General features: G+C 59.9%; 56 protein-coding genes (2 of these 56 running past the window's edge). 34 read left to right on the forward strand and 22 right to left on the reverse strand.

Annotation, left to right across the window (positions count from 1 at the left end):
• Together AOA60_RS27845 and AOA60_RS27850 are read right to left on the reverse strand one after the other, a co-directional pair.
• Positions 1–344 carry the beginning of a DUF6543 domain-containing protein gene (locus AOA60_RS27845; protein WP_143522574.1) on the reverse strand. The gene continues 2,956 nt to the left of window position 1, outside the view, so only the first 344 of its 3,300 coding nucleotides appear in the window; its start codon is at positions 342–344; its stop codon lies beyond the left edge, outside the window.
• Between the two features lie 188 nt (positions 345–532).
• Entirely contained in the window at positions 533–1,243 is a 711-nt protein-coding gene (locus AOA60_RS27850; RefSeq protein WP_099587080.1) for an SIMPL domain-containing protein, read from the reverse strand.
• Between the two features lie 205 nt (positions 1,244–1,448).
• Here AOA60_RS27850 and AOA60_RS27855 point away from each other — a divergent pair, with 205 nt between their 5' ends.
• The 3 genes from AOA60_RS27855 (at position 1,449) to AOA60_RS27865 (ending at position 5,089) form a co-directional block, all read left to right on the forward strand.
• Entirely contained in the window at positions 1,449–2,711 is a 1,263-nt protein-coding gene (locus AOA60_RS27855) for an ATP-binding protein (protein ID WP_099587081.1), read from the forward strand.
• Positions 2,704–3,264 (forward strand): response regulator transcription factor, encoded by a 561-nt coding sequence (locus AOA60_RS27860; protein WP_003171731.1) that lies wholly within the window; start codon positions 2,704–2,706, stop codon positions 3,262–3,264. Before AOA60_RS27855 ends, AOA60_RS27860 begins: the two co-directional genes overlap by 8 nt.
• Before the next feature lie 100 nt (positions 3,265–3,364).
• Positions 3,365–5,089, forward strand: coding sequence for an ABC transporter ATP-binding protein/permease (locus AOA60_RS27865; RefSeq protein WP_099587082.1), 1,725 nt, complete (start codon positions 3,365–3,367; stop codon positions 5,087–5,089).
• Between the two features lie 96 nt (positions 5,090–5,185).
• Here the strand turns inward: AOA60_RS27865 and AOA60_RS27870 are convergent, their stop codons facing one another.
• A complete protein-coding gene (locus AOA60_RS27870) occupies positions 5,186–5,623 on the reverse strand; it encodes a YhcB family protein (protein WP_032886236.1) in 438 nt (145 codons plus the stop codon).
• 147 nt (positions 5,624–5,770) lie between these two features.
• Here AOA60_RS27870 and AOA60_RS27875 point away from each other — a divergent pair, with 147 nt between their 5' ends.
• The 3 genes from AOA60_RS27875 to zapE all read left to right on the forward strand — a co-directional run bounded on the left by AOA60_RS27875 (position 5,771) and on the right by zapE (position 8,954).
• Positions 5,771–6,400, forward strand: coding sequence for an alpha/beta hydrolase (locus AOA60_RS27875; protein ID WP_099587083.1), 630 nt, complete (start codon positions 5,771–5,773; stop codon positions 6,398–6,400).
• A 24-nt stretch (positions 6,401–6,424) separates the two neighbouring features.
• Complete coding sequence (locus tag AOA60_RS27880) at positions 6,425–7,780, forward strand: tryptophan--tRNA ligase (RefSeq protein WP_099587084.1); 1,356 nt, start codon at positions 6,425–6,427, stop codon at positions 7,778–7,780.
• A gap of 79 nt (positions 7,781–7,859) precedes the next feature.
• Complete coding sequence (gene zapE / locus AOA60_RS27885; protein WP_099587085.1) at positions 7,860–8,954, forward strand: cell division protein ZapE; 1,095 nt, start codon at positions 7,860–7,862, stop codon at positions 8,952–8,954.
• 236 nt (positions 8,955–9,190) lie between these two features.
• Here the strand turns inward: zapE and AOA60_RS27890 are convergent, their stop codons facing one another.
• Positions 9,191–10,111 carry a GlxA family transcriptional regulator gene (locus tag AOA60_RS27890; RefSeq protein WP_177411598.1) on the reverse strand — a complete coding sequence of 307 codons (921 nt, stop codon included), beginning with the start codon at positions 10,109–10,111 and terminating at the stop codon, positions 9,191–9,193.
• Positions 10,112–10,331: 220 nt separating this feature from the next.
• On the opposite strand from AOA60_RS27890, the gene AOA60_RS27895 reads away from it, so the two are divergent.
• Positions 10,332–11,468, forward strand: a complete 1,137-nt coding sequence (locus AOA60_RS27895; RefSeq protein ID WP_099587087.1) for an acyl-CoA dehydrogenase family protein — start codon at positions 10,332–10,334, stop codon at positions 11,466–11,468.
• Between the two features lie 113 nt (positions 11,469–11,581).
• Here AOA60_RS27895 and AOA60_RS27900 read toward each other — a convergent pair whose 3' ends face one another.
• Entirely contained in the window at positions 11,582–12,622 is a 1,041-nt protein-coding gene (locus AOA60_RS27900) for an NADP(H)-dependent aldo-keto reductase (protein ID WP_099587088.1), read from the reverse strand.
• A gap of 248 nt (positions 12,623–12,870) precedes the next feature.
• Here AOA60_RS27900 and rplM point away from each other — a divergent pair, with 248 nt between their 5' ends.
• The 8 genes from rplM (at position 12,871) to AOA60_RS27940 (ending at position 18,662) form a co-directional block, all read left to right on the forward strand.
• On the forward strand, positions 12,871–13,299 hold the full coding sequence (gene rplM, locus AOA60_RS27905) for a 50S ribosomal protein L13 (protein ID WP_003171742.1): 429 nt from the start codon (positions 12,871–12,873) through the stop codon (positions 13,297–13,299).
• Between the two features lie 14 nt (positions 13,300–13,313).
• Positions 13,314–13,706 carry a 30S ribosomal protein S9 gene (rpsI, locus tag AOA60_RS27910; RefSeq protein ID WP_003216038.1) on the forward strand — a complete coding sequence of 131 codons (393 nt, stop codon included), beginning with the start codon at positions 13,314–13,316 and terminating at the stop codon, positions 13,704–13,706.
• A gap of 266 nt (positions 13,707–13,972) precedes the next feature.
• Positions 13,973–14,566 (forward strand): ubiquinol-cytochrome c reductase iron-sulfur subunit, encoded by a 594-nt coding sequence (gene petA / locus AOA60_RS27915; protein WP_099587089.1) that lies wholly within the window; start codon positions 13,973–13,975, stop codon positions 14,564–14,566.
• Positions 14,566–15,777, forward strand: a complete 1,212-nt coding sequence (locus AOA60_RS27920; RefSeq protein ID WP_099587090.1) for a cytochrome bc complex cytochrome b subunit — start codon at positions 14,566–14,568, stop codon at positions 15,775–15,777. The genes petA and AOA60_RS27920 overlap by 1 nt, the downstream gene beginning before the upstream one ends.
• Positions 15,777–16,553 carry a cytochrome c1 gene (locus tag AOA60_RS27925; RefSeq protein WP_099587091.1) on the forward strand — a complete coding sequence of 259 codons (777 nt, stop codon included), beginning with the start codon at positions 15,777–15,779 and terminating at the stop codon, positions 16,551–16,553. Before AOA60_RS27920 ends, AOA60_RS27925 begins: the two co-directional genes overlap by 1 nt.
• A gap of 147 nt (positions 16,554–16,700) precedes the next feature.
• A complete protein-coding gene (locus tag AOA60_RS27930; protein WP_099587092.1) occupies positions 16,701–17,318 on the forward strand; it encodes a glutathione S-transferase N-terminal domain-containing protein in 618 nt (205 codons plus the stop codon).
• A 17-nt stretch (positions 17,319–17,335) separates the two neighbouring features.
• The gene (locus AOA60_RS27935; RefSeq protein ID WP_099587093.1) at positions 17,336–17,755 is read left to right on the forward strand and encodes a ClpXP protease specificity-enhancing factor; all 420 of its coding nucleotides are present in this window, start codon (positions 17,336–17,338) and stop codon (positions 17,753–17,755) included.
• Positions 17,756–17,912: 157 nt separating this feature from the next.
• Positions 17,913–18,662: a FadR/GntR family transcriptional regulator gene (locus tag AOA60_RS27940; protein WP_099587094.1), complete on the forward strand. Its 750-nt coding sequence runs from the start codon at positions 17,913–17,915 to the stop codon at positions 18,660–18,662.
• Positions 18,663–18,668: 6 nt separating this feature from the next.
• On the opposite strand, the gene AOA60_RS27945 is transcribed toward AOA60_RS27940, so the two are convergent.
• Together AOA60_RS27945 and AOA60_RS27950 are read right to left on the reverse strand one after the other, a co-directional pair.
• The gene (locus AOA60_RS27945) at positions 18,669–19,031 is read right to left on the reverse strand and encodes a hypothetical protein (RefSeq protein ID WP_099587095.1); all 363 of its coding nucleotides are present in this window, start codon (positions 19,029–19,031) and stop codon (positions 18,669–18,671) included.
• 114 nt (positions 19,032–19,145) lie between these two features.
• Positions 19,146–20,300, reverse strand: a complete 1,155-nt coding sequence (locus AOA60_RS27950; RefSeq protein WP_099587096.1) for a phospholipase — start codon at positions 20,298–20,300, stop codon at positions 19,146–19,148.
• A gap of 234 nt (positions 20,301–20,534) precedes the next feature.
• Between AOA60_RS27950 and kdgD the strand changes: the two genes are divergently transcribed.
• The 5 genes from kdgD (at position 20,535) to AOA60_RS27975 (ending at position 27,087) form a co-directional block, all read left to right on the forward strand.
• Positions 20,535–21,446, forward strand: a complete 912-nt coding sequence (kdgD, locus tag AOA60_RS27955) for a 5-dehydro-4-deoxyglucarate dehydratase (protein WP_032886251.1) — start codon at positions 20,535–20,537, stop codon at positions 21,444–21,446.
• 54 nt (positions 21,447–21,500) lie between these two features.
• Positions 21,501–22,946 (forward strand): aldehyde dehydrogenase family protein, encoded by a 1,446-nt coding sequence (locus AOA60_RS27960; protein ID WP_099587097.1) that lies wholly within the window; start codon positions 21,501–21,503, stop codon positions 22,944–22,946.
• 97 nt (positions 22,947–23,043) lie between these two features.
• Positions 23,044–24,408 (forward strand): MFS transporter, encoded by a 1,365-nt coding sequence (locus AOA60_RS27965; protein WP_099587098.1) that lies wholly within the window; start codon positions 23,044–23,046, stop codon positions 24,406–24,408.
• Between the two features lie 11 nt (positions 24,409–24,419).
• Positions 24,420–25,973: a galactarate dehydratase gene (gene garD, locus AOA60_RS27970; RefSeq protein ID WP_099587099.1), complete on the forward strand. Its 1,554-nt coding sequence runs from the start codon at positions 24,420–24,422 to the stop codon at positions 25,971–25,973.
• Between the two features lie 172 nt (positions 25,974–26,145).
• Complete coding sequence (locus AOA60_RS27975; protein WP_099587100.1) at positions 26,146–27,087, forward strand: AEC family transporter; 942 nt, start codon at positions 26,146–26,148, stop codon at positions 27,085–27,087.
• On the opposite strand, the gene AOA60_RS27980 is transcribed toward AOA60_RS27975, so the two are convergent.
• From AOA60_RS27980 to gatC, 6 genes are all read right to left on the reverse strand, one after another.
• Positions 27,084–27,464, reverse strand: a complete 381-nt coding sequence (locus tag AOA60_RS27980) for a carboxymuconolactone decarboxylase family protein (RefSeq protein WP_099587101.1) — start codon at positions 27,462–27,464, stop codon at positions 27,084–27,086. The two genes, AOA60_RS27975 and AOA60_RS27980, sit on opposite strands and share 4 nt — an antisense overlap.
• Positions 27,461–28,507 carry a calcium/sodium antiporter gene (locus tag AOA60_RS27985; protein ID WP_099587102.1) on the reverse strand — a complete coding sequence of 349 codons (1,047 nt, stop codon included), beginning with the start codon at positions 28,505–28,507 and terminating at the stop codon, positions 27,461–27,463. The genes AOA60_RS27980 and AOA60_RS27985 overlap by 4 nt, the downstream gene beginning before the upstream one ends.
• A gap of 59 nt (positions 28,508–28,566) precedes the next feature.
• The gene (locus AOA60_RS27990; RefSeq protein ID WP_099587103.1) at positions 28,567–28,938 is read right to left on the reverse strand and encodes a septal ring lytic transglycosylase RlpA family protein; all 372 of its coding nucleotides are present in this window, start codon (positions 28,936–28,938) and stop codon (positions 28,567–28,569) included.
• 97 nt (positions 28,939–29,035) lie between these two features.
• Positions 29,036–30,481 (reverse strand): Asp-tRNA(Asn)/Glu-tRNA(Gln) amidotransferase subunit GatB, encoded by a 1,446-nt coding sequence (gene gatB / locus AOA60_RS27995; RefSeq protein WP_099587104.1) that lies wholly within the window; start codon positions 30,479–30,481, stop codon positions 29,036–29,038.
• A gap of 10 nt (positions 30,482–30,491) precedes the next feature.
• Positions 30,492–31,943, reverse strand: coding sequence for an Asp-tRNA(Asn)/Glu-tRNA(Gln) amidotransferase subunit GatA (gene gatA, locus AOA60_RS28000; RefSeq protein ID WP_099587105.1), 1,452 nt, complete (start codon positions 31,941–31,943; stop codon positions 30,492–30,494).
• Positions 31,944–31,959: 16 nt separating this feature from the next.
• Entirely contained in the window at positions 31,960–32,247 is a 288-nt protein-coding gene (gene gatC / locus AOA60_RS28005; protein ID WP_003188556.1) for an Asp-tRNA(Asn)/Glu-tRNA(Gln) amidotransferase subunit GatC, read from the reverse strand.
• A 210-nt stretch (positions 32,248–32,457) separates the two neighbouring features.
• On the opposite strand from gatC, the gene mreB reads away from it, so the two are divergent.
• The 8 genes from mreB (at position 32,458) to tldD (ending at position 43,696) form a co-directional block, all read left to right on the forward strand.
• Positions 32,458–33,495, forward strand: a complete 1,038-nt coding sequence (gene mreB, locus AOA60_RS28010) for a rod shape-determining protein MreB (RefSeq protein ID WP_002555108.1) — start codon at positions 32,458–32,460, stop codon at positions 33,493–33,495.
• 138 nt (positions 33,496–33,633) lie between these two features.
• A complete protein-coding gene (mreC, locus tag AOA60_RS28015) occupies positions 33,634–34,770 on the forward strand; it encodes a rod shape-determining protein MreC (protein ID WP_099587106.1) in 1,137 nt (378 codons plus the stop codon).
• Positions 34,770–35,258 carry a rod shape-determining protein MreD gene (gene mreD, locus AOA60_RS28020; protein WP_099587107.1) on the forward strand — a complete coding sequence of 163 codons (489 nt, stop codon included), beginning with the start codon at positions 34,770–34,772 and terminating at the stop codon, positions 35,256–35,258. Before mreC ends, mreD begins: the two co-directional genes overlap by 1 nt.
• A gap of 51 nt (positions 35,259–35,309) precedes the next feature.
• Complete coding sequence (locus tag AOA60_RS28025; protein WP_099587108.1) at positions 35,310–35,906, forward strand: nucleoside triphosphate pyrophosphatase; 597 nt, start codon at positions 35,310–35,312, stop codon at positions 35,904–35,906.
• Positions 35,907–35,976: 70 nt separating this feature from the next.
• A complete protein-coding gene (rng, locus tag AOA60_RS28030) occupies positions 35,977–37,434 on the forward strand; it encodes a ribonuclease G (RefSeq protein WP_099587109.1) in 1,458 nt (485 codons plus the stop codon).
• 76 nt (positions 37,435–37,510) lie between these two features.
• Complete coding sequence (locus AOA60_RS28035) at positions 37,511–41,326, forward strand: YhdP family protein (protein ID WP_099587110.1); 3,816 nt, start codon at positions 37,511–37,513, stop codon at positions 41,324–41,326.
• Positions 41,327–41,388: 62 nt separating this feature from the next.
• Positions 41,389–42,237 (forward strand): carbon-nitrogen hydrolase family protein, encoded by an 849-nt coding sequence (locus AOA60_RS28040; RefSeq protein ID WP_099587111.1) that lies wholly within the window; start codon positions 41,389–41,391, stop codon positions 42,235–42,237.
• Positions 42,238–42,253: 16 nt separating this feature from the next.
• Complete coding sequence (gene tldD / locus AOA60_RS28045) at positions 42,254–43,696, forward strand: metalloprotease TldD (protein ID WP_099587112.1); 1,443 nt, start codon at positions 42,254–42,256, stop codon at positions 43,694–43,696.
• Between the two features lie 45 nt (positions 43,697–43,741).
• On the opposite strand, the gene yjgA is transcribed toward tldD, so the two are convergent.
• Entirely contained in the window at positions 43,742–44,263 is a 522-nt protein-coding gene (yjgA, locus tag AOA60_RS28050) for a ribosome biogenesis factor YjgA (RefSeq protein ID WP_017138246.1), read from the reverse strand.
• A 108-nt stretch (positions 44,264–44,371) separates the two neighbouring features.
• On the opposite strand from yjgA, the gene pmbA reads away from it, so the two are divergent.
• The 6 genes from pmbA to AOA60_RS28080 all read left to right on the forward strand — a co-directional run bounded on the left by pmbA (position 44,372) and on the right by AOA60_RS28080 (position 49,817).
• Complete coding sequence (pmbA, locus tag AOA60_RS28055) at positions 44,372–45,718, forward strand: metalloprotease PmbA (RefSeq protein WP_099587113.1); 1,347 nt, start codon at positions 44,372–44,374, stop codon at positions 45,716–45,718.
• A 142-nt stretch (positions 45,719–45,860) separates the two neighbouring features.
• Positions 45,861–46,256, forward strand: coding sequence for a FagA protein (locus tag AOA60_RS28060; protein ID WP_099587114.1), 396 nt, complete (start codon positions 45,861–45,863; stop codon positions 46,254–46,256).
• A gap of 183 nt (positions 46,257–46,439) precedes the next feature.
• Entirely contained in the window at positions 46,440–47,822 is a 1,383-nt protein-coding gene (locus tag AOA60_RS28065; protein ID WP_099587115.1) for an aspartate ammonia-lyase, read from the forward strand.
• A 26-nt stretch (positions 47,823–47,848) separates the two neighbouring features.
• Positions 47,849–48,277: a hypothetical protein gene (locus AOA60_RS28070; protein ID WP_099587116.1), complete on the forward strand. Its 429-nt coding sequence runs from the start codon at positions 47,849–47,851 to the stop codon at positions 48,275–48,277.
• 1 nt (position 48,278) lies between these two features.
• Entirely contained in the window at positions 48,279–48,890 is a 612-nt protein-coding gene (locus tag AOA60_RS28075; RefSeq protein ID WP_099587117.1) for a superoxide dismutase, read from the forward strand.
• Positions 48,891–48,923: 33 nt separating this feature from the next.
• A complete protein-coding gene (locus AOA60_RS28080) occupies positions 48,924–49,817 on the forward strand; it encodes a ZIP family metal transporter (protein WP_099587118.1) in 894 nt (297 codons plus the stop codon).
• Positions 49,818–49,838: 21 nt separating this feature from the next.
• Here AOA60_RS28080 and AOA60_RS28085 read toward each other — a convergent pair whose 3' ends face one another.
• The 8 genes from AOA60_RS28085 to lptC all read right to left on the reverse strand — a co-directional run.
• Positions 49,839–50,111, reverse strand: a complete 273-nt coding sequence (locus AOA60_RS28085; protein ID WP_003216108.1) for an HPr family phosphocarrier protein — start codon at positions 50,109–50,111, stop codon at positions 49,839–49,841.
• 16 nt (positions 50,112–50,127) lie between these two features.
• On the reverse strand, positions 50,128–50,985 hold the full coding sequence (gene rapZ / locus AOA60_RS28090; RefSeq protein WP_099587119.1) for an RNase adapter RapZ: 858 nt from the start codon (positions 50,983–50,985) through the stop codon (positions 50,128–50,130).
• A gap of 2 nt (positions 50,986–50,987) precedes the next feature.
• A complete protein-coding gene (ptsN, locus tag AOA60_RS28095) occupies positions 50,988–51,452 on the reverse strand; it encodes a PTS IIA-like nitrogen regulatory protein PtsN (RefSeq protein ID WP_099587120.1) in 465 nt (154 codons plus the stop codon).
• A gap of 12 nt (positions 51,453–51,464) precedes the next feature.
• The gene (gene raiA / locus AOA60_RS28100) at positions 51,465–51,770 is read right to left on the reverse strand and encodes a ribosome-associated translation inhibitor RaiA (protein WP_099587121.1); all 306 of its coding nucleotides are present in this window, start codon (positions 51,768–51,770) and stop codon (positions 51,465–51,467) included.
• 75 nt (positions 51,771–51,845) lie between these two features.
• Complete coding sequence (locus AOA60_RS28105; protein ID WP_099587122.1) at positions 51,846–53,339, reverse strand: RNA polymerase factor sigma-54; 1,494 nt, start codon at positions 53,337–53,339, stop codon at positions 51,846–51,848.
• Between the two features lie 197 nt (positions 53,340–53,536).
• Positions 53,537–54,262 carry an LPS export ABC transporter ATP-binding protein gene (gene lptB, locus AOA60_RS28110; RefSeq protein WP_004372092.1) on the reverse strand — a complete coding sequence of 242 codons (726 nt, stop codon included), beginning with the start codon at positions 54,260–54,262 and terminating at the stop codon, positions 53,537–53,539.
• Complete coding sequence (gene lptA / locus AOA60_RS28115; RefSeq protein ID WP_027604809.1) at positions 54,262–54,795, reverse strand: lipopolysaccharide transport periplasmic protein LptA; 534 nt, start codon at positions 54,793–54,795, stop codon at positions 54,262–54,264. The genes lptB and lptA overlap by 1 nt, the downstream gene beginning before the upstream one ends.
• Positions 54,782–55,236 carry the 3' portion of an LPS export ABC transporter periplasmic protein LptC gene (gene lptC / locus AOA60_RS28120; RefSeq protein WP_099587123.1) on the reverse strand. 118 nt of this gene lie beyond the right edge of the window, so 455 of the gene's 573 nt are visible here — the last part of the coding sequence; its start codon lies beyond the right edge, outside the window; it ends in the stop codon at positions 54,782–54,784. The genes lptA and lptC overlap by 14 nt, the downstream gene beginning before the upstream one ends.

Below are 55,236 nucleotides of genomic sequence, written 5' to 3' on the forward strand. Positions count from 1 at the left end.
TTGCGGGGGTTGACGGTGAGCAAGGCGCTCTGGTCGATCTTCTGTTCCTGCATCCAGCCTTGAACGACTGGGTGCTCCACTTGCGCGCGATACACCCCCAGCCACTGGCCCATAACGCTCAAGGGTGGGACTTTTATAAGCTCTGGTGTTTTGCCCAAAATTTTGCTTTGCACTGCGCCGATGTAAGCCTCAAGGAGGGCTGCTTCGTGAGGTGAGGCCGTCAGGCTGGGTTCGGCTATTGGCGCCTGGACAATAGGGGGTACGGCCCGTGATGGCGGCTCGGTCGATAAACGGGGGAGATGGAGCTGTGCGACAACGTTGGCGTTACTGGCTGTTAGGGGCATGGTTTCAGTTCTCGTTATCTAAATAGATGCCGAGTCAGCACTCCCTGTTGGCTGCGGCACTATTTGTGTATCGAAAACCGAGTGGTTGATTCCAACGGATATGCTGCTGGATATAACGTGATTGGGTAGCGAATTGCCGAAAAAAAGCGCAATCCTGCAAGGACTGCGCTTTTTTTGGGGTAAGGAGGTTATTGCAAGACTTCGATCACCCCGTCGGCGCTCATGCTGACTTGGCTGGTGCCGGCTTCCACTTCAGGCGTCGGCGCGGAATCCATCATGGCGGCCTTCATCATCATCCCGCCACGGGCGTAGGGCTGTGGATAACCATTGGTGTTGAAATTCAGATTGACGATCTTGTAGCCCTTGCCGCCCAGCGCATCGGTGGCCAGTTGTGCACGGGCTTTAAAGGCGGCAACCGCGTCCTTGAGCAGGGCATCTTCGCTGGTCTTGCGCGTGGTGTCGGCGATGGCGAAGTCCATATTTTCCATCTTCAGCGTGTTCAGCAACTCGCCGGTGAGTTTGGACAGGGCCGGGAAGTCCGCGCTTTCCAGGCGCAGTTCGGCGCGTTCACGCCAGCCGGTGATTTTCTGGTTCTTGTTGTCGTAGATCGGGTAGCTGTTGCGACTGCCCTGGCGCAGGGTCACGGCCTTCACTTCACGGGCCTGGCCCAGGGCCTTGTTCATCGTGGTGGTGATTTCGGCGGCGAGCTTGGCCGGGTCGGCATTCTGGGATTCGGTGTAGAGGGTAACGATCATCTTGTCGCGGGCCACCTCCTGGCTGACCTCGGCGCGCAAGGAAATCTGATTGTAGTTCAGTGCGTCGGCGGCCATGGCTGGAAGGCTGGCCAAGGTCGCGGCGCTGAGGGTGAAGACGACTGCACTGTGAGTGAAACGAGACATGGAAGCTCCTTAGGGGTGTTCGTATCGGTATGACTGTAGACGCACGCATCGGGTTCTTCGGGTTTACACATCACCTACAAATGTTCGTGGCGCCGACGAACGGTCGTTTGCCCGGCCTGCGGCAAAGAGCCACACGCGCCGTGCCAGCAGGTCGGCTTCGTTTATACTCCTGCCGATCCGCCTGCAGCGCTCATCGGGAGAGCTCATGCTCGCCGCCGTAAAACTGACTTCCGCCACCCGCCAGAACCTCTGGCGCCTGACGTTCATCCGTACCCTGGTACTGGCCGCACAGGCCGGTTCGGTCGGGCTTGCCTATTGGTTCGACCTGCTGCCGCTGCCGTGGCTGCAACTGGGCGTGACCCTGGGCTTCTCCACCGTGCTGTGCGTGTTCACGGCTATTCGCTTGCGTACCACGTGGCCGGTGACCGAACTCGAATATGCGCTGCAACTGGCCTGCGACCTGTTTATCCACAGTGTGTTGCTGTACTTCTCCGGCGGTTCCACCAACCCGTTTGTGTCTTATTACCTGGTGCCGTTGACTATCGCGGCGGTGACCTTGCCGTGGCGCTATTCGGTAGTGCTCTCGGGCATCGCCCTGACCCTCTACACCCTGCTGCTGGCGCGGTTCTACCCGTTGCAAACGTTCCCCATCGCCCGGGAAAACCTGCAGATCTACGGGATGTGGCTGAGTTTTGCGCTGTCGGCCGCCGTCATTACTTTTTTCGCCGCACGCATGGCCGAAGAGCTGCGCCGCCAGGAAGAACTGCGCGCCATACGCCGTGAAGAGGGCCTGCGCGACCAGCAATTGCTGGCCGTCGCCACCCAGGCCGCGGGGGCCGCCCATGAGCTGGGCACACCGCTGGCGACCATGAGCGTGCTGCTCAACGAAATGGTCCAGGATCATCACGATCCGGCGCTGCAAGAAGACCTCGGCGTGCTGCGCGAGCAGGTCAAGCAGTGCAAGCAGACCTTGCAGCAGTTGGTGCGCGCCGCCGAAGCCAATCGCCGCCTGGCGGTCGACATGCAGGACGTGACCCGGTGGCTCGACGAAGCGCTCAACCGCTGGCACCTGATGCGGCCTGAAGCCAGCTACCGTTTCCACCTGCTGGGGCAGGGCACCGTGCCGCGCATGGCGCCGCCGCCGGACCTGACCCAGGCGCTGCTCAACCTGCTCAACAACGCCGCCGACGCCTGCCCGGAAGGCCTGGGCGTGCAGTTGGACTGGGACGCGGAAAACGTGACCATCAGCATTCGTGACCACGGCGCCGGCGTGCCGCTGGCCATTGCCGAGCAAATCGGCAAACCCTTTTTTACCACCAAGGGCAAAGGCTTCGGCCTCGGCCTGTTTTTGAGCAAGGCCAGCGTGACCCGCGCGGGCGGCTCAGTGAAACTCTATAGTCATGAGGAAGGTGGCACGCTCACCGAGCTGCGCCTGCCCCGTGTCGCACGAGGAGATATCGATGAGTGACGAGATCCAAGTCGAAGGCGAAGAACTGCCGCACCTGCTGCTGGTAGATGACGACGCCACCTTTACCCGCGTGATGGCGCGCGCCATGAGCCGTCGTGGATTCCGCGTGAGCACCGCAGGCTCCGCCGAAGAAGGCCTGACCATCGCCCAGGCCGACCTGCCGGACTACGCCGCGCTCGACCTGAAAATGGACGGCGATTCCGGCCTGGTGCTGCTGCCCAAGCTGCTGGAACTCGACCCGGAAATGCGCGTGGTGATCCTCACCGGTTACTCCAGCATCGCCACCGCCGTTGAGGCCATCAAGCGCGGCGCCTGCAACTACCTGTGCAAGCCGGCGGACGCGGATGATGTGCTGGCGGCGTTGCTCTCCGAGCACGCTGACCTCGACACCCTGGTGCCGGAAAACCCGATGTCGGTGGACCGTTTGCAGTGGGAGCACATCCAGCGTGTGCTGACCGAACACGAAGGCAATATCTCCGCCACTGCCCGTGCGTTGGGCATGCACCGCCGCACCCTGCAGCGCAAATTGCAGAAGCGTCCGGTACGACGCTGAACCTAGGCTGAACAACCCGCTTCAGGCCGCACGGAGCCCTGAACCGATCAACTATGATCGGTTCAAACACCTGTCTCCTCTTTCCTACCGAGCCTGAACCATGAATCAGAACGCTGAGTACTCTGCGGTCAACGATGCTGTGCGCGGGCAATTCCTACCCAGGGTGTGGCGGCTGATCACCCCTTACTGGCGCAGTGAAGAGAAGGGCCAGGCCTGGCTGCTGTTGTTGGTCGTGTTGGGCCTGTCGCTGTTCAGCGTGGCCGTCTCTGTGTGGTTCAACAGCTGGAACCGCGACTTCTACAACGCCCTCGAACACAAAGACTACGACGCCTTCACCCACCTGCTGATGTACTTCAGCGTGATCGCCGTGGTGGCGATTGTGACCGGTGTGTTCACCTCTTATCTGCAGCAAATGCTCACCATCCGCTGGCGTCGCTGGTTGACGGAAACCTATTTCGCCCGGTGGCTGGGCCACAAGAACTACTACCACCTAGAATACGGCGGCTATACCGATAACCCTGACCAGCGGATCTCCGAAGACCTCAACGCGTTTACCAACGGTACGCTGACTCTGGGGTTGGGTTTTGTCAGTAACCTGGTGACCCTGGTGTCGTTCTCGGTGATTCTGTGGGGTGTGTCCGGCAGCATCGAGGTGTGGGGCATCACGATTCCGGGCTACATGTTCTGGGCCGCGCTGGTGTATGCGGTGGTCGGCAGTTGGTTGACGCACTTGATCGGTCGAAAGTTGATCGGGCTGAGCAACCGCCAGCAACGCTTCGAAGCCGACTTGCGTTTCAGCCTTGTGCGGGTGCGGGAGAATGCCGAAAGCATCGCGCTGTTCAATGGCGAACCCAATGAACACCAGCAATTGAGTGCGCGGTTCGGGCGGGTGTGGAGCAACTTCTGGAGCATCATGCAGGTCAAGAAGCGCCTGAGTTTTTTCACCAGCGGTTATTCCCAGATCGCGATTATCTTTCCCTTTGTGGTCGCGGCACCGCGTTACTTTGCCGGCAAGATCGAACTGGGCGTGCTGATGCAGGTGGCCCAGGCGTTTGGCAGTGTGCAGGGCAGCCTGAGCTGGTTTGTCGACGCTTATACCGTGCTCGCCAGTTGGCGTGCCACTTGTGACCGCCTGCTGAGCTTCGGCCAGGCCATGGAAGAAAACGAAACCCGCGCCATGGGCATCGCGTTGCAGCAGCAGGGCGGGGATTTGCAGGTGAGCAATCTGAGCCTGGATCTGGCGGACGGTCGTCATTTACTGCAAGGCGCCAACCTGACGGTGGCCGAGGGCGAGCGCCTGATGCTCAGTGGTCGCTCCGGCAGCGGTAAGTCAACCCTGCTGCGGGCGATGGGCAACCTGTGGCCCAACGGCCACGGCAATATTCGATTGCCGGCCGAGCGTTATCTGTTCCTGCCGCAAAAGCCGTATCTGCCGATTGGCACGTTGAAGGCGGTGTTGAGTTATCCACAGGCGGACGGCGCCTATCCGGCAGAACGTTATGCACAGGTCCTGGAGACCTGCCGCCTGCCGCACCTCATCTCGCGCCTGGACGAAGCCAACCATTGGCAGCGCATGCTCTCGCCGGGCGAACAGCAGCGCCTGGCTTTCGCCCGCGCGTTGCTGTTCGCGCCGCAGTGGCTGTACATGGACGAAGCCACGTCGGCCATGGATGAAGAGGATGAGGCGACGTTGTACCAGGCGTTGATCGATCAGTTGCCGGGACTGGGCATCGTCAGCGTGGGGCATCGCAGCAGCCTCAAGCGTTTCCACGGGCGGCATGTGCGGATCGAGGGTGGGCTGCTTCAGGAACAACCCCTGGCTTGAGACCTGACTCGGTCAATGTGATCTGGAGAGTGAGTTCCCACAAAAAAGCCCGGCTGATCATTGATCAGCCGGGCTTTTTGTATTGCTTGAATAGACTTACTTCTTCAAGCCGTAATGCTCATCCAACATGCCTGGGGCGTTCGGCGTTTTTGGCGCGTAGTCCCGTGGTGGCTCCTGGTTTTCCCGGGGAGGGGTGAGGCGTTCCCGTGGAGTTTGCGGTGCATCGGAATGCAACGCGGCCAGCAGACGCTGACGGGTGATGTCGTCGAGGGCCAGGCGGTTAGCGCCATCGGCGAGGTGATCCTGTACTTCCTGATAGCTCTGAGTGAGCTTCTTGACCAGGTTGGCGGTGCTGTTGAAGTGGGTAACAACCTCGTTCTGATAACTGTCAAAACGTTCCTGAATGTCATCCAACTGACGCTGCGTGCGGTTAGGCGCGGCATTCGGCAGCAAGCGAGCAACCAGGAAACCAATGGCGACACCGGCAACCAGGGCAAGAGTCGGCAACAACCAAACTAAGAGCGAGTGTTCCACGAGTCCTTCCTCTATAAACGGCTTTGCTTTACGTTAACGGCTCAAACCTGCGCTGTATACCGCGATTAAGCTCGCAATGATGCCATGCACAGACTTTTAGCTAGACGAGTCGACCCTTTGAGAGGTCACGGAGTTCATTCCTTGCTCATGCGTGAAACCCCCGTTTTGATCGATGGCCCGGTAGGCCAATTGGAAGCCCTGTACCTGGATCACCCCGAGCCACGTGGCCTGGCGCTGATCTGCCACCCTAACCCGGTGCAGGGCGGGACCATGCTCAATAAAGTCGTTTCGACCCTGCAACGCACCGCCCGCGATGCTGGTTTTATTACGTTGCGTTTCAATTACCGTGGTGTCGGCGCGAGTGCCGGTACCCACGACATGAGCACCGGCGAAGTCGACGATGCCGAAGCGGCCGCCACCTGGCTGCGGGAAAAACACCCCGACCTGCCGATGACGTTGCTCGGTTTTTCCTTCGGTGGTTATGTGGCCGCCAGCCTCGGTGGTCGCCTGGAAGCCAAGGGCGAAAAACTCGCCCATCTGTTCATGGTCGCCGCTGCTGTGATGCGCCTGCGCGAGACCGATGTGCTGCCCCAAGGCTGCCCGTTGACCGTGATCCAGCCGGAAACCGACGAAGTGGTCGACCCACAGACCGTCTACGACTGGTCCGCCGCCCTGAATCGCCCCCATACGCTTCTGAAAGTGGCAGAATGCGGACACTTTTTTCATGGCAAGCTCACCGATCTCAAGGATCTGGTGCTGCCGCGCCTCTCGAATTGATAGCAGTCTGATAAGCGATTACCCATGACGACGCGTACCCGTATCCTCACCGGCATCACCACCACCGGCACGCCGCACCTGGGCAACTACGCCGGTGCGATCCGCCCGGCGATCCTTGCCAGCCAGGACGCCAATGCCGATTCCTTCTACTTCCTGGCCGACTACCACGCCCTGATCAAATGCGATGACCCGCAGCGCATCCAGCGCTCGCGTATGGAAATCGCCGCGACCTGGCTGGCCGGCGGCCTGGATGTAAACCGGGTGACCTTCTATCGCCAGTCCGACATCCCGGAAATCCCCGAGCTGACCTGGCTGCTGACCTGCGTAGCCGCCAAGGGCCTGCTCAACCGCGCCCACGCCTACAAAGCCTCGGTGGACAAGAACGTGGAAACCGGCGAGGACCCGGATGCTGGCATCACCATGGGCCTGTACAGCTACCCGGTGCTGATGGCGGCGGACATCCTGATGTTCAACGCCCACAAAGTGCCGGTCGGCCGTGACCAGATCCAGCACGTGGAAATGGCCCGCGACATCGGCCAGCGTTTCAACCACCTGTTCGGCAATGGCAAAGAATTCTTCACCATGCCCGAGGCGTTGATCGAAGAAAGCGTCGCCACCTTGCCGGGCCTGGACGGCCGCAAGATGTCCAAGAGCTACGACAACACCATCCCGTTGTTCACCAGCGCCAAGGACATGAAAGACGCCATCTCGCGGATCGTCACCGACTCGCGCGCGCCGGGCGAAGCCAAGGACCCGGACAACTCGCACCTGTTCACCTTGTACCAGGCATTCGCGACCAAGGCCCAGGAAGAAGAATTCCGCGGCGAACTGCTGCAAGGTCTGGGCTGGGGCGAGGCCAAGAGCCGTCTGTTCCAACTGTTGGACGGCCAACTGGGCGAAGCCCGCGAGCGCTACCATCAACTGATGTCGCGCCCGTCGGACATGGAAGACCTGCTGCTGGTCGGCGCCAAGAAGGCCCGTGCCGTAGCGGCGCCGTTCCTCGCCGAGTTGCGTGAAGCGGTGGGCTTGCGTTCGTTCGTCGAGCAGGCTGCGGCGCCGGTCAGCACCAAGAAGAAAGCCGCAAAAGCTGCGCGCTTTGTGAGCTTTCGCGAAGACGACGGCAGCTTCCGCTTCCGCCTGTTGGCTGCCGATGGGGAGCAACTGCTGCTGTCGCGCAACTTTGCCGACGGCAAAGCCGCTGGCGCGGTAACCAAGCAATTGCAAAGTGGTGTGATGCTGGACGTGCGCCCCGAGGCCCTGGGCTTCAGCGTCTGGCTGGACGGTGCGGCCGTGGCCGACAGCGCTCAGTTCGCCGACAGCGCGACCCGCGATGCGGCCGTGCAGGCATTACGCATTGCGTTGACCCCCATCGAGGATTAACCCGACCAAGGGTTGATTGCCATTATCCGGGGCCGTCGTTACAGTGACGGCCCGTTTTTGTTGCCTTGCTAACGAAATTATGACGCCCCTAGAACGATATCAAGCTGATCTGAAACGCCCTGAATTCTTCCATGACGCGGCCCAGGAAACGGCGGTGCGTCATTTGCAGCGCCTGTACGACGACCTGGTCGCGGCCTCGCAAAGCAAGCCAGGGATGCTCGGCAAGCTGTTTGGCAAGAAAGACCGCACGCCGGTCAAAGGCTTGTACTTCTGGGGCGGCGTGGGCCGTGGCAAGACCTACCTGGTCGACACCTTCTTCGAAGCGCTGCCGTTCAAGGAAAAGGTCCGCACGCACTTCCACCGCTTCATGAAGCGTGTGCACGAAGAGATGAAGACCCTGCCGGGTGAGAAAAACCCGCTGACCATCATCGCCAAGCGTTTCTCCGATGAAGCGCGGGTCATCTGCTTCGATGAATTCTTCGTCTCCGACATCACCGACGCCATGATCCTCGGCACCCTGATGGAAGAGCTGTTCAAGAACGGCGTGACCCTGGTCGCCACCTCGAACATCGTGCCGGACGGCCTGTACAAGGACGGCTTGCAGCGTGCGCGCTTCCTGCCGGCCATCGCCTTGATCAAGCAGAACACTGAAATCGTCAACGTCGACAGCGGCGTCGACTATCGCCTGCGTCACCTGGAGCAAGCGGAGCTGTTTCACTTTCCGCTGAACGAAGCCGCCCACGAAAGCCTGCGCAAGAGCTTCCGCGCGCTGACGCCGGAATGCACCCAGGCGGTGGAAAACGACAAGTTGATGATCGAGAACCGCGAAATCATCGCGCTGCGTACCTGCGATGACGTGGCGTGGTTTGAATTCCGCCAACTGTGCGACGGCCCGCGCAGCCAGAACGACTACATCGAACTGGGCAAGATCTTCCACGCGGTGATCCTGAGCGGCGTGGAGCAGATGAGCGTCACCACCGACGACATCGCGCGACGTTTTATCAACATGGTCGACGAATTCTACGACCGTAACGTCAAGCTGATCATCTCGGCGGAAGTCGAGCTCAAGGACCTGTATACCGGTGGCCGTTTGAACTTTGAGTTCCAGCGCACGTTGAGCCGCTTGCTGGAAATGCAGTCCCACGAGTTCCTGTCGCGCGGACACAAACCCTAAGCGATTTCCAGAGCACTGGAGATCCAATGTGGGAGGGGGCTTGCCCTAATGCCAGTCAGTTAAGGGCGAACACCGTACCTGTGGCGAGGGAGCTTGCTCCCGCTGGGCCGCGAAGCGGCCCCAAAAATGGGACTGCTGCGCAGTCCAACGGGAGCAAGCTCCCTCGCCACAGGTTACTTTTTGCCCTTTTATCTCTTAACTGACCGGCATTAGGGCAAGCCCCCTCCCACATTTGCTTACGCAGCCTGCTGGAACTGCTGGCGATACTGGTTTGGCGACAACTCCGTGTGCTGCCTGAACAACCGCGCAAAGAAACTCGCATCGTCGTAACCCACCTCATAACTGATGGTCTTGATGCTCTTGCGGCTGCCCGAGAGCAGGCCCTTGGCCGTCTCGATACGCAGGCGCTGCAGGTAATGCAGCGGTTTGTCACCCGTCGCCGTCTGGAAGCGCCGCATGAAGTTGCGGATGCTCATGCCATGTTCGCGGGCGACGTCTTCGAAGCGGAACTTGTCGGCAAAGTGCTCTTCGAGCCAGTGCTGGATCTGCAGGATGATCACGTCCTGGTGCAGCTTCTGCCCGCCAAAACCAATGCGTCCCGGCGAATAGTTGCGCTGCACTTCATAGAGAATGTCGCGGGCCACCGCCTGGGCGATGTTGGCGCCGCAGAAGCGTTCGATCAGGTAGATGTAAAGGTCGCACGCTGAGGTAGTGCCGCCGGCGCAATACAGGTTGTCGGCGTCGGTGAGGTGCTTGTCCTGATTGAGCTGCACTTTGGGAAAGCGTTCGCTGAAGGCATTGAAGAACCGCCAGTAGGTAGTCGCCTCCTTGCCATCGAGCAGCCCGGCTTCGGCCAGCCAGAACACCCCGGTGGCTTCGCCGCAGAGCACGGCGCCGCGTGCGTGTTGTTCGCGCAGCCACGGCAGTACTTGGGGGTAGCGGGTGCAGAGGGCGTCGAAGTCATCCCAGAAGGCCGGCAGCACGATGATGTCGGCGTCTTCTAGGCCGCCGTCTACCGGCATGATCACATCGCTGAAGCTGCGCACCGATTGCCCGTCGGGGCTGACCAGGCGCGTTTCGAACGCCGGCGTCAGGCCCAGGCCTTGCTGTTTGCCGTAACGCAGGCTCGCGAGGTGGAAGAAATCCTTGGCTTGCATGAGGGTTGAAGCGAATACCCGATCAATGGCCAAAATGCTGACGCGCCGCAGGGGCGGGGGGATTTGGTTAGACATAATTTCATTTATTCTTATAGGGGAAAGTGGTCACCAGACGGCTGGATCGTCTTATTTTTTGTCGCATGTGTCCAGTGTCCTGTGACGTCTTCGCGGCATAGGCTCTGTTGGCTGGTCTTTGTCCGACAATCCCCGCAGGTGACCCATGATTCCCAGAACTTTGTTCAGCCCCGAACACGAACTCTTTCGCGACAGCGTGCGCACTTTCCTTGAAAAAGACGCCGCGCCGTTCCATGGGCAATGGGAAAAACAGGGGTATGTCGACCGCAGTCTGTGGAGCAAGGCGGGGGAGGCGGGCATGTTGTGTTCCCATCTGCCGGAAGAATATGGCGGCTTGGGTGCGGACTTTCTCTACAGCGCGGTGGTGATCGAGGAGATCAGTCGGCTGGGCCTGACCGGGATTGGTTTCTCCCTGCATTCGGACATCGTCGCGCCCTACATCCTGCATTACGGCAGCGAGGCGCTGAAGCACAAATACTTGCCCAAATTGATCTCCGGCGAGATGGTCACCGCCATTGCGATGACCGAGCCGGGCGCCGGGTCCGACCTGCAAGGGGTCAAGACCACGGCCGTGCTGGACGGCGATGAGTATGTAATCAACGGCTCCAAGACCTTCATCACCAACGGCTATCTGGCCGAACTGGTGATCGTCGTGGCCAAGACCGATCCCAAGGCTGGCGCGAAGGGCACCAGCCTGTTTCTGGTGCAGGCCGATACGCCGGGCTTCGCCAAGGGCAAGCGCCTGGAAAAGGTGGGCATGAAGGCCCAGGACACCTCGGAGCTGTTCTTCCAGGACGTGCGGGTGCCCAAGGAAAACCTGTTGGGTCAGGCGGGCATGGGCTTTGCCTACTTGATGCAGGAACTGCCCCAAGAGCGATTGACCGTGGCCATCGGCGCGATCACCTCAGCCGAAGCGGCGTTGCAGTGGACGCTGGACTACACCCGCGAGCGCAAGGCGTTCGGCAAGGCGATTGCCGATTTCCAGAACACCCGGTTCAAGTTGGCAGAGATGGCGACAGAGATTCAGATCGGCCGCGTGTTCGTCGACAAGTGCATGGCGCTGCACCTGGAGGGCAAGCTGGATGTGCCTACGGCGGCGATGGCCAAGTACTGGGCCACCGACCTGCAATGCAAGGTGCTTGACGAGTGTGTGCAGTTGCACGGCGGTTACGGCTTCATGTGGGAATACCCGATCGCGCGGGCCTGGGCGGATGCGCGAGTGCAGCGGATTTATGCGGGGACCAACGAGATCATGAAGGAGATTATTGCGCGGGCGCTTTGATTGTGTGGTGTTGCTGAAGGACTTATCGGGGGCAAACCCCCTCCCACATTTGAATGTATTCACAAGTCAAAATGTGGAAGCTGGCTTGCCTGCGATAACGATCCAAAGATCAATCAAGGCGCTGGATTCGGATGATCCTTCTGAATCGCCTCTATCCCTTCCAGCACTTCCTTCGACAGCTTCAGATCAGCACTGGCGATGTTGCTGTCCAGTTGCTCCAGCGACGTTGCGCCAATGATATTGCTGGTCACAAACGGCTGCTGCGTCACAAACGCCAGCGCCATCTGCGCCGGGTCCAAACCATGTTCCCGCGCCAATGCCACATAACGGCTGCATGCTGCTTCCGACTGCGGGTTGAAGTAGCGGCTGAAACGGCTGTACTCGGTCAGGCGTGCCTTGGCCGGGCGGGCGCCGCCTTCGTATTTGCCGCTGAGCATGCCGAACGCCAGGGGCGAGTAGGCGAGCAGGCCGCACTGTTCACGAATGGCGACTTCCGCCAGGCCCACTTCAAAGCTGCGATTGAGCAGGTTGTAGGGGTTCTGGATCGACACTGCGCGGGTCCAGCCACGGGCTTCGGCCAGGGCGAGGAATTTCATGGTGCCCCACGGGGTTTCGTTGGACAGGCCGATGTGGCGGATCTTGCCGGCCTTCACCTGTTCGTCCAGCGCTTCGAGGGTTTCTTCCAGTGGAGTGAGGTTGTCTTCGTCCTTGTGCTTGTAGCTCAATTGGCCGAAAAAGTTGGTGCTGCGCTCTGGCCAGTGCAGTTGGTAGAGATCGATCCAGTCGGTCTGCAGGCGCTTGAGGCTGGCGTCCAGGGCATCGACAATGTGCTTGCGGTTGTGGCGCAGGTGGCCGTCGCGGATGTAGTCGATGGTGTTGCCGGGGCCGGCGATCTTGCTGGCGAGGATCCAGTCGGCGCGGTCACCACGGCTTTTGAAGTAATTACCGATGTAACGTTCGGTGGTGGCGTAGGTGTCGGCCTTGGGCGGCACCGGGTACATTTCCGCCGTGTCGAGGAAGTTGATCCCCGCGGCCTTGGCTCGTTCGATCTGCGCGAAGGCCTCTGCCTCGCTGTTCTGCTCACCCCAGGTCATGGTGCCCAAGGCTATCGCGCTCACGTTCAGATCCGTACGGCCCAGCTGTCGATAATCCATCGGGTACTCCTTCGGGGAAAACAATCATAAAAGCAGGTTGAATTTTTTTTCGCAATCTGCATAATTGCCCACCTCTTTCTGCAGTGGAAGTGATGCGCCGCCTGCCGAAGAATCTTGCCGTTGAACGGACGCGCCGACCCGAGCCCCCGATAGCGTCTGTATCCGGCTGCCTTTGACTTGTCAAAGTACGCACTATTCAGTAAGATCCGCCGTCTAATTTACAGGGCGGCCCCTGAGGCTATTAAAGAATGACAACTTTTACTGCAAAACCGGAAACAGTTCAGCGCGACTGGTTTGTCGTCGACGCCGCTGGTCAGACCCTGGGTCGTCTGGCCACTGAAGTCGCCAGCCGTCTGCGTGGCAAGCACAAGCCTGAGTACACCCCTCACGTTGATACCGGTGACTACATCGTGATCATCAACGCTGAGCAGGTACGTGTTACCGGCAACAAAGCGCAAGACAAAATGTACTACCGTCACTCCGGTTTCCCAGGCGGTATCAAGTCTTCGAACTTCGAAGGCCTGATCTCCAAGAAGCCTGAAGCCCCGATCGAAATCGCGGTCAAAGGTATGCTGCCTAAGGGCCCTCTGGGTCGCGATATGTTTCGCAAGCTGAAAGTCTATGCGGGCGCTGTACACCCTCATGCTGCTCAGCAGCCCCAAGAACTGAAGTTTTAACGGAATAGTTCATTATGTCGGCGACTCAAAATTACGGCACTGGCCGTCGCAAAACCGCAACCGCACGCGTTTTCCTGCGTCCGGGCACTGGTAACATCTCGATCAACAACCGCACTCTGGAAAATTTCTTCGGTCGCGAAACTGCCCGCATGGTAGTTCGTCAGCCGCTGGAACTGACCGAGACTGTTGAGAAGTTCGACATCTACGTCACCGTTATCGGTGGCGGTGTAAGTGGTCAAGCTGGCGCAATCCGCCACGGTATCACTCGCGCTCTGATGCAGTACGACGAAACCCTGCGTGGCGCTCTGCGCAAAGCTGGCTTCGTTACTCGCGATGCCCGTGAAGTTGAACGTAAGAAAGTCGGTCTGCGTAAAGCGCGTAAGCGTCCGCAGTACTCGAAGCGTTAATTCGCTTTACGTTCCACAAAAACGCCCAGCCTCCTCACGGAGCTGGGCGTTTTTTATTGCCTGCGATTTATCCACATTTTTTGCCGTGACAACTTGCCACATCCGTAGACCCCCTATACTACAAGGCCTGGAGGCTGAGTCCTGGGCAATTCCCTTGTCATACGTGGGGCTTTTCATTACCATCCGACAAAATTTTTATAAGTAAAGATTCAACACTTAGTAGACGCCTGATTTAACAGGCCAAAAAGCTGATGGGAGAGGACTGAATGAGCAATGACGGCGTGAATGCAGGCCGGCGTCGCTTCTTGGTAGCAGCCACATCCGTGGTGGGTGCTGCAGGAGCGGTGGGGGCTGCGGTCCCGTTCGTGGGGTCATGGTTTCCCAGTGCCAAGGCGAAAGCCGCAGGTGCACCGGTGAAGGTGAATGTCAGCAAGATCGAGCCAGGCCAGCAGATGATTGCTGAGTGGCGCGGCCAGCCGGTTTTCATTGTTCGCCGTACCGAGGAAATCCTGGGGAATCTCAAGAAGATTGAAGGCCAGTTGTCTGACCCCCAATCCGAGAAATCCGACCAACCCGCCTACGCCAAGAACGAAGCGCGTTCGATCAAGCCAGAGATCCTGCTGCTGGTTGGTCTGTGTACCCACCTGGGTTGCTCACCCACCTTCCGCCCGGAAGTAGCGCCTGTCGACTTGGGCAAGGACTGGGTCGGCGGTTATTTCTGCCCGTGCCACGGCTCCCATTACGACCTTGCCGGCCGCGTCTACAAGTCCCAGCCTGCGCCACTGAACCTGCCCGTGCCGCCGCATACCTACGAAACTGACGACCTCATAGTCATTGGCCTCGATAAGGAGAACGCGTGATGAGCAAGTTCATGGATTGGGTGGATACGCGCTTCCCCGCCACTAAAATGTGGGAAGACCATCTCAGCAAATATTACGCGCCAAAAAACTTCAACTTCTTCTACTTCTTTGGCTCCCTGGCGCTGTTGGTGCTGGTCAACCAGATTGTCACCGGCGTCTGGCTGACGATGAGCTACACGCCTTCGGCGGAAGAGGCGTTCGCCTCCGTCGAATACATCATGCGTGACGTCGAATACGGTTCCATCCTGCGCCTGTTGCACTCCACCGGTGCGTCGGCGTTCTTTATCGTCGTCTACCTGCACATGTTCCGCGGCCTGCTCTACGGCTCATACCAGAAGCCCCGCGAGTTGGTGTGGGTGTTCGGCATGTTGATCTACCTGGCGCTGATGGCTGAAGCCTTCATGGGCTACCTGCTGCCATGGGGCCAGATGTCGTACTGGGGCGCCCAGGTGATCATCTCGCTGTTCGGCGCCATCCCGGTGATCGGCAACGACCTGACCCAGTGGATTCGCGGTGACTACCTGATCTCTGGCATCACCCTGAACCGCTTCTTCGCCTTGCACGTGGTGGCCCTGCCGATTGTGATCCTGGGCCTGGTGGTGCTGCACATCCTGGCGCTGCACGAAGTGGGTTCCAACAACCCGGACGGCGTGGACATCAAGAAGCACAAGGACGAGAACGGCATCCCGCTGGACGGCATTCCATTCCACCCGTACTACACCGTAAAAGACATCGTCGGCGTAGTCGTGTTCTTGTTCGTGTTCTGCTCGATCGTGTTCTTTTTCCCGGAGATGGGCGGTTATTTCCTGGAGAAGCCTAACTTCGAACAGGCCAACGCCTTCAAGACCCCCGAGCACATTGCCCCGGTCTGGTACTTCACGCCGTTCTACGCAATCTTGCGGGCAATCCCCGACAAGCTGATGGGCGTAATCGCCATGGGCGCGGCCATCGCCGTGCTGTTTGTGTTGCCTTGGCTCGACCGCAGCCCGGTCAAATCCATGCGCTACAAAGGCTGGCTGAGCAAGATCTGGCTGTGGGTGTTCTGCATTTCGTTCGTGATCCTGGGTGTGTTGGGCGTATTGGCACCGACTCCCGAGCGTACGTTGCTGTCGCAGGTCTGCACCTTCCTGTACTTCGCCTACTTCATTCTGATGCCGTTCTACACCCGGCTTGAGAAGACCAAACCGGTTCCGGAAAGGGTGACTGGCTGATGAAAAAATTATTTGTTGCATTGATGCTTGCGGCGCTGCCGCTACTGTCTTTCGCTGCCGAGCACGGCGCGGAGCTGGAAAAAGTCGATATCGACGTGTCGGACAAGGTCGCCATGCAGGACGGTGCGCGCACCTTCGCCAACTACTGCATGGGCTGCCATAGCGCCAAGTTCCAGCGTTACGAGCGGGTTGCCGATGATTTGGGCATTTCCCACGAACTGATGCTGGATAAGTTGGTGTTCACCGGTGCCAAGATTGGCGACCACATGAACATCGGCATGCAACCGGCGGATGCCAAGGCCTGGTTCGGTGCGGCACCGCCCGACCTGACCCTGGTGGCCCGTGTGCGCGGCACCGATTGGCTATATGGCTACCTCAAGTCGTTCTACGAGGATCCGACGCGCCCTTACCGCGTGAACAACCGCGTATTCCCGAACGTCGGCATGCCTAACGTTCTGGTCGGCCTTCAAGGCAAGCAAGTGGTAGGATGCAAGCAGATCCAGGTCGTTGAAGACGGCAAGAAGCAATACGATCCGCTGACTGGCACGCCTCTGACTCATGAAGCGTGCGATCAACTGAAGATCGAAACCCCCGGTTCGCTGACTGACGAACAGTTCGACGAGAAGGTCAAGAACCTCGTGACCTTCCTGGCTTACTCGGCCAACCCGGTCAAACTGCAGCACCAGCGTATCGGTACTTACGTCTTGCTCTACCTGGCTTTCTTCTTTGTATTCGCCTATCTGCTCAAACGCGAATACTGGAAGGATGTGCATTGATCCAACCGTAAGCAATTGCTGTTAATCTTGCGCGCCCAGCGGCATCTCTGAACACGTAGCGACGGGTTGAACCGCCGTTACAGAGATGCTTTCTGGGCGCGCTCGTTTTTGAGCTTTCGATAATTTCAACAAGCGAGGAGGACCGCCATGGGCGTGACCAATCGGTTGGCCTGTTACTCCGACCCCGCCGACCACTATTCCCACCGGGTACGTATCGTGCTCGCAGAGAAGGGTGTCAGCGCCGAGATCATCACTGTGGAGGCGGGCCGTCATCCGCCAAAGCTGATCGAAGTGAACCCTTACGGCAGCTTGCCCACCCTGGTCGATCGTGACCTGGCGTTGTGGGAGTCGACCGTGGTGATGGAATACCTGGATGAGCGTTACCCTCATCCGCCTTTGCTGCCGGTGTATCCGGTGGCGCGTGCCAACAGCCGCCTGCTGATCCATCGGATCCAGCGCGACTGGTGTGGGCTGGTGGATGTGATTCTGGATTCGCGCAGTAAAGAGGCGGCCCGTGTCGTGGCGCGCAAGGAATTGCGCGAGAGCCTGACCGGTGTTTCGCCGCTGTTCGCCGACAAACCTTTTTTCCTGAGTGAGGAACAAAGTTTGGTGGATTGCTGCCTATTACCGATACTCTGGCGTTTGCCGATTCTCGGTATTGAACTGCCGCGGCCCGCCAAGCCGCTGCTTGATTACATGGAGCGCCAGTTTGCGCGTGAGGCTTTCCAGGCGAGTCTGTCTGGTGTCGAACGCGATATGCGCTAAGGCTTAAGGAGCCGTTGATGAACTCCAGTCGACCTTACCTGGTCCGCGCGCTCTACGAGTGGATTGTGGATAACGATTGCACCCCGCACATGCTGGTCAATTCCGAATTTGCTGCGGTTCAGGTACCGCAGGGTTTTGCCAGTGACGGACAGATTGTGCTGAACGTATCGCCGAGTGCCGTGCGCCACCTGCACATGGACAATGAAGCGGTCAGTTTCGAAGGGCGTTTTGGCGGTGTGCCGCATACGCTCTACGTGCCAATTGGCGCCATTCTCGGGATCTACGCCCGTGAGAATGGCCAAGGCATGGTGTTTGATCTGGAGTCGCCTTTCGAGGACGACGAATCGATCGAAAACGAAGACGGTGATGATTTGCCACCACCGGATGCCGAGCCACCGCGTCCAAGCGGCCGGCCTAGCCTGAAAGTGGTGAAGTAAGCGGCATTCGCCTTCGGGTGTGCTGGAAAAATGCCTCGATCTGTATCGAGGCATTTTTTTGCGCGCAGGATATAAGTGAAAGTCGCGACTGAACAGTGATCGTACAACCACCATGGGCTATGATGCCTCTTTACTCAACCGAGATAGATGACCCCACATGGAAAACGCCAGCACCGCCCCTCGTCTTCCCCGCAAGCGCCGCAGCCTTGCCCAGGAATTGGTCACGGTGCTGTCCGAGCAGATCCGTGACGGCGAACTCAAACGGGGCGACAAGCTGCCCACCGAGTCCGCGATCATGGAAGCCCATGGCGTCAGTCGCACGGTAGTGCGTGAAGCCATCTCCCGTTTGCAGGCCGCAGGGCAAGTGGAAACCCGCCATGGCATCGGCACGTTCGTGCTGGACACGCCAAGCCCAAGCGGTTTCCGCATTGACCCGGCGACAGTGGTGACATTGCGCGATGTACTGGCGATCCTGGAGTTGCGCATCAGTCTGGAAGTGGAGTCCGCTGGCCTGGCCGCCCTGCGCCGCAGCGATGAGCAACTGGCCGCCATGCGCGCGGCGCTGGATGCCCTGAATGAAAGTGCGGCGCACGCCGGCGATGCGGTCGCATCCGACTTCGCGTTCCACCTGGAAATCGCGCTGTCCACCGGTAACCGCTACTTCACCGACATCATGACCCACCTGGGCACCAGCATCATTCCGCGTACCCGCTTGAATTCAGCGCGCCTGGCCCATGATGACCAGCAACATTACATGGGGCGCCTGAGCCGCGAGCACGAAGAGATCTACGAGGCGATCGCCCGTCAGGATTCGGATGCGGCGCGGGCGGCGATGCGGTTGCATCTGACCAACAGCCGCGAGCGGCTGCGCCATGCCCATGAAGAGGCGGAGGCGCAGCGCGGATAGGTGGTGTCACGACAAGATTTTTACCGTGAGTGGCTCCGAGTCCCAATCCCCCGACTCGCTGCGTATGAGGTAGCGAATCTCTACCGTCTTGTTGGAATAGTCCTTCAGGTCGTTGGACGACAGGGAAAGCTTGAGGTTGCTGGTTTTCACGAAGTCTTCCTGGTCTTCGTCGAACGTTCCTGCGGGCTGAAAATCGCTTTTGAAGTCCGGTAATTCAGGATCCTGTCTGACAATGAGGCATACGCTTGCGCTGGCCGGAATGTCATTGGGTTCAGGAATGGAAAATTCGAGTAGTTGGTTGCTCGCCAGCCTCACTTCGGCATTGTTCGAAGAGGTGGAGCCAGCCATGCTGGGGGCTTCATAAGACATAGTTGTTTACTCCTCTGCATAGAAGCCAGAGAGCCTGGCTCCTACGCGGCGTTATCCTCTTTATTGAGATTTAGCGTAACTGTCAGAAATCACAGTATCGACAAGCGGTGCCGGTTAAATCGGCGTATTCGGCTTGTAATCCTTCAGCAACAAATACGTACTCCACCCCCACCAATCATCCGTCCAGTGCTTGTCGTTCAGGTCATTCACGTCCTTGCGACGCAGTACTTTGTCTCCCTCCAGCTTGAACAGCGGCGAGAAGTTATTCGCCGGGTTCTGTGCCGCATTCAGGTCCGGCACATACAACGGTGCCTTGAAGTTGGCCGGGGAGGGCGCCACACCGCTGATGAAGGTCTCGAAGATCTCATCGGCGGATGCCTGGACGGCGCGTTTGACCTGCACGCGATTGGCCGCATCGATGGCGTCGAAGTAGCGTTTATCGCCATAGGCATGCCACTCGTCACCCATGGCATTGCGCACCTTGAGTCCGAATTTGCTGTCTTCATCGTGCATGAAGCGACTGATCAATGAACCCAGCTCGCCCGGCGTGACCACCGCTGCCAGTTGCTTGCGCGGCACCCGCAGATGACCGGCGGAAAACAGATCGGTCAAGAAGTGATCAGCAAAACTGTTCATTGCGTAGGCCAGTTCCAGTGCCTGATCGGTACCGGTTTGATGAGCGACCACCGCCTGTTGCAACGCTGCCGTGTGCCCTGCCAGGTAGGCCGAAAGTGCCCATTCGCCGAAGTGGTCGGCGTTGTCCGCCGCCAGTTTCAGGTAACGCCCCAGCGGTACCAGTGCCGAGACCGCACTCCCGCCCCCGGTGATGCGGTTCCATTCTTCGGACAACGTGTCACCCAACGCGTCGTAGGCTTCATGGGGTTGTTTGCCATCTTTGATGGCTTGGTTGACCGCGCTGATTTCCTTTTGCATCACCGCGAGGATCTTGCCGGCTTCTTGCCGCGAGGCAGGCAGCACCGCCAGCGAGTTAAAGGCGGCGGTAAAGCGTTGCACGCGCTCGGCAGGGGAGGCGCCATCACTGATCGGCTTGCCGGGAATGCCATAGAAGTCACCGCCCAGGGCAATGACTTGGCCGTAGCTCAGTGCCAGCCCGTTGGGCAGGTGCAGTTCGACTTGCCGGGCGGGAATGGGTGGGGCGTCGGTGGTAAAGCGCAACAGCGTGTCGTCGCCGATGGCGGTGTGTTCGCCGCCTTCGAAACGCAGGGCCGGTTGGGTTCTTTCGGGTACTGCGAGATCAAGACCTGACATGTTAGCTCCTTGCTATGTCGTAGGAATCTTCCTTAATAGCTGTATGTATATACAGTTATTGCAAGCATAGAGGATAAATTTCCTACGTCAAGAACTGCTGTCTCAACACGGTTTCAGGTGAAGGCCGATGAATTGCAGTTGACGAATCTTTTTATAGTTGTACGATGACGTACGACATCACCAAAACCAACAACAATCTTTCGACAGAAAGTCTTTACCCAGGGTGTACGAATAATGAATCCACAAGAGCTGAAGTCCATCCTCTCCCACGGTCTGCTGTCTTTCCCGGTGACCGATTTCAACGCCCAGGGTGACTTCCACCAAGCGGGCTACATCAAGCGCCTTGAATGGCTGGCCCCTTATGGCGCCACCGCGTTGTTCGCCGCAGGTGGCACGGGTGAGTTTTTCTCCCTGGCGGCCAGCGAATATTCCCAAGTGGTAAAGACCGCTGTTGATACCTGCGCCACCAGCGTGCCGATCCTCGCCGGCGTAGGCGGTTCCACGCGCCAGGCCATCGAATACGCCCAAGAGGCCGAACGCCTGGGCGCCAAAGGCCTGCTGCTGCTGCCGCACTACCTCACCGAAGCCAGCCAGGACGGCGTTGCCGCCCACGTTGAAGCCGTGTGCAAATCGGTAAAAATCGGCGTGGTGGTCTACAACCGTAACGTGTGCCGCCTGACCGCTCCGCTGCTGGAACGCCTGGCCGAGCGCTGCCCGAACCTGATCGGGTACAAGGATGGCCTGGGTGACATCGAGTTGATGGTGTCGATCCGCCGTCGTCTGGGCGACCGTTTCAGTTACCTCGGCGGCCTGCCGACTGCAGAGGTTTACGCCGCTGCCTACAAGGCCTTGGGCGTGCCGGTGTACTCCTCGGCGGTGTTCAACTTCATTCCGAAAACCGCGATGGACTTCTACCACGCCATTGCCAAGGATGATCACGCCACCGTCGCCAAGATCATCGACGACTTCTTTCTGCCTTACCTGGACATCCGTAACCGCAAATCCGGTTATGCCGTGAGCATCGTCAAGGCCGGTGCAAAAATCGCCGGCTATGACGCAGGTCCGGTGCGTACGCCGCTGACCGACCTGCTGCCGGAAGAATACGAAGCCCTGGCCGCGCTGATCGACAAGCAAGGTCCGCAATAACCCATTAACAAGGCCGCTGAGTAATCAGCGGCCTTTTGCGTCAGGAGAAGATTCGTGTCCCAAGCAAAGCGTTTTGAAAACTACATCAATGGCGAGTGGGTAACCGGCGCCGACTACTGCACCAACCTCAATCCTTCGGAGTTGTCTGACGTCATTGGTGAATATGCCAAGGCAGACGTCGCCCAAGTCAACGCCGCCATCGACGCCGCCCGTGCTGCATTCCCGGCCTGGTCCACGTCCGGCATCCAGGCGCGTCATGACGCGCTGGATAAAGTCGGCAGCGAAATCCTCGCACGCCGCGAAGAGCTGGGTACCCTGCTGGCCCGTGAAGAGGGCAAGACCCTGCCGGAAGCCATCGGTGAAGTGACCCGCGCCGGTAACATCTTCAAGTTCTTCGCCGGTGAATGCCTGCGTTTGTCCGGCGACTACGTGCCGTCGGTGCGTCCGGGCGTCAATGTTGAAGTCACCCGCGAAGCCCTCGGCGTGGTCGGCCTGATCACCCCTTGGAACTTCCCGATCGCCATCCCTGCGTGGAAGATCGCCCCGGCCCTGGCCTACGGCAACTGCGTAGTGATCAAACCGGCGGAACTGGTTCCGGGCTGCGCCTGGGCGCTGGCCGAAATCATCTCCCGCGCCGGTTTCCCGGCCGGCGTGTTTAACCTGGTGATGGGCAGTGGTCGTGTGGTTGGCGACGTGCTGGTCAACAGCCCGAAAGTCGACGGCATCAGCTTCACCGGTTCCGTGGGTGTGGGCCGTCAGATCGCTGTCAGCTGCGTGTCGCGCCAGGCCAAAGTGCAGTTGGAAATGGGCGGCAAGAACCCGCAGATCATCCTCGACGACGCCGACCTCAAGCAGGCCGTCGAGCTGTCGGTACAGAGCGCGTTCTACTCCACTGGCCAGCGTTGCACCGCGTCCAGCCGTTTGATCGTGACTGCCGGGATTCACGACCAGTTCGTCGCGGCCATGGCCGAGCGCATGAAGTCGATCAAGGTCGGCCACGCGCTGAAAAGCGGTACCGACATCGGCCCAGTGGTTTCCCAGGCTCAGTTGGACCAGGACCTGAAATACATCGACATCGGCCAAAGCGAAGGCGCGCGGCTGGTCAGCGGTGGCGGCCTGGTGACCTGCGACACCGAAGGCTACTACCTGGCGCCGACACTGTTTGCCGACAGCGAAGCCGCCATGCGCATCAGCCGTGAAGAGATCTTCGGCCCGGTGGCCAACGTGGTGCGCGTAGCGGACTATGAGGCGGCGCTGGCCATGGCCAACGACACCGAGTTCGGTCTTTCGGCGGGCATTGCCACCACGTCGTTGAAATACGCCAACCACTTCAAACGCCACTCCCAGGCGGGGATGGTGATGGTCAACCTGCCGACGGCAGGCGTGGATTACCACGTTCCATTCGGTGGCCGTAAAGGCTCATCCTATGGCTCGCGGGAGCAAGGTCGCTATGCACAAGAGTTCTACACCGTGGTGAAAACCAGCTACATCGGCTTGTAACACGCACTACCCGTGGGAGCCGGACGCCTGCCGGCTCCCACACTGAACACACATAACTATTACCCGCAAAAAAAATAATTAGTGGGAGTACTTCTACATGCAAGCGACCAAGCCGACCCACGTCCGCTATTTGATCCTGCTCATGCTGTTCCTGGTGACCACGATCAACTACGCCGACCGGGCCACCATCGCCATCGCGGGCTCCAGCCTGCAAAAAGACCTCGGCATCGACGCGGTCACCCTCGGTTATATCTTCTCTGCATTCGGTTGGGCCTACGTGGCCGGGCAAATCCCCGGTGGCTGGCTGCTGGACCGTTTCGGCTCGAAAAAAGTCTATGCCCTGAGCATCTTCACCTGGTCGCTGTTCACCGTGCTGCAAGGCTACGTCGGTGAGTTTGGCGTCTCCACTGCGGTTGTTGCGCTGTTCATGCTGCGCTTCATGGTGGGCCTGGCCGAAGCGCCGTCCTTCCCCGGTAACGCGCGTATTGTCGCGGCTTGGTTCCCGACCGCCGAACGCGGCACGGCGTCGGCGATCTTCAACTCGGCGCAGTACTTCGCCACGGTGTTGTTCGCGCCATTGATGGGCTGGATCGTCTACCGCTTCGGCTGGCAGCACGTGTTTATCGTGATGGGCGTGATCGGCATCGTGTTCTCGCTGATCTGGCTGAAAGTTATCCACAGCCCGCGCCAGCATCCGATGATCAACGAAGCCGAGTTCAATCACATCGCCGCCAATGGTGCGATGGTCGATATGGACCAGGACAAAGGCAAAGGTAAGAAAACTGACGGGCCGAAGTGGGATTACATCCGCCAGTTGCTGACCAATCGCATGATGCTCGGCGTGTACCTGGGCCAGTACTGCATCAACGGCATCACATACTTCTTCCTGACCTGGTTCCCGGTGTACCTGGTACAGGACCGTGGCATGACCATCCTCAAGGCCGGTTTCATTGCCTCGTTACCGGCGATCTGCGGGTTTATCGGCGGTGTGCTCGGCGGTGTGATTTCCGACTACCTGCTGCGCAAGGGCCATTCCCTGACCTTCGCCCGCAAGGCACCGATCATCGCTGGCCTGCTGGTCTCCAGCAGTATCATCGCGTGTAATTACGTCGACGTTGAATGGATGGTGGTGGGCTTTATGGCCCTGGCTTTCTTCGGCAAAGGCGTTGGCGCACTGGGGTGGGCGGTGGTGTCCGACACTTCGCCGAAACAGATCGCCGGCCTCAGCGGCGGCTTGTTCAACACCTTTGGTAACCTGGCTTCGATCACCACGCCCATCGTGATCGGCTACATCATCAGCACCACCGGTTCCTTCAAATGGGCCCTGGTGTTCGTCGGCGCCAACGCGCTGGTGGCGGTGTTCAGCTACCTGGTTATCGTCGGCCCGATCAAGCGTGTAGTACTCAAAGAGCCGCCAAGCAAGGGGCCAGAGTTGACCAACCTAACCGAAGCGCATTCCTGAGAGGCACCGTGATGCAGTTGATTGAACATGCCGACTCGCCGCGCTCGATTCGTTTGCACGAGCGTGACAACGTAGTGATCGTGGTCAATGACCAGGGCGTACCGGCCGGGACCGAGTTCCCGGACGGCCTGGTGACCGTGGAGTTCATCCCCCAGAGCCATAAAGTGACCCTGGAAGATATCCCCGAAGGCGGTCAGATTATTCGCTACGGCCAGACCATCGGTTATGCCTTGGCGCCGATTCCACGCGGCAGTTGGGTCCAGGAAGATCAACTGCGCATGCCTACCGCGCCGCCGCTGGACAGCTTGCCGTTGTCCACCGATGTGCCGCAAACCCAGGCGCCGCTGGAAGGGTTTACGTTCGAGGGTTATCGCAACGCCGACGGGACCGTGGGCACGCGCAATATCCTTGGCATCACCACCACGGTGCAGTGCGTGACCGGGGTGCTGGACCATGCGGTCAAGCGCATCAAGGACGAATTGCTGCCCAAGTACCCGAATGTCGATGACGTGGTGGCGCTGACCCACAGCTACGGCTGTGGCGTGGCAATTACCGCGACGGATGCCTACATCCCGATCCGAACCGTGCGCAACCTGGCGCGCAATCCAAACCTGGGGGGCGAAGCCTTGGTGATCGGCCTGGGCTGCGAGAAATTGCAGGCCGGGCAGGTGATGCACGACAACGACAGCTCGGTCGACCTGAGCGAGCCGTGGTTGTACAAGCTGCAGGATTCCAGCCACGGCTTTACCGAGATGATCGAGCAGATCATGGAACTGGCCGAAATCCGCCTGAAGAAACTCGACCAGCGCCGCCGCGAAACCGTGCCGGCGTCCGAACTGATCCTGGGCATGCAGTGCGGCGGCAGTGATGCGTTTTCCGGCATCACCGCCAACCCCGCGCTGGGTTACGCCTCGGACTTGTTGCTGCGAGCCGGGGCGACGGTGATGTTTTCCGAAGTCACTGAAGTACGCGATGCCATCTACTTGCTGACATCTCGGGCGCAGACGAAGGAAGTGGCCGAGGAACTGGTCAGGGAAATGGACTGGTACGACCGTTACCTGGCCAAGGGCGAAGCAGATCGCAGCGCCAATACCACGCCGGGCAACAAGAAGGGCGGGCTGTCGAACATTGTCGAGAAGTCCTTGGGCTCGATCGTCAAGTCCGGCAGCAGCGCGATCAACGGCGTGCTGGGCCCTGGCGAGCGCTTCAAGAGCAAGGGCCTGATCTTCTGCGCGACGCCGGCCAGTGATTTTGTCTGCGGTACGCTGCAATTGGCGGCGGGGATGAACCTGCACGTGTTTACCACCGGCCGTGGCACGCCTTATGGGCTGGCGATGGCGCCAGTGGTGAAAGTGTCGACCCGTACGGAATTGGCGCAGCGTTGGCCGGACCTCATCGATATCGACGCTGGGCGCATTGCCACCGGGCGGGCGAGCATCGAGGAGTTGGGCTGGGAGTTGTTCCACTTCTACCTGGACGTGGCCAGCGGCAAGAAGCAGACCTGGGCGGAGCATCACAAGCTGCACAATGACATCACGTTGTTCAACCCGGCGCCGATTACCTGAGACCGAGTCGCCTGCATCGGGGGCAAGCCCCCTCCCACCTTGACCGAGTTCTAATTTTGAAATGTGGTCGAATGTGGGAGGGGCTTGCCCCCGATAGTGGTCTATCGGGCACTGCGCGTTTGTATGGCTTATCATTAGCCACCTAACGACGCTCACCAAGGTTCTCCCCGGCATGCTGGCTATCTTCCTCACCACCCTCACCATCACCGCGCCGGTATTCGCCATGCTGTTTCTGGGTGTGCTGCTCAAGCGCATCAATTGGATCAACGACAACTTTATCCACACGGCTTCGTCCCTGGTGTTCAACGTCACCATGCCGGCGCTGCTGTTCCTGGGCATCCTGCATGCCGACCTGCACTCGGCGCTCAAGCCGGGTCTGCTGATCTATTTCGCCGTCGCCACGCTGGCGAGCTTTGCGTTGGCCTGGGGCTGGGCGATTTTTCGCTGCAAGCGCGAAGACCGGGGCATCTATACCCAAGGCGCGTTTCGCGGCAATAACGGGGTGATCGGCCTGGCCTTGGCCGCCAGCATGTACGGCGACTACGGCATCTCTCTCGGTGCAATCCTCGCGGCGCTGGTGATCCTGTTCTACAACACCCTGTCGACCATTGTGCTGGCGGTGTACAGCCCGGTGATCAAGTCCGACCCCTGGAGCATCTTCAAGAGTGTGGTGGCCAACCCGCTGATCATCAGCGTGATCGTGGCGGCGCCGTTTGCGTATTTTCAGATTGGCCTGCCTGGCTGGCTGGAAAAATCCATGCAATACCTGGCGGACACCACCTTGCCGCTGGCCTTGATCTGCATTGGCGGCACCTTGTCCCTGGCAGCGTTGCGCAAAAGCGGCAACATGGCGCTGAGCGCGAGCCTGATGAAGATGGTCTGGTTGCCGGTGGTCGCCACGCTGGGCGCCTGGCTGCTGGGCTTTCGCGGGCCGGAATTGGGGATTCTGTTCCTGTACTTCGGCGCGCCGACGGCCGCCGCCAGTTTCGTGATGGCGAGGGCGGCCGAAGGTAATCACGAGCTGGCGGCGGCGATTATTGTGATCACCACCTTGATGGCGGCGGTGACCACGAATATCGGTATTTTTGTGTTGCAGGCGGGTGGCTGGATCTAAGCTTCTTTCTGGTAGGTATCGATCACTTCCTGGGCAGCACGAAACGCATCGATCGCCGCCGGCACCCCTGCGTACACCGCACAGTGCAGCAACGCTTCGCGAATCTCTTCCACGGTGCAGCCATTGTTCAGTGCACCGCGTACGTGCCCCTTCAGCTCTTGTGGGCACTTGAGCGCAGTCAGCGCCGCCAGGGTGATCAGGCTGCGCGTCTTCAGCGGCAACCCTTCGCGGTTCCACACACTGCCCCAGGCATGTTCATTGACGAAATCCTGCAGCGGCTGGCTGAACTCGGTGGCATTGCCCAATGCGCGGTCGACGAATACATCGCCCATGACCTGGCGACGCATCTCAACCCCGGGTTTTTTCTGATCGGTCATTGCGATTCCCTCTTGTGTTGGCGGCGCCAGGCGCGCAGCGAGGTGAGCACCAGGAACACCACCAGCGCTGGCAGGATGTAATGCAGCATCAATTGTTCGAGTTTGGTGGCCAGGGGCATGCCGGTGGTGAACGCCATCACATGCAGCCCATACGCCAGGTACAACCCCAGTAACACCAGGCCTTCGGCGCGGGTCACGCGGTAACCGGTATAGAACACCGGCAGGCACAGCGCCACCACGCCGAGCATCACCGGCAGGTCGAAATCCAGGGCGTTGGGCGACACCGACAGCGGCGATGGCGCCAGCAGTGCCGTCAGCCCCAGCACGCCCAGCAGGTTGAACAGGTTGCTGCCGATCACGTTGCCCACGGCAATTTCCCGCTCGCCGCGCAGGGCGGCAATCAGCGAAGTGGCCAGGCACGGCAGCGAGGTGCCGACGCCGATCAGCGTCAGGCCAATGATGCGTTCCGACAGGCCCAGGTCGCTGGCCACGTCCACCGCCGCGCCGAGCAACAGGTGGCCGGCCAGCACCAGGATCAGAAAGCCGCCGAGCATCAGCAATACGCTGCTCAGCCAGGGCGCTCGGGCCACCGTGTCCAGCGTGCGCGGGCGGCGCGAATGACGCGTCTGGTAGTGCAGCACGCCAAGATAGGCGATCAGTGCAATCAGCAGCAGCAGGCCATCGACCGGCGTCAGTTCTTCATTGGCCGCCAGGGTAAACACCAACAGGCCGGCGAGAATCATCACCGGGATATCCAGGCGCACCAACTGGCGCGAGACCCGCAAAGGGATGATCAGCGCCGACAGGCCGAGGGTCACCAGGATGTTGAAGATGCTGCTGCCGATGACGCTGCCCACGGCGATATCGGTATTGCCGGCCAGGGTCGCCTGCAGGCTGACGGTCATCTGTGGCGCGCTGCTGCCGAAGGCCACGATGGTCAGGCCGATGATCAATGGCCGTACCTTGAGACTGGCCGCGAGGCGCACCGCCGCGCGCACCAAAATTTCGGCGCCGACGATCAGCAGCACAAGGCCGCTGACCAGTTCGAGCAGGCTCCAGGGCGACAGGGTGGATAATCCAAAAATGGTCAGAACCCTCCTGGTTAGTTGCTCATGGCCTGCACGCGAACCCGCGCAGTACCGCTGCGCAGCATGCCGAGTTGCTCGGCGGCTTCGCGGGAAAGATCGATCAGGCGCCCACGGGTATGCGGGCCGCGATCATTGATGCGGACCACGACGGAGTTGTCGTTGTCGAGATTGGTGACCTTGACTCGGGTGCCGAACGGCAGTTGCCGGTGGGCGGCGGTCAGGGCGTTCTGGTTGAAAGGTTCACCGCTGGCGGTTTTCTTGCCATGGTGCCGGGCGCCGTAATAGGAAGCGGTGCCGGTTTCGTCGTAGCCGTTGGGATTGATGAGGCCGCTGGCGCAACCGGTCAACAGGGAGAACAGGGCTAAAAGGCCAAGTAAACGGGTCATTCAAGGTATCCCCATTATCAAATGTGGGAGGGGGCTTGCCCCCTCCCACAGGAGGTCCGAGCCGAGCATGAAATCTGGCTTGGCCCCTTCACCGCTGTCAGCCTTCGAGCTTGCTTTTCAGCAGTTCGTTCACCTGTTGGGGGTTGGCCTTGCCTTTAGAGGCTTTCATGGCCTGGCCGACAAAGAAGCCGAACATCTTGCCGCGCTTGGCTTCGTCTGCCGCGCGGTATTGTTCGACCTGCTCGGCGTTGGCCGCCAGCATCTCATCCAGTACCGCCGAGATGGCGCCGCTGTCGGTGACCTGCTTGAGACCGCGTTTCTCGATGATCTCGTCAGCATTGCCTTCGCCCGCGGCCATCGCTTCAAACACAGTCTTCGCAATCTTGCCGGAGATGGTGTTGTCCTTGATGCGCAGCAGCATGCCGCCCAGCTGTTCGGCGGTCACTGGGGCTTCGTCGATTTCCAGGCCCTGCTTGTTCAGCAGGCTGCCCAGTTCAACCATGACCCAGTTGGCCGCCAGCTTGGCGTCGCCGGCAATGCTCACGACTTTTTCGAAGTAGTCGGCTTGCTCGCGGCTGGACGCCAATACGCTGGCGTCGTAGACCGACAGGCCGAACTGCTCTTGGAAGCGCTCGCGTTTTTGCGGCGGCAATTCCGGCAGGGTGGCGCGGATGTCATCCAGGAACGAGTCCTCGATGACCACCGGCAACAGGTCCGGGTCGGGGAAGTAACGGTAGTCGTTGGCTTCCTCCTTGCTGCGCATGGCGCGGGTTTCGTCTTTGTTCGGGTCGTAGAGGCGGGTCTGCTGGATCACCTTGCCGCCGTCTTCGATCAGTTCGATCTGGCGACGCACTTCGGTGTTGATCGCCTTCTCGATGAAACGGAACGAGTTGACGTTCTTGATCTCGCAGCGGGTACCGTACTCGGCCTGGCCTTTTGGCCGCACCGACACGTTGCAGTCGCAACGCAGCGAGCCTTCGGCCATGTTGCCGTCGCAGATGCCCAGGTAGCGCACCAGTGCGTGGATGGTCTTGACGTAGGCCACGGCTTCCTTGGCACTGCGCATGTCCGGCTCGGACACGATCTCCAGCAGCGGCGTGCCGGCGCGGTTCAGGTCGATGCCGGTGGCACCGTTGAACTCTTCATGCAGGCTTTTGCCGGCGTCTTCTTCCAGGTGGGCGCGGGTGACGCCGACACGTTTGATGGTGCCGTCTTCCAGCGGGATGTCCAGGTAGCCCTTGCCGACGATCGGCAATTCCATCTGGCTGATCTGGTAGCCCTTGGGCAGGTCCGGGTAGAAGTAGTTCTTGCGCGCAAACACGTTGTGCTGGCCGATCTCGGCGTCAATCGCCAGGCCGAACATCACCGCCATGCGCACCGCTTCCTGGTTCAGCACCGGCAAAACGCCGGGCATGCCCAGGTCGACCAGGCTGGCCTGGGTGTTGGGCTCGGAGCCGAACGTGGTGGCGCTACCGGAGAAAATCTTCGATTGGGTGGCGAGCTGGGTATGAATCTCCAGCCCGATCACAACTTCCCATTGCATAGTGTTCTCCTCAGAAGCCGGTAGGGGTGCGAGTGTGCCAGTCGGTGTTCAACTGGTACTGGTGCGCCACATTGAGCAGGCGGCCTTCCTGGAAATACGGTGCGAGCAATTGCACGCCCACCGGCAGGCCATCGACGAAGCCGGCCGGCATGGACAGGCCCGGCAAGCCCGCGAGGTTGGCGGTGATGGTGTAGAGGTCTTCCAGGTACTCGGCAATCGGGTCGCCGGTCTTGGCGCCGATCTTCCAGGCCGGGTTCGGCGTGGTTGGACCGAGGATCACGTCGACTTCTTCAAAGGCCGCCATGAAGTCGTTCTTGATCAGGCGACGGATCTTTTGCGCCTTGAGGTAGTACGCGTCGTAATAACCCGCCGACAAGGCGTAGGCACCGACCATGATCCGGCGTTGTACTTCGGCACCGAAGCCTTCGCCACGGGAGCGTTTGTAGAGGTCGGTGAGGTCTTTCGGGTTTTCGCAGCGGTAGCCAAAACGCACGCCGTCGAAACGCGACAGGTTGGAGGAGGCTTCTGCCGGCGCGATCACGTAGTAGGCAGGAATCGCGTGCTGGTTGTTCGGCAGGCTGATTTCCTTGATCACGGCGCCCAGGCCTTCCAGCGTCTTGATGCTGTTGTGCACCAACTCGGCGATGCGCGGGTCGAGACCGGCGCTGAAGTATTCCTTCGGCACGCCGATGCGCAGGCCTTTGAGCGAGGTGTTCAGGCTGGCGCTGTAGTCCGGCACGGGCTCATCGATGCTGGTTGAGTCCTGTGGGTCAAAGCCAGCCATGCCTTGTAACAATATTGCGCAGTCTTCAGCGGTGCGGGCCAGCGGGCCGCCCTGATCGAGGCTGGATGCGTACGCGATCATGCCCCAGCGGGAAACGCGACCGTAGGTCGGCTTCAACCCGGTGAGGTTGGTGAAGGCAGCCGGTTGGCGAATGGAGCCGCCGGTGTCGGTGGCCGTGGCGGCCGGCAGGAAGCGCGCGGCGACGGCAGCAGCCGAACCGCCGGACGAACCGCCTGGCACGTGTTCCAGGTTCCACGGGTTTTTTACCGCGCCGTAGTAGCTCGACTCGTTGGCCGAACCCATGGCGAATTCGTCCATGTTGGTCTTGCCCAGGGTCACGGCCCCGGCGGCAGCCAGCTTGGACACCACGGTGGCGTCGTAGGGCGCTTTAAAGTTGTCGAGCATCTTCGAGCCGCAGCTGGTGCGTATGCCCTGGGTGCAGAACAGGTCTTTGTGGGCGATTGGAGCGCCCAGCAGTGCGCCGTTTTCACCCTTGGCGCGACGTACGTCGGCGGCCTTGGCCTGGCTCAGGGCCAGTTCTTCGGTGAGGCTGATGAAGCTGTTGACCTTGGGATCCAGCGCAGTAATACGCGCCAGCAGGGTCTTGGTCAGCTCTTCGGAGGAAAACGTTTTGTCGGCGAGACCGCGGGCGATCTCGGCCAGAGTCATGTGATGCATGAAAGGCTCTTTCCCTTTAGTCGATGACTTTCGGAACCAGGTACAGGCCGTTTTCGACCGCTGGTGCGATGGACTGGTAGGCCTCGCGATTATTGCGCTCGGTCACGACGTCTGCGCGCAGGCGCTGGCTGGCTTCCAGCGGGTGAGCCAGGGGCTCGATGCCGTCGGTGTTCACGGCCTGCATTTGGTCAACCAGCCCGAGAATGCTGTTCAGGGCTGCGGTGGTCTGTGGAAGATCGGCGTCATTGAGGCCAAGCGAGGCCAGATGCGCGATTTTTTCCACGTCGGAGCGTTCAAGCGCCATGGGAATCTCCAGTGGAAAACAGAACGGAGGCTGTCCGTGTGTTAGATTGTCGGAACACTACCGCATTTCTACGGTCATATGGCCGCGATTGTGGGGGTTGGTGCACAGAAAGTCGGCCAATTTAGCACATTGGCGCCTTGCCCAAAATCCCTGTCGTTGTTAGAGTTTGCCGCACTTTTTTACCCACGCGTTGCCTAGGGTCCTTTCCCCATGTTCAAGAAACTGCGTGGCATGTTTTCCAGCGATCTTTCCATTGACCTGGGCACTGCCAACACCCTTATTTACGTGCGCGAGCGCGGTATCGTTCTGAATGAGCCATCGGTTGTGGCCATTCGGACCCATGGTAATCAGAAAAGTGTCGTTGCCGTCGGCACCGAGGCCAAGCGCATGCTCGGCCGTACACCAGGCAATATTGCCGCCATTCGTCCGATGAAGGACGGCGTGATCGCCGACTTCAGTGTCTGCGAGAAGATGCTGCAGTACTTCATCAACAAGGTTCACGAAAACAGTTTCCTGCAGCCCAGCCCTCGTGTGCTGATCTGCGTTCCATGCAAGTCCACCCAGGTTGAGCGTCGTGCCATCCGTGAATCGGCCCTTGGCGCCGGTGCCCGTGAAGTGTTCCTGATCGAAGAGCCAATGGCTGCTGCGATCGGTGCCGGCCTGCCGGTTGAAGAAGCCCGCGGTTCGATGGTGGTGGATATCGGTGGTGGTACTACCGAGATCGCCCTGATTTCCCTGAACGGTGTGGTGTACGCAGAATCCGTGCGCGTGGGCGGCGACCGCTTCGACGAAGCGATCATCACGTATGTGCGTCGTAACTACGGCAGCCTGATCGGCGAATCCACCGCCGAACGCATCAAGCAGGAAATCGGTACCGCTTACCCAGGCGGCGAAGTGCGCGAAGTCGATGTTCGCGGTCGCAACCTTGCCGAAGGTGTTCCACGTGCCTTCACCCTGAACTCCAACGAAGTGCTGGAAGCTCTGCAAGAGTCCCTGGCCACCATCGTTCAGGCTGTGAAGAGCGCCCTGGAGCAATCGCCGCCGGAGCTGGCTTCCGATATCGCCGAGCGTGGCCTGGTACTGACCGGTGGTGGCGCCTTGCTGCGCGACCTCGACAAGTTGCTGGCCCAGGAAACTGGCCTGCCGGTGATCGTCGCCGAAGACCCGCTGACCTGCGTTGCGCGTGGCGGTGGTCGTGCACTGGAAATGATGGATAAACACACCATGGACCTGCTTTCCAGCGAATAAGATCGTTGGTTACTCCATGTTTCGCCCGCAGGCAGCACTTTGCAGTGCTGCCTGTTGGCGTTTATCTTCTTCAATCTGCATCCAGGCCGGTTAGATGCCGTATGAATAAAGAGAACATTTGCCTGGGAGGAGCGGCTTATTAAACCGCTTTTCGCCAAAGGCCCCTCATTGGGCGTGCGCTTACTGGTGCTGGTCGTGCTTTCGGTCGCGTTGATGGTGGTCGATGCCCGCTTCTCACTGCTCAAGCCGGTGCGTAGCCAGATGTCGCTGGTGTTGATGCAGACATACTGGGTCACCGATCTGCCGCAACGGCTCTACCAGGGGGTGGCCAGCCAGTTCGGCAGCCGCACCGAACTCGTCGCCGAAAACGAAAAACTCAAGACCGAAAACCTGCTGTTGCAGGGGCGCATGCAAAAGCTCGCGGCCCTCACCGAGCAGAACGTTCGGCTGCGCGAGCTGCTCAACTCTTCGGCACTGGTCAACGAAAAGGTCGAAGTGGCCGAGTTGATCGGCATGGACCCGAATCCCTTTACCCACCGCATCATCATCAACAAGGGTGAGCGCGACGGTGTGGTCCTCGGTCAGCCGGTACTGGATGCCCGTGGCCTGATGGGGCAGGTAGTCGAGCTGATGCCCTACACCTCGCGGGTGCTGCTGCTGACGGACACGACCCACAGCATTCCGGTGCAGGTCAACCGTAACGGCTTGCGAGCGATTGCCAGCGGCACCGGCAACCCTGAGCGCCTGGAATTGCGTCACGTCGCCGACACGGCCGACATCAAGGAAGGTGACCTGCTGGTCAGCTCCGGCCTGGGCCAGCGGTTCCCGGCGGGTTACCCGGTGGCGACGGTCAAGGAAGTGATCCACGATTCCGGCCAGCCTTTCGCCATTGTGCGCGCCGTGCCCACTGCCGCCCTGAACCGCAGCCGCTATCTACTGCTGGTGTTCAGCGACAACCGCACGCCGGAAGAGCGTGCCAACGACGCCGCCCAGGCTCAGGAAGCGGAAGACAAGAAGAACGGCACTGCGCCGGTGATTCCTGCGACCGTACCCAAGCCCGCAGTAGCGACTCCTGTTGCTCCGGCAGTTGCTCCGGTGGTCACGCCGGCCAAACCAGCGGCCCATAGTGCAACGCCGGTGAAACCGACAGCGGCGAAACCACCCGCCACCACGACGCCTGCTGTGAGGCCTGCGGCCGCAGCCCCCGCCACCACGACGCCTGCTGTGAGGCCTGCGGCCGCAGCCCCGGCCACCACGCGGCAGAGGGAGGAATAATGGCCGGTACTCATTCGAGCAATGGCTGGATCGTCTGGCTGACATTCGCTGTCGGGCTGCTGCTCAGCGTTTCCCCGCTGCCCCAATTCATGGAAATCCTGCGACCGCTCTGGCTGGCCTTGCTGCTGGCCTTCTGGTCGCTGAACCTGCCGCATAAAGTGGGTATGGTCACGGCCATGTTCCTGGGGTTGGCGGAAGATGTGCTGTATGGCACCTTGCTGGGCCAGAACGCGTTGATCCTGACCCTGATCACCTTCCTGGTGCTGTCGTTGCAGCAGCGTTTGCGCATGTTCCCGATGTGGCAGCAGTGCCTGGTGATCCTGGTAATCTTCGGCCTGGCGCAGTTGGTGCAACTGTGGCTCAGCGCCTTGACCGGTAACCGTCAGCCAACCCTGGCGCTGGTATTGCCAGCCCTGGTCAGTGCGCTCTTGTGGCCCTGGATCAGCTTCGGTCTGCGTGGGTTGAGTCGGCGCTATAAAATCAATTGAATGGATTGCGAGGCTCTGCCTGGTTATCGAACCCCACAGGGAGAGACTGCAATGAATTCGCTTTATCTGGCCTCGGGCTCCCCAAGACGGCGTGAACTGCTGACCCAGATCGGTGTGCCCTTCACCGTGGTCAGCGCCGCTATCGATGAAACTCCTCTTACCAATGAATCGGCTGTTGCCTACGTCGAACGTCTTGCGCGCGGCAAGGCGGCGGCGGGATTTTCTGCGCTTGAGCATTCGCCGGGCGCCTGTGTGTTGGGCGCTGACACGGCAGTGATCGTGGACGGTCAGATCCTCGGCAAGCCGGTTGACCAGGCCGATGCCCTGGCGATGTTGATGGCCTTGGCGGAACGTGAGCATGAAGTGCTCACCGCTATTGCCCTTACCGACGGCCAGCGCTGTGAAACCCAATGTGTAAGCAGTCGTGTACGTTTTCGCGCGATTTCTGTCGAAGAAGCAACAACCTACTGGCACAGCGGCGAACCCCAGGACAAGGCGGGCGGCTATGCTATTCAAGGGCTTGGCTCGGTGTTTGTCGCCGGTCTCAATGGCAGCTATTCCGCCGTTGTAGGGCTGCCGGTGTGCGAAACCGCGCAACTGCTTGCCCGATTCGGCATACCCTGTTGGCAAAACCTCACCGTGCGCTAAACGCCTTGCACCAGCGCCCAGCCTTAAGCGACCGGCCACTATTGTGAAAACGCCTGAACGAGACCCAGCCATGAGTGAAGAGATTCTGATCAATATCACGCCGATGGAATCGCGCGTGGCGGTGGTAGAGAACGGTGTTCTGCAAGAAGTGCACGTCGAGCGCACCCAAAAGCGCGGGATCGTGGGCAATATCTATAAAGGCAAAGTCGTGCGGGTATTGCCGGGGATGCAGGCGGCATTCGTCGACATCGGCCTGGACCGCGCTGCGTTTATCCATGCTTCGGAAATTTCCCTGCGTGAAGGGCCGACGGTAGAAAGCATCAGCGCCCTGGTGCATGAAGGGCAGAGCCTGGTGGTGCAAGTCACCAAGGACCCCATCGGTTCCAAAGGCGCACGCCTGACCACCCAGTTGTCGATTCCGTCGCGTTACCTGGTGTATATGCCGCGTACCGCCCACGTCGGCATTTCCCTGAAAATCGAAGATGAAGCGGAGCGCGAACGCCTGAAAAAGGTGGTCAGCGACTGCGTGGCCGCCGAAGGCATCAAGGAGGCCGGCGGTTTCATCCTGCGTACTGCCGCTGAAGGCGCGGGTGCTGATGAAATCCTGATGGACATCCGTTACCTGCGGCGCCTGTGGGACCAGATCGGCGCGCAGATCAAGACCATCGGCGCGCCAAGTGTCATCTATGAGGACCTGGGCCTGGCCCTGCGCACATTGCGCGATCTGGTCAGCCCCAAGATTGAGAAAATCCGCATCGACTCGCGGGAAACCTTCCAGCGAACCACGCAATTTGTGGCCGAGCTGATGCCGGAAATTGCCGACCGCCTGGAACACTACCCCGGCGAGCGGCCGATCTTCGACCTGTATGGCGTCGAAGACGAAATCCAGAAAGCCCTGGAACGCAAGGTGCCGCTCAAGTCCGGCGGCTATCTGGTGGTAGACCCGGCGGAAGCCATGACCACCATCGACGTCAACACGGGCGCTTTCGTTGGTCATCGCAACCTCGAAGAGACAATCTTCAAGACCAACCTCGAAGCGGCCACCGCGATTGCGCGCCAACTGCGCCTGCGCAACCTGGGCGGCATCATCATCATCGACTTCATCGATATGGAAGACGAAGATCACCAGCGTCAGGTGCTGCGCACCCTGGAAAAACAACTGGAGCGCGATCACGCCAAGACCAACATCATCGGTATAACCGAGCTGGGCCTGGTGCAGATGACCCGCAAGCGCACCCGCGAAAGCCTGGAGCAGGTGCTGTGCGAGCCGTGCAGCAGTTGCCAGGGTCGCGGTAAGTTGAAGACCCCCGAAACGGTTTGCTACGAGATTTTCCGGGAAATCTTACGGGAGGCACGGGCTTATCAGGCTGAAGGTTATAGAGTCCTCGCCAACCAGAAAGTGGTCGATCGCCTGCTGGACGAAGAGTCCGGTAACGTTGCCGAGCTGGAGGGGTTTATCGGCCGCACGATCCGTTTCCAGGTTGAAACCATGTATTCCCAGGAACAATACGACGTGGTGCTGCTCTGATCCCCATTCGCTTTCTTTCTTCGAGACGGGCAGACCTTGATCTGCCGTCCGCCTACTGCCTTGAGGGTCGCCTGACATGGAGCGTCTGATACGCTTTTTTGCCGCTTTGACCCGTTGGGGCCTGGGCCTCTGTGCCTTGCTGCTGGTATTGGCTGCGGTGTATGTGAGCCTGGGTCGTGAATTGACCCCGCTGGTGGCTGAATACCGCGCCGAAGTCGAAGCCAAGGCCCAGGCGGCGGTGGGCATGCCACTGCACATCGGCAGCCTTGAAGGGCGCTGGAGCGGTTTTGCACCGGTGCTGCTGGCCCATGATGTGATGGTCGGCGAGGGCAGCAGCGCCTTGCGCCTGGATCAGGTCGAGGTGGTGCCGGCTATCTGGGACAGCCTGATGGCGCGTGAGGTGCGTCTTTCGCACCTGCAGGTCAGTGGCCTGCAACTGAGCGCCAAGGAAGACAAGGACGGCCAATGGGCGCTTCAGGGCCTGCCGGTGCAGGACGATCAGCCGCTGGATCCGCAGCAGTTACTCAAGCGCATGCAGATGGTCAAGCGCGTGTCCTTGCTCGACAGCCAGGTCACCTTGCAACCGTTCGATCAGGCACCGGTCACATTGACCTACGTGGGCCTGAGCTTGCACACCGGCATCACCCGTCAACGCCTGGACGCACGCCTGACCTTGCCGGACGGCCAGCCCCTGGCGCTCAGCCTGCGCAGCCGCATTCGTGCCAGTCAATGGAAGGACGCTGAGATTCAGGCCTACCTCAGCCTGCCGCAGAGCGACTGGGCCAAGTGGATCCCGGCCAGGCTGACCCAGCAGTGGACACTTTCGCAGTTCAAGGCCGGCGGTGAGTTCTGGCTGAACTGGAGCAAAGGCACTGTGCAAAATGCGGTGGTACGTCTCAACTCGCCACAGCTGAAGGGCCGCTACGCCGAGCGCAAGCCGGTGCACATCGAAAACCTTGCCCTCACGGCTTACCTGCAACGCAGTGATACCGGCCTTAAGGTGCTGTTTGATTCGCTGGCGATGAGCCTGGGCGAAACCCGTTGGGAGTCGCGCCTGCAATTGCAGCAGACCCTGGCCACCGACAAGGCGCAGGAAGTCTGGAAGCTGCAGGCGGACCGCCTCGACCTGACCCCGATCACGCCGTTGCTCAACGCCCTGGCGCCGCTGCCCGAAGGTTTCGCCAAGACCCTCGAACATCTGAAGGCCACCGGCCTGCTACGTAATGTGCTGGTGGATTTTCGCCCTGAGGACACCACCGATCAAAAAGTCAGTTTTGCCGCCAACCTTGAGCGGGTCGGCTTCGACGCCTATTTCGGCGCACCGGCGGCGCGAAACGTGTCCGGCAGCATCAGCGGGGACCTTGGCGGTGGCGAGTTGCGCATGGACAGCAAGGATTTTTCCCTGCATCTCGATCCAATCTTCGCCAAGCCCTGGCAGTACCTTCAGGCCAATGCGCGCCTGACCTGGAAGCTGGACAAAGAAGGCTTCACCCTGATCGCCCCGTACATCAAGGTGCTGGGAGAAGAGGGCAAGATCGCTGCGGACTTCCTGATCCGCCTGCATTTCGACCACAGCCAGGAAGACTATATGGACCTGCGGGTCGGCATGGTCGACGGCGATGGGCGTTTCACTGCCAAGTACCTGCCAGCGGTGTTGAGCCCAGCACTGGATGAGTGGTTGCGCACGGCGATTCTCAAGGGCGCGGTGGATCAAGGTTTCTTCCAGTACCAGGGTTCGCTGAACCACGACGCGTTGCCGGCTGCGCGCAACATCAGCTTGTTCTTCAAGGTGCATGACGCCGAATTGGCGTTCCAGCCGGGCTGGCCCCATGTGAGCAAGGTCAAGGGTGAGGTGTTTGTCGAAGAGACCGGCGTGCGCATCCTGGCCAGCAAGGGTCAGCTGCTGGATACCAAGGTCAATGACATCTACGTCAATATTCCCCACGCACCGTCCGGCAAGGAAAGCCATCTGCTGCTCACGGGTGGTTTTGCCGGCGGCTTGGGTGATGGGCTGAAGATTCTCCAGGAAGCGCCGATTGGCACTGCTTCCACCTTCGCGGGCTGGAAAGGCGAAGGTGACCTGCAAGGCAAATTGGACTTGGACGTTCCGCTGGCCAAAGGCATCGAGCCCAAGATCGTGGTGGATTTCCAGACCGACAATGCGCGCCTGCAACTGGCTGAGCCAACCCTTGACCTGACCCAGCTCAAGGGCAACTTCCGCTTCGACAGTGCCAAGGGCCTGAGTGGCGAGAAAATCACGGCCCAGGCGTTTGATCGGCCGATCACTGCGCAGATTTTTGCCGACGGCAAACCGGGCAATATCAGCACCCGTGTCGCCGCCAGGGGGCAGGTGACGGTCAAGCGGTTGACGGATTGGTTGAAAATCAGCCAGCCGTTGCCGGTGTCCGGCGATATCCCGTACCAGTTGCAACTCAACCTGGACGGTGCCGACAGCCAACTAATGGTCAGCTCCAACCTCAAGGGCGTTGCAGTGGACCTGCCGGCGCCGTTCGGCATGCCAGCCAGCCAGGGGCGTGACAGCGTGTTCCGCATGACCTTGCAGGGCGCCGAGCGCCGCTACTGGTTTGATTACGGCGAGCTTGCCAATTTCACCTTTGCCGCGCCGCCGGACAAATTCAATGATGGCCGTGGCGAGTTGTTCCTCGGCGATGGCGACGCCGTGCTGCCCGCCGCCAAGGGCTTGCGTATTCGTGGGGTGCTCTCGGAGCTGGACATCGACCCATGGAAAAAACTGGTCAACCGGTATGCCGGCAACGACCCGGGTGGCAGTGCAAAGCAACTGCTCAGCGGTGCCGACTTCAAGATAGGCAAACTCACCGGTTTGGGCACTCAGTTCGATCAGGTCAGTCTGCAGTTGGACCGAAAACCCGCCGCCTGGGGCATGCAGTTCGACAGCCAGCAGGCCAAGGGCAGCGTCAGCTTGCCGGATGCCAAGGGCGCGCCGATTGCAGTCAACCTGCAATACGTAAAATTACCCGCGGTGGACCCGACGGTGCAGGCTGATGAAAACGCGCCGGACCCGTTGGCCAGCATTGATCCAAAAGACATTCCGGCGCTGGATATCGCCATTGCGCAACTGTTCCAGGGGCCCGATCTGGTGGGTGCATGGTCGCTGAAAATCCGTCCAACCACCAAAGGCCTGGCTTTCAGCGATCTGGACCTGGGCCTGAAGGGCATGCAGCTCAAGGGCGCCGGCGGATGGGAAGGCGCTGCGGGGGCCAGCAGCAGTTGGTACAAAGGCCGTCTGGACGGCAAGAACATCGCCGATGTGCTCAAGGGCTGGGGATATGCGCCCACGGTCACCAGCGAAGACTTCCATCTGGATGTGGACGGACGTTGGCCGGGTTCGCCGGCTTGGGTCGGGCCGAAGCGCTTTTCCGGTAGCCTGGATGCAGCGTTTCGCAAAGGCCAGTTTGTTGAAGTGGAAGGGGGTGCCCGGGCGCTGCGCGTGTTCGGCCTGCTCAACTTCAACTCCATCGGGCGCCGCCTGCGGTTGGATTTCTCCGATCTGCTCGGCAAGGGGTTGAGTTACGACCGGGTCAAAGGCCTGCTGGCAGCGAGCGATGGTGTGTTCGTCACTCGTGAGCCGATCACGCTGACCGGGCCGTCGAGCAACCTGGAACTCAACGGTACTTTGGACCTGGTGGCTGATCGCGTCGATGCCAAGCTGTTGGTGACATTGCCGGTGACCAACAACCTGCCGATCGCAGCGCTGATCGTCGGCGCGCCCGCCATTGGCGGGGCGTTGTTCCTGATCGACAAGCTGATCGGTGACCGTGTCTCGCGTTTTGCCAGCGTCCAATACAAGGTGGAAGGGCCGTGGAAGGATCCAAAAATCACCTTCGACAAGCCATTTGAAAAACCAAACTGAGAGCCTGCGGAGTAGCATGGGGCTCTTTTTTTTTGGTGAATGTCCATACGGAGTGTCGGCCCATGTCCTTCGCGGTAATTCAAATGGTCAGCCAGAGCGACGTGCTGGCCAATCTGGCCCAGGCTCGGCGCTTGTTGGAACAAGCCGCCACGGGCGGGGCCAAGCTGGCGGTGCTGCCGGAAAACTTTGCCGCCATGGGTCGCCGCGACGTGGCGGACATCGGTCGCGCCGAGGCTCTGGGCGAAGGTCCGATCCTGCCATGGTTGAAACAGGCCGCCCGCGACCTCACCTTATGGATAGTGGCTGGCACATTGCCGTTGCCGCCTGACGGTCAACCCCACGCCAAATCCAATGCCTGCTCACTGCTGATCGACGATCGCGGCGAAATCGTCGCCCGTTACGACAAGCTGCATTTATTTGATGTGGATGTGGCGGATGCCCGGGGTCGCTATCGGGAGTCCGACGACTATGCTTTCGGGAGCAATGTGGTGGTGGCGGACACACCGGTCGGCCGTTTGGGGCTGACGGTGTGCTACGACCTGCGCTTTCCCGAGCTGTACAGCGAGCTGCGTGCGGCGGGGGCTGAATTGATTACCGCACCCTCGGCCTTTACCGCAGTGACCGGTGCTGCGCACTGGGATGTGCTAATACGTGCGCGAGCCATTGAAACCCAGTGCTATGTGCTGGCGGCCGCCCAAGGCGGTGTGCATCCGGGGCCAAGGGAAACCCATGGTCATGCCGCGATTGTCGACCCGTGGGGGCGTGTGCTGACACAACAGGATCAAGGCGAAGCGGTGTTGCTGGCCGAGCGCGATAGCAGTGAACAGGCGTCGATACGGGCGCGCATGCCGGTGGTCAACCATCGGCGCTTTTTCTCGCAGGGCGCACAGCGACCTGCCTCAGAACGATGAATTTAAGGCCAAACCTATGAGCGAGTTGTTGTCCTCAGTCAGTGAACACCTCCTGGCACCCGGTGGCGTGACCATCGAAAGCTTGCAAACCGTGCTGGGCGATCTCGCCGGGCCTGGCATCGACGCCGCCGACTTGTATTTCCAGGGACAGATTTCCGAATCCTGGGCCCTGGAAGACGGCATCGTCAAGGAAGGCAGTTTCAACCTCGACCAGGGTGTCGGCGTGCGGGCGCAATCCGGTGAAAAGACCGGTTTTGCCTACAGCAATGCAATCACCCTGGAGGCGCTTGGCCTCGCCGCCCGTGCGGCGCGTTCGATCTCCCGCGCCGGCCAGAATGGCACGGTGCAGGCGTTCAGCACTCAGGACGTGGCCCAGTTATACGCGCCGGATAACCCACTTGAGGTGATCAGCCGGGCGGAAAAAGTCGATCTGCTCAAGCGTATCGACGCAGCCACCCGTGCCCTGGACCCACGTATCCAACAGGTCACCGTGAGCATGGCCGGTGTGTGGGAGCGAATCCTTGTCGCGTCCACTGACGGCGGCCTGGCGGCGGATGTGCGGCCGTTGGTGCGCTTCAACGTCAGCGTGATCGTCGAGCAGAACGGTCGCCGCGAGCGCGGCGGGCATGGCGGCGGCGGGCGAACGGACTACCGTTATTTCCTCACCGAAGACCGTGCGATGGGCTATGCCCGCGAAGCACTGCGCCAGGCGCTGGTGAACCTGGAAGCCATTCCGGCCCCGGCGGGTACGCTTCCGGTGGTACTGGGTTCGGGCTGGTCTGGAGTGTTGCTCCACGAAGCCGTGGGCCACGGCCTCGAAGGTGACTTCAACCGCAAGGGCAGTTCTGCCTACAGCGGGCGCATGGGCGAGATGGTTGCGTCCAAGCTCTGCACCATTGTCGATGACGGCACCTTGGCCGGTCGTCGTGGCTCGTTGAGCGTCGATGACGAAGGCACACCTACTGAATGCACCACCTTGATTGAAAACGGTGTGCTCAAGGGCTACATGCAGGACAAGCTCAATGCCCGCCTGATGGGTGTGGCGCGCACCGGTAACGGTCGCCGTGAGTCCTACGCGCACCTGCCGATGCCGCGCATGACCAACACCTATATGCTCGGTGGCGAAAGCGACCCGGCGGAAATCATCGCCTCGGTAAAACGCGGTATCTACTGCGCCAACCTCGGCGGCGGCCAGGTGGATATCACCAGCGGCAAGTTCGTGTTCTCCACCAGCGAGGCGTATCTGATCGAAGACGGCAAGATTACCGCGCCGGTCAAAGGGGCGACATTGATTGGTAACGGGCCGGAAGCCATGAGCAAGGTATCGATGGTCGGCAACGACCTGGCGCTGGACAGCGGCGTGGGTATGTGCGGGAAAGATGGTCAGTCGGTGCCGGTCGGTGTGGGCCAGCCAACGCTGAAAATTGATGCGATCACCGTGGGTGGCACGGGGTCGTAAGGGATGGAGCTTCGGGTGGCGAAGATCGCCACCCGGGGAAGGGCATCAACGCAGTCCGCGTTGAGTCTCGTCCAGCTCACGGATGTATTTGAAGATTTTACGGCTGGTGGCTGGCGCCTTGTTATGCGCCTGCTCGTGCTGGGCTTGACGGATCAGGGAGCGCAGTTGCTGGCGGTCCGCATCCGGGTAGTCCAACACGAATTTCTCCAGCACGGCGTCATCGCCCGAGATCAGGCGGTCACGCCAACGTTCCAGGTTATGGAAACGTTCGTTGTACTGGCGAGTGGAGGCATCGGTTTGATCGAGCAAGGCCAGAATGGCGTCAGTGTCCTGATCGCGCATGAGCTTGCCGATAAACATGATGTGCCGTTTACGCGCGATATTCGCGGTGTGCTTGGGTGCGTCTGCAAGCGCCCGGCGCATTTCGTCGGTCAGTGGCAGTTTTGCAATCAAGTCTTTCTTGAGCGTTGTAAGGCGCTCGCCAAGGTCAACCAGAGCATGCAGCTCACGTTTGACCTGGGTTTTGCTTTTCTCCCCATCGAGGGAGTCGTCGTAAGAATCAACCATGGTGGCAGTCCGCAAAGAAACGCCGCCATGATAACCAGTCGGGGGCCGCTTGTCCGGCCCGGTCGCTCGATGGCCTTAACCGAAAGCAGAATTTGAGTGGAGAAAACCATGAGTGCAGCCCAAAGCGTCGGTCCGCAAGCGTTACCGGCACTTCAGGAACAAGTCGAGCAGATCCTTGCCGAGGCCAAGCGCCAGGGGGCCAGCGCCTGTGAAGTCGCGGTGTCGCTGGAGCAAGGGTTGTCGACGTCGGTGCGTCAGCGGGAAGTGGAAACCGTCGAATTCAACCGCGACCAAGGCTTTGGTATCACCTTGTACTCGGGGCAGCGCAAAGGCTCGGCCAGTACCTCTGCCAGTGGCCCGGAAGCGATCCGCGAGACGGTTGCAGCCGCGTTGGCGATTGCCAAGCACACCTCTGAAGATGAGAGCTCAGGTCTGGCAGACAAAGCGCTGATGGCCAAGGACTTGAAGGACTTCGATCTGTTCCACGCCTGGGACATCACGCCTGAGCAGGCCATTGAGCTGGCTCTGACCTGTGAAGCCGCCGCGTTCGACGCTGATGCCCGCATCAAGAACGCAGATGGCACCACATTGAACACGCACCAGGGTTGTCGCGTATACGGCAACAGCCACGGGTTTATCGGCGGATATGCGTCCACTCGCCACAGCCTCAGCTGCGTGATGATTGCCGAGGCCAATGGCCAGATGCAGCGTGATTACTGGTATGACGTGAGCCGCCAGGGTGAATTGCTGGCCGACCCGGTCAGCATTGGCCAGCGCGCTGCACAGCGTGCCGCGAGCCGCCTGGGTGCGCGCCCGGTGCCTACCTGCGAAGTACCGGTGCTGTTTTCGGCGGAGTTGGCGGGCGGTTTGTTTGGCAGTTTCCTGGGGGCGATCTCCGGCGGCAATCTGTACCGCAAGTCGTCGTTCCTGGAAGGTGCAATCGGCCAGAAGCTGTTTCCCGAGTGGCTGACCATCGATGAGCGCCCACACTTGATGCGCGCCATGGGCAGCTCGGCGTTCGATGGCGATGGCCTGGCCACGTATGCCAAGCCGTTCGTCGAGAACGGTGAGTTGGTTTCCTACGTGTTGGGCACCTACTCAGGCCGCAAGCTCGGCCTGCCAAGCACGGCCAACTCCGGCGGCGTGCATAACCTGTTCGTGACCCATGGCGACGAAGACCAGGCGGCGCTGTTGCGGCGGATGGGACGTGGCCTGCTGGTGACCGAGTTGATGGGCCACGGCCTGAATATGGTCACCGGGGATTATTCCCGTGGCGCGGCGGGCTTCTGGGTGGAAAACGGCGAGATCCAGTTCGCCGTCCAGGAAGTGACCATTGCTGGCAATATGCGCGATATGTTCAAGCAGATTGTTGCGGTGGGTAATGACTTGGAACTGCGCAGTAATATCCGCACAGGCTCGGTATTGATCGAGCGGATGACTGTCGCCGGCAGCTGATCTACGCGTTACAAAAAAAGCGTGCTATCTCGTCGGTAGCGCGCTTTTTTTATGCCTTCTCGAAAACGGATTACTGTGTCAGCGTTGCTTTGATTCTCAATATCATTTAATAATAAATATCATTACCGAATGAGTGTGGATCATGAGTTCTGTCCTGCATGAGGATCCGTATCTGGAAAGCTGGCGCTGGATGAGTCGTCAGATTCGCTGCGGCCTCGATCCCAATGAACCTCGCCTGATCGAACATTACCTCAATGAGGGTCGATACCTGGCGTGTTGCACCGCAACCCATCCTTGGACGATCGCCGAAACGTCATTCCGCCTGTTGATCGACACCGCCAGTGATATCGCCTTGCCGTGGCATTGGCGATCCACCTGCCTGGACCAGGCTTGGCGCCCGCTGCGCGATCTGGAAAAACTCTCCCACTGTGCCTGTCGCCTCAAGCGCTGGCAGACCTTTGCCTGGCAATTGGCGACCTGCCAATTGCTGCCTTCCCTTTCTGTTTCTGACCTGGTGCAAGGATCCTCCGATGATTAGGGTCTGCCATCACTTATTTCCTGTGCCGCGCCGGGCCTGCGCGATTGCAGGCCCGGCCCTTCGGGTTGTGTCTGAAAGCGGGCCAGGCTGCGTTGCAGTCCTTGGCAAGGGAACAACCATTACCAGCGGACTGCGCCTTGCCTGGCCCGCTTTCAGACCTCAACGCGACACAGGAAATAAGTGATGGCAGACCCTAACACCCGTATCGAACGCGACAGCATGGGCGAACTGCAAGTACCTGCCGAGGCACTGTATGGCGCACAGACCCAGCGCGCGGTGAATAACTTTCCGATCAGCCACCAACGCATGCCGGCGCAGTTCATTCGCGCACTGATCCTGGCAAAGGTTGCTGCCGCCAAGGTTAATATCGACCTCAAGCAAATCAGCGAAGGGCAGGGCAAGGCCATCGTCGATGCTGCCCAAGGTCTGCTGGAAGGCGACTTCATGCAGCACTTCCCGGTGGATATCTTCCAGACCGGTTCCGGCACCAGTTCCAACATGAACGCCAACGAAGTGATTGCGACCCTCGCCAGCCGTCTGCTCGGCGAGGCGGTCAACCCGAACGATCACGTCAACTGCGGCCAAAGCAGCAACGACATCATTCCTACAACCATCCACGTCAGTGCGGCGCTGGTATTGCACGAGCAAACGCTGCCGGCGCTGTTGCACCTGGTGCAGGTGATCGAGCATAAGGCTGAAGAAGTCCACCCGTTCATCAAGACCGGCCGCACGCATTTGATGGACGCCATGCCAGTGCGTATGAGTCAGGTACTCAATGGTTGGGCGCAGCAACTCAAGGCCAATATCGGTCATCTACAAGACCTGCTGCCAAGCCTGCAGGCCCTCGCCCAAGGCGGCACTGCGGTGGGCACGGGGATCAACGCGCACCCGGAATTCGCGGCGCGTTTCAGTCAACAGCTCAGCAGCCTGACGGATGTGAAATTCACCCCGGGCAAAAACCTGTTTGCGCTGATTGGCTCCCAGGACACGGCCGTGGCTGTTTCCGGCCAACTGAAAGCTACCGCCGTATCGTTGATGAAAATCGCCAATGACCTGCGTTGGATGAACTCCGGCCCACTCGCCGGCCTGGGTGAAATCGAGCTGGAAGGCCTGCAACCGGGTTCTTCGATCATGCCCGGCAAGGTCAACCCGGTCATCCCGGAAGCGACTGCCATGGTGGCTGCCCAAGTCATCGGCAATGACACGGTGATCACTGTTGCCGGCCAATCCGGCAACTTCGAGCTGAACGTGATGCTGCCGATCATCGCCCAGAACCTGCTCAGCAGCCTCGAACTGCTGGCCAACGCCAGTCGCCTGCTGGCGGACAAAGCCATCGCCAGCTTCAAGGTCAATGAGGCCAAGCTCAAGGAAGCGCTGTCGCGCAACCCGATTCTGGTCACCGCGCTCAACCCGATCATTGGTTACCAAAAGGCTGCTGAAATCGCCAAGAAGGCCTATCAGCAAGGCCGTCCTGTGATTGATGTCGCCCTTGAACACACCGACTTGCCCCGTAGCCAACTGGAAATCCTGTTGGATCCGGAAAAGCTTACGGCCGGCGGCGTGTAATCACCGACTCTGCTTTGGAGGCTCATATGGAGCACTGGAAACGCACGATCGAACGGGCTAATCGCTGCTTTATGCAGGGCGAACTGGTCGACGCTCGCGAGGCCTATTTGCAAGCCCTGGCCCTGGCTCAAGTGTTGTTCGAACGCTGGGCAGATGCCGACGAAGCAGTGGCGGCCTGCGTCATTTCACATCACAACCTGGCGGATCTGCACTTGCGCCTGAATCAGCCTGAGGAAAGCGCCGAGTACCTCTGCGCCATTCACCAGCGCTTGCTGCAGACCATGCAGGACGCGCGCTTGAGCCCGCAACTGCGGGAAGCGGCCCTGCGCCAGAGCAGCAAGACTTACGTCGAACTGTTGAATTTCATCAGCGATCACGGCGAATACCCGCGCACCCATCGCTTGCTGGGCGGTACTGCGGCGCAACCGACCACGCCTCAATACGGAGTACATTGATATGACTTACACCTTGCCTGCCTTGCCTTATGCCTACGATGCCCTGGAACCGCATATCGATGCGCAAACCATGGAAATTCACTACACCAAGCATCACCAGACCTACATCAACAATCTTAACGCCGCGGTCGAGGGCACCGAGTTCGCCGACTGGCCGGTAGAAAAACTGGTGTCCAGCGTGCAGCAACTGCCGGAAAAACTGCGCGCAGCGGTGATCAATCAAGGTGGCGGCCACGCTAACCACTCGCTGTTCTGGGCGGTGATGTCACCTCAGGGGGGCGGTAAGCCTGAAGGCGCGCTGGGCAAGGCAATTGACGAGCAAGTCGGTGGTTTTGAAAGCTTCAAGGAGGCTTTCACCAAAGCTGCGTTGACCCGCTTCGGCAGCGGTTGGGCCTGGCTGAGCGTTACCCCGCAAAAGACCCTGATCGTGGAAAGCAGCGGTAACCAGGACAGCCCGTTGATGAACGGCAACACGCCGATCCTCGGCCTCGACGTGTGGGAGCACGCTTACTACCTGCGCTACCAGAACCGCCGGCCGGAATACATCAATGCCTTCTACAGTGTTATCAACTGGCCAGAAGTTGCCGCACGCTATCAGGCTGCTTTGGCCTGACATTGACCTCCTTAACAAGATCTAAGGCCGACTATGGGCACTGAAACACTGGCGATCGGCAGCGTGCGGATGTTTCGTTATGCACTGGGCTCGCTGCTGCTACTGGCAGGTACTGCATTGCTGGTGGCCCACGGGCTGGCCTGGCTGGACCTGCAACCGCGTATCTTGCGCGCCTTGCAGGGCGGTGCGATCTGCGCGCTCGGCACCGCGCTGGGCGCGGTTCCTGTATTGGTGATTCGGCGGATGCCGGTGGCCGTGAGCGATACCTTGCTGGGCTTTGGGGCGGGCGTGATGTTGGCCGCCACCGCCTTTTCGCTGGTGGTGCCAGGCATCGCCGCTGCCGAAAGCCTGGGGCTTACGCCCTGGGGGGCGGGCGGGTTGATTAGTTTCGGCATCATGTCAGGGGCATTCGGACTGTATCTGGTTGACCGCAAGGTCTCCGGCGCCAGTCCGGAAATGTTGGTGGGCACGCCGGATAAACCGGTGATCCCGCCGCGAATCTGGCTGTTCGTGTTCGCCATCATTGCCCACAACATCCCCGAAGGCATGGCGGTTGGCGTCTCGGCGGGCGGTGGCATGCCGGATGCCGATAGCCTGGCCATGGGCATTGCCTTGCAGGATGTGCCCGAAGGTCTTGTGATTGCGTTGGTGTTGGCCGGGGCAGGCATGTCGCGGGCCAAGGCGTTTCTGATTGGCGCTGCGTCAGGCTTGGTGGAGCCGGTGTTTGCCGTGCTCTGCGCCTGGTTGGTGAGCCTTGCTGAAGTGCTGTTGCCCTTGGGTTTGGCATTGGCCGCTGGGGCGATGTTGTTGGTGGTGACCCATGAGGTCATCCCTGAGTCACGGCGCAATGGCCATGAAAAACTCGCCAGTCTGGGATTGTGTATCGGGTTTTGTTTGATGATGGTGATGGATACGGCGCTAGGTTAACCCCGCTCCTGTAGGGTGAGTTTACTCACCCTCATCAAAGAAGTTATTGATCAGTGCCACCAGGGCATCCATCGCTTCCTGTTCCTGTTCGCCTTCCGTTTTCAAGTGAATCTTGGTGCCCTTACCGGCCGCCAGCATCATCATTGCCATGATGCTTTTGCCATCGACCATGCTTTCCGGTGTACGCCCTGCCCTGATCTGACAGGGGAACTGCCCGGCAACGCCGACAAATTTGGCTGAGGCGCGGGCGTGCAGGCCCAGCTTGTTGATGATTTCAATTTCCAGAGCGGGCATCGCGAAGGTGTTCCTTTCAGCTGAGGTCGCGGTGGCGAACCTGGACGTTCTTGAGGGTTTGTTGCAGTACCTGGCCCAGGCGCTCGGTCAGGTATACGGAGCGGTGGTGACCACCGGTGCAGCCAATGGCAATGGTGACATAGGCCCGGTTGCTGGCGGCAAAGCGCGGCAGCCATTTGAGCAGGTAACTGGAGATGTCCTGAAACATCTCCTCCACATCCGGCTGCGCGGCCAGGTACTCGGCTACGGGTAGATCCAGCCCTGACTGGTCACGCAATTCCGGTTTCCAATAAGGGTTGGGCAGGCAGCGCACGTCAAACACGAGGTCCGCATCCACTGGCATGCCGCGTTTGAACCCAAAGGACTCGACAAGAAACGCCGTGCCAGGCTCCGGCTGATTCAGCAGGCGCAGCTTGATGGCATCGCGCAGTTGATACAGGTTAAGGCTGGTGGTGTTGATCTTGAGGTCGGCGAGGTCAATGATCGGCCCCAACAACTTGGTTTCATCCTCGATGGCTTCGGCCAGGGAGCGGTGGGGGCTGCTGAGCGGGTGGCGCCGGCGGGTTTCGGAGAAGCGCTTTAACAGCGTCTCTTCGTCGGCATCGAGGTACAGCACATCACAATGGATGTGCTTGGCGCGCACTTCTTCCAGCAATTCCGGGAATCGCGAGAGGTGGCTCGGCAGGTTGCGGGCGTCGATCGAAACGGCAACCAGGGGTTGCGCCAGTTCGGTGTGGATCAGAGCACGTTCCGCCAGCTCCGGCAGCAGGCCGGCAGGCAGGTTGTCGATGCAATAGAAGCCATTGTCCTCAAGAACGTTGAGGGCGGTGCTTTTACCCGAGCCGGAGCGGCCGCTGACGATGATCAAACGCATGGTTACTGCCCGTTTTGCTCATCCAGGACAACTTGGTACAGCGCCTCGTTGCTGCTGGCACTGCGCAGTTTGTCGCGTACTTCCTTGCGGTCAAGCGTGCTGGCGATCTGCCGAAGCAGTTCCAGGTGCGCATCGGTGGCGGCCTGCGGGACCAGCAGAACAAACAGCAGGTCGACCGGGGCACCGTCGATGGCGTCGAAATCGATAGGGGCGTCCAGGTGCAGCAGGGCGCTGACAGGTGTTTCGCAGCCTTTGAGGCGACAGTGAGGAATGGCGATGCCGTTGCCAAAACCGGTCGAGCCGAGTTTTTCACGGGCAATCAGAGCCTCGAAGACATCTTGCATCTCCAGCTCAGGCACTTGGCTGCTGATCAGGTTGGCAATTTGTTCGAGGGCTTTCTTCTTGCTGCCGCCCGGCACGTTCACGAGGGAACGGCCGGGGGTCAGGATGGTTTCAAGTCGGATCATGGGTTGGGGGTGTTAGCGGCCAGTGCCATTAAGAAGGCTCTGCTGCTTTTCCTTATGCTTTTTAAGTTGGCGGTCAAGCTTGTCAGTCAAGGCATCAATTGATGCATACATGTCCTCATGCTCGGCATTGGCGACTACTTCGCCACCGGGAATCTGCAGGGTCGCCTCAACTTTCTGCTGAAGCTTGTCGACCTTCATGATGACTTGCACGTTGGTGATTTTGTCAAAATGCCCCTCCAGGCGTTTCAGCTTCAGCTCGACATACTCGCGCAGGGGAGGGGTGACTTCTACATGGTGTCCACTGATGTTGACTTGCATACAGCTTCTCCTTCGTTGCCAGTGCATAAAGCGACGGGTAGGAATACCCGTCACTGGAACGCTGTGGCCCGCCCGTCACATCAAACGCTTGCGCTCGCTGGAAGGCGCGATCCCAAGGGATTCGCGGTACTTGGCGACGGTTCGACGGGCGACCTGAATGCCTTGTGCCTCCAGTAAACCAGCGATCTTGCTGTCACTCAACGGCTTTTTCTGATTTTCCGCAGCAACCAGTTTTTTGATGATCGCGCGGATCGCCGTTGACGAGCATTCGCCGCCTTCGGAGGTGCTTACATGGCTGGAGAAAAAATATTTCAACTCATAAATACCCCGTGGGGTATGCATGAATTTTTGCGTGGTCACGCGTGAAATTGTCGATTCGTGCATGCCTACCGCCTCGGCGATGTCGTGCAGGACCAGAGGCTTCATTGCTTCGTCGCCGTATTCCAGGAAGCCGCGCTGATGCTCGACGATCTGGGTGGCCACTTTCATCAAGGTTTCGTTGCGGCTCTGCAGGCTCTTGATGAACCAGCGGGCTTCCTGCAGCTGGTTGCGCATGAAGGTGTTGTCGGCACTCGTGTCGGCCCGGCGTACAAAGCCGGCATATTGCGGGTTGACCCGCAGGCGCGGCACAGACTCCTGGTTCAGCTCAACCAGCCAGCGCTCGTTGTCTTTGCGCACGATTACATCGGGCACCACGTACTCGGCTTCGCTCGACTCGATCTGCGAGCCCGGACGCGGGTTCAGGCTTTGCACCAGTTCGATGACCTGGCGGAGGTCGTCTTCCTTGAGCTTCATGCGACGCATCAGTTGGCTGTAGTCGCGGCTGCCCAGCAGGTCGATGTAGTCGGTAACCAGGCGCTGGGCCTCAGCGAGCCATGGCGTCTTGGCGGGCAGCTGGCGCAGTTGCAACAGCAAGCATTCGCTCAGGGTACGGGCGCCGATGCCGGCCGGCTCGAACTGCTGGATGCGGTGCAGCACCGCTTCAATTTCGTCCAGCTCAATGTCCAGTTCCGGGTCGAAAGCCTCCAGAATTTCTTCGAGCGTCTCGTCCAGGTAACCCTGGTTGTTGATGCAGTCGATCAAGGTGACGGCGATCAGTCGATCGGTATCAGACATCGGTGCGAGGTTCAGTTGCCACAGCAGATGGCTCTGCAGGCTTTCACCGGCGGAGGTGCGGGTGGTGAAGTCCCACTCGTCATCGTCGTTGCTGGGCAGGCTGCTGGCGCTGGTCTGATAGACGTCTTCCCAGGCGGTATCTACTGGAAGCTCGTTGGGGATGCGTTCGTTCCAATCGCCTTCCTCCAGGTTGTCCACCGTAGGGGCAGTTTCCTGATAGGACGGTTCCTGCACGTCCGCGTTGGGTTTTTGCTCGATGTTGTCGGCCAACGGGTCTGCGTTATCGAAGTCGTCGCCTTCTTCCTGGCGTTCGAGCATCGGATTGGACTCCAGGGCCTCCTGGATTTCCTGTTGCAGGTCCAGGGTCGACAATTGGAGCAGGCGGATGGCCTGTTGCAGCTGCGGTGTCATCGTCAGCTGCTGGCCCATTCTCAGGACTAGCGATGGTTTCATGGCAGGGGCTTAACACCTTATTCGCCGGCGCAATGCGCCATCCACGACAGGGCGCGTGAGCGCCAAACATAAGCAAATTATATGCCTGATATCGAGGGCTTTGCCTAGAGCGCGGTAACAATAAAAAACCGGAGGTTCTTATTGACTCCCGCGCATCGGGCAAACGACCTGCCACCGCCTTGTTATTACAGGCGGGTTTACAGGCGAAACTCGTGACCCAGGTACACTTCCTTGACCAGTTCATTGGCCAGGATGGTGGCGGAGTCGCCCTCGGCGATCAGTTGTCCATCGTTGACGATATAAGCGGTTTCGCAGATATCGAGGGTCTCACGCACGTTGTGGTCGGTGATCAGTACACCGATGCCCTTGGCCTTGAGGTGATGGATGATCTGCTTGATATCGCCAACCGAGATAGGGTCGACACCTGCAAACGGTTCGTCCAGCAGGATGAACTTGGGGGCAGTGGCCAGGGCACGGGCGATTTCCACGCGACGCCGCTCACCACCGGACAGGCTCATGCCAAGGTTGTCGCGAATGTGGTTGATGTGGAATTCCTGCAGCAGGCTTTCCAGTTCCTGGCGGCGGCCGTCACGGTCCAGTTCCTTGCGGGTTTCAAGGATGGCCATGATGTTGTCGGCAACCGACAGTTTGCGGAAGATCGACGCTTCTTGCGGAAGATAACCGATACCGGCGCGGGCACGACCGTGCATTGGCTGGTGGCTGACATCCAGGTCGTCGATCAGTACGCGACCCTGATCCGCCTGGACCAGGCCGACGATCATGTAGAAGCATGTGGTCTTGCCTGCGCCGTTGGGGCCGAGCAAGCCGACGATCTGGCCGCTGTCGATCGACAGGCTGACGTCGCGCACGACCTGACGGCTTTTATAGGCCTTGGCCAGATGCTGGGCTTTCAGGGTTGCCATTACTCGGCCTTCTTCTTCGGCTGGATAACCATGTCGATACGCGGACGCGGTGCGGTCACCTTGCTGCCATTGGCGCGGCCGGCGTTGGCGATCTGTTTCACGGTGTCATAGGTGATCTTTTCACCTTCCGTGGAGTTGCCATCGGGGCTGAGCACCTTGGCCTGGTCGATCAGCACAATGCGATTCTGCTGCGCGTGATACTGGATGGTCTTGCCGTAGCCCTTCATCGGGCCGGTGTCGGTCGCGGACTGCTTCTGTTCGAAGTAAGCCAGGTTGCCAACCGAGGTCACGACGTCGATATCACCGGCTTGGGTGCGCGTCAGTGTCACGGTATTGCCGGTGATTTTCATCGACCCTTGGGTGATGATCACACCGCCGGTATAGGTGGCAACACCTTGCTTGTCATCGAGTTGCGCATCGTCAGCCGAGATGTGGATCGGTTGCTGGCTATCGTTCGGCAGAGCCCAGGCGCTCACGCTTCCCAGTGCTGCGCCCAAACCGAGCAAAATAGGGAGAGTTTTAACGAGCCTCATACTGTCCTCTTACGTTCGATAGCAGGTGTATCCTGCTTTCTTTCAAATACGCTTTCATTCCCTTGCCAGTCGATACACCGCCAGCGCCGTCGATTCTAACGTCTTGCTCGGTCTGCGCATATTGCTTCTGCGGGAATACGGTCATGCGACTGCTGGTAATCACCGTGTCGCGGTCTTTTGCGTCCGTGCGTGCAACGCGTACCGAGTCGATCAGCTCTACCTCGGTGCCGTCAGGGTTCACCTCGCCACGCTTGCTGGTGACATGCCACGGAAATTCGGTGCCGCGGTACAGGTTCAGGTCCGGGTTGGTCAGCAGGGTGACTTCGGTGGCCTTCAAGTGTTCGACTTTGTCCGAGGTCATTTCGTACTGCAACTTGCCGTCGGGCAGGAACTGCACGCTATAGGCGTTGGTGGCGTAATAGTCGATAGCCCCTCCGTCGA

The organism is Pseudomonas sp. 2822-17 (assembly GCF_002742485.1).
Classification (GTDB): Bacteria; Pseudomonadota; Gammaproteobacteria; order Pseudomonadales; family Pseudomonadaceae; genus Aquipseudomonas; species Aquipseudomonas cyclaminis.

What these genes read in the sequence shown, in the direction of transcription:
- AOA60_RS28085 (WP_003216108.1), bottom strand. Translation starts at nt 50,111, where the DNA reads ATGCCCGCTCTGGAAATTGAAATCATCAACAAGCTGGGCCTGCACGCC.
- AOA60_RS27930 (WP_099587092.1), top strand. Translation starts at nt 16,701, where the DNA reads ATGGGCGTGACCAATCGGTTGGCCTGTTACTCCGACCCCGCCGACCAC.
- AOA60_RS27935 (WP_099587093.1), top strand. Translation starts at nt 17,336, where the DNA reads ATGAACTCCAGTCGACCTTACCTGGTCCGCGCGCTCTACGAGTGGATT.
- AOA60_RS28105 (WP_099587122.1), bottom strand. Translation starts at nt 53,339, where the DNA reads ATGAAACCATCGCTAGTCCTGAGAATGGGCCAGCAGCTGACGATGACA.
- AOA60_RS28040 (WP_099587111.1), top strand. Translation starts at nt 41,389, where the DNA reads ATGTCCTTCGCGGTAATTCAAATGGTCAGCCAGAGCGACGTGCTGGCC.
- mreD (WP_099587107.1), top strand. Translation starts at nt 34,770, where the DNA reads ATGGCCGGTACTCATTCGAGCAATGGCTGGATCGTCTGGCTGACATTC.
- lptB (WP_004372092.1), bottom strand. Translation starts at nt 54,262, where the DNA reads ATGGCAACCCTGAAAGCCCAGCATCTGGCCAAGGCCTATAAAAGCCGT.
- AOA60_RS27895 (WP_099587087.1), top strand. Translation starts at nt 10,332, where the DNA reads ATGATTCCCAGAACTTTGTTCAGCCCCGAACACGAACTCTTTCGCGAC.
- AOA60_RS27950 (WP_099587096.1), bottom strand. Translation starts at nt 20,300, where the DNA reads ATGTCAGGTCTTGATCTCGCAGTACCCGAAAGAACCCAACCGGCCCTG.
- AOA60_RS27945 (WP_099587095.1), bottom strand. Translation starts at nt 19,031, where the DNA reads ATGTCTTATGAAGCCCCCAGCATGGCTGGCTCCACCTCTTCGAACAAT.
- gatA (WP_099587105.1), bottom strand. Translation starts at nt 31,943, where the DNA reads ATGCATCACATGACTCTGGCCGAGATCGCCCGCGGTCTCGCCGACAAA.
- AOA60_RS27940 (WP_099587094.1), top strand. Translation starts at nt 17,913, where the DNA reads ATGGAAAACGCCAGCACCGCCCCTCGTCTTCCCCGCAAGCGCCGCAGC.
- yjgA (WP_017138246.1), bottom strand. Translation starts at nt 44,263, where the DNA reads ATGGTTGATTCTTACGACGACTCCCTCGATGGGGAGAAAAGCAAAACC.
- AOA60_RS27965 (WP_099587098.1), top strand. Translation starts at nt 23,044, where the DNA reads ATGCAAGCGACCAAGCCGACCCACGTCCGCTATTTGATCCTGCTCATG.
- pmbA (WP_099587113.1), top strand. Translation starts at nt 44,372, where the DNA reads ATGAGTGCAGCCCAAAGCGTCGGTCCGCAAGCGTTACCGGCACTTCAG.
- AOA60_RS27850 (WP_099587080.1), bottom strand. Translation starts at nt 1,243, where the DNA reads ATGTCTCGTTTCACTCACAGTGCAGTCGTCTTCACCCTCAGCGCCGCG.
- AOA60_RS27980 (WP_099587101.1), bottom strand. Translation starts at nt 27,464, where the DNA reads ATGACCGATCAGAAAAAACCCGGGGTTGAGATGCGTCGCCAGGTCATG.
- garD (WP_099587099.1), top strand. Translation starts at nt 24,420, where the DNA reads ATGCAGTTGATTGAACATGCCGACTCGCCGCGCTCGATTCGTTTGCAC.
- AOA60_RS27925 (WP_099587091.1), top strand. Translation starts at nt 15,777, where the DNA reads ATGAAAAAATTATTTGTTGCATTGATGCTTGCGGCGCTGCCGCTACTG.
- rng (WP_099587109.1), top strand. Translation starts at nt 35,977, where the DNA reads ATGAGTGAAGAGATTCTGATCAATATCACGCCGATGGAATCGCGCGTG.
- rplM (WP_003171742.1), top strand. Translation starts at nt 12,871, where the DNA reads ATGACAACTTTTACTGCAAAACCGGAAACAGTTCAGCGCGACTGGTTT.
- AOA60_RS27880 (WP_099587084.1), top strand. Translation starts at nt 6,425, where the DNA reads ATGACGACGCGTACCCGTATCCTCACCGGCATCACCACCACCGGCACG.
- AOA60_RS27975 (WP_099587100.1), top strand. Translation starts at nt 26,146, where the DNA reads ATGCTGGCTATCTTCCTCACCACCCTCACCATCACCGCGCCGGTATTC.
- AOA60_RS27920 (WP_099587090.1), top strand. Translation starts at nt 14,566, where the DNA reads ATGAGCAAGTTCATGGATTGGGTGGATACGCGCTTCCCCGCCACTAAA.
- AOA60_RS28065 (WP_099587115.1), top strand. Translation starts at nt 46,440, where the DNA reads ATGGCAGACCCTAACACCCGTATCGAACGCGACAGCATGGGCGAACTG.
- AOA60_RS27875 (WP_099587083.1), top strand. Translation starts at nt 5,771, where the DNA reads ATGCGTGAAACCCCCGTTTTGATCGATGGCCCGGTAGGCCAATTGGAA.
- AOA60_RS28070 (WP_099587116.1), top strand. Translation starts at nt 47,849, where the DNA reads ATGGAGCACTGGAAACGCACGATCGAACGGGCTAATCGCTGCTTTATG.
- rpsI (WP_003216038.1), top strand. Translation starts at nt 13,314, where the DNA reads ATGTCGGCGACTCAAAATTACGGCACTGGCCGTCGCAAAACCGCAACC.
- AOA60_RS27860 (WP_003171731.1), top strand. Translation starts at nt 2,704, where the DNA reads ATGAGTGACGAGATCCAAGTCGAAGGCGAAGAACTGCCGCACCTGCTG.
- petA (WP_099587089.1), top strand. Translation starts at nt 13,973, where the DNA reads ATGAGCAATGACGGCGTGAATGCAGGCCGGCGTCGCTTCTTGGTAGCA.
- AOA60_RS27990 (WP_099587103.1), bottom strand. Translation starts at nt 28,938, where the DNA reads ATGACCCGTTTACTTGGCCTTTTAGCCCTGTTCTCCCTGTTGACCGGT.
- lptA (WP_027604809.1), bottom strand. Translation starts at nt 54,795, where the DNA reads ATGAGGCTCGTTAAAACTCTCCCTATTTTGCTCGGTTTGGGCGCAGCA.
- gatB (WP_099587104.1), bottom strand. Translation starts at nt 30,481, where the DNA reads ATGCAATGGGAAGTTGTGATCGGGCTGGAGATTCATACCCAGCTCGCC.
- rapZ (WP_099587119.1), bottom strand. Translation starts at nt 50,985, where the DNA reads ATGCGTTTGATCATCGTCAGCGGCCGCTCCGGCTCGGGTAAAAGCACC.
- AOA60_RS28075 (WP_099587117.1), top strand. Translation starts at nt 48,279, where the DNA reads ATGACTTACACCTTGCCTGCCTTGCCTTATGCCTACGATGCCCTGGAA.
- AOA60_RS28080 (WP_099587118.1), top strand. Translation starts at nt 48,924, where the DNA reads ATGGGCACTGAAACACTGGCGATCGGCAGCGTGCGGATGTTTCGTTAT.
- AOA60_RS27900 (WP_099587088.1), bottom strand. Translation starts at nt 12,622, where the DNA reads ATGGATTATCGACAGCTGGGCCGTACGGATCTGAACGTGAGCGCGATA.
- kdgD (WP_032886251.1), top strand. Translation starts at nt 20,535, where the DNA reads ATGAATCCACAAGAGCTGAAGTCCATCCTCTCCCACGGTCTGCTGTCT.
- AOA60_RS28060 (WP_099587114.1), top strand. Translation starts at nt 45,861, where the DNA reads ATGAGTTCTGTCCTGCATGAGGATCCGTATCTGGAAAGCTGGCGCTGG.
- AOA60_RS28035 (WP_099587110.1), top strand. Translation starts at nt 37,511, where the DNA reads ATGGAGCGTCTGATACGCTTTTTTGCCGCTTTGACCCGTTGGGGCCTG.
- AOA60_RS27865 (WP_099587082.1), top strand. Translation starts at nt 3,365, where the DNA reads ATGAATCAGAACGCTGAGTACTCTGCGGTCAACGATGCTGTGCGCGGG.
- mreB (WP_002555108.1), top strand. Translation starts at nt 32,458, where the DNA reads ATGTTCAAGAAACTGCGTGGCATGTTTTCCAGCGATCTTTCCATTGAC.
- gatC (WP_003188556.1), bottom strand. Translation starts at nt 32,247, where the DNA reads ATGGCGCTTGAACGCTCCGACGTGGAAAAAATCGCGCATCTGGCCTCG.
- zapE (WP_099587085.1), top strand. Translation starts at nt 7,860, where the DNA reads ATGACGCCCCTAGAACGATATCAAGCTGATCTGAAACGCCCTGAATTC.
- AOA60_RS27890 (WP_177411598.1), bottom strand. Translation starts at nt 10,111, where the DNA reads ATGCAAGCCAAGGATTTCTTCCACCTCGCGAGCCTGCGTTACGGCAAA.
- ptsN (WP_099587120.1), bottom strand. Translation starts at nt 51,452, where the DNA reads ATGATCCGACTTGAAACCATCCTGACCCCCGGCCGTTCCCTCGTGAAC.
- AOA60_RS27855 (WP_099587081.1), top strand. Translation starts at nt 1,449, where the DNA reads ATGCTCGCCGCCGTAAAACTGACTTCCGCCACCCGCCAGAACCTCTGG.
- raiA (WP_099587121.1), bottom strand. Translation starts at nt 51,770, where the DNA reads ATGCAAGTCAACATCAGTGGACACCATGTAGAAGTCACCCCTCCCCTG.
- AOA60_RS28025 (WP_099587108.1), top strand. Translation starts at nt 35,310, where the DNA reads ATGAATTCGCTTTATCTGGCCTCGGGCTCCCCAAGACGGCGTGAACTG.
- tldD (WP_099587112.1), top strand. Translation starts at nt 42,254, where the DNA reads ATGAGCGAGTTGTTGTCCTCAGTCAGTGAACACCTCCTGGCACCCGGT.